The organism is Paenibacillus sp. GCM10012306, from assembly GCF_042649265.1.
Lineage (GTDB): Bacteria > Bacillota > Bacilli > Paenibacillales > Paenibacillaceae > Paenibacillus_AQ.
In genome coordinates, this window is record NZ_JBHRYW010000002.1 from 633,548 (window position 1) to 691,218 (window position 57,671).

At 48.1% G+C, this 57,671-nt stretch carries 50 protein-coding genes (2 of these 50 running past the window's edge); 42 read left to right on the top strand and 8 right to left on the bottom strand.

All coding sequences use genetic code 11. From position 1 onward, the window contains the following. Window positions 1-42, top strand: the 3' end of a protein-coding gene (locus ACFORK_RS06645; protein ID WP_379196871.1) for an extracellular solute-binding protein. Its footprint begins 1,560 nt before the window's first position; only the last 42 of its 1,602 coding nucleotides appear in the window; its start codon lies off the left edge, out of view; the stop codon is at window positions 40-42. Window positions 43-187: 145 nt separating this feature from the next. On the opposite strand, the gene kduD is transcribed toward ACFORK_RS06645, so the two are convergent. From kduD to kduI, 3 genes are read right to left on the bottom strand one after another with little or no spacing between them, the layout of a single operon-like run. Further along, on the bottom strand, window positions 188-943 hold the full coding sequence (gene kduD, locus ACFORK_RS06650; protein WP_379196873.1) for a 2-dehydro-3-deoxy-D-gluconate 5-dehydrogenase KduD: 756 nt from the start codon (window positions 941-943) through the stop codon (window positions 188-190). Between the two features lie 34 nt (window positions 944-977). Continuing rightward, window positions 978-1,742 carry a DeoR/GlpR family DNA-binding transcription regulator gene (locus tag ACFORK_RS06655; protein ID WP_379196875.1) on the bottom strand — a complete coding sequence of 255 codons (765 nt, stop codon included), beginning with the start codon at window positions 1,740-1,742 and terminating at the stop codon, window positions 978-980. Window positions 1,743-1,776: 34 nt separating this feature from the next. Beyond that, on the bottom strand, window positions 1,777-2,610 hold the full coding sequence (gene kduI / locus ACFORK_RS06660) for a 5-dehydro-4-deoxy-D-glucuronate isomerase (RefSeq protein WP_379196877.1): 834 nt from the start codon (window positions 2,608-2,610) through the stop codon (window positions 1,777-1,779). Between the two features lie 261 nt (window positions 2,611-2,871). On the opposite strand from kduI, the gene ACFORK_RS06665 reads away from it, so the two are divergent. From ACFORK_RS06665 to fumC, 3 genes are all read left to right on the top strand, one after another. Next, entirely contained in the window at window positions 2,872-3,525 is a 654-nt protein-coding gene (locus ACFORK_RS06665; protein ID WP_379196879.1) for a hypothetical protein, read from the top strand. 192 nt (window positions 3,526-3,717) lie between these two features. Then, window positions 3,718-5,142, top strand: a complete 1,425-nt coding sequence (gene aspA / locus ACFORK_RS06670) for an aspartate ammonia-lyase (RefSeq protein WP_379196881.1) — start codon at window positions 3,718-3,720, stop codon at window positions 5,140-5,142. 199 nt (window positions 5,143-5,341) lie between these two features. Next, window positions 5,342-6,718 (top strand): class II fumarate hydratase, encoded by a 1,377-nt coding sequence (fumC, locus tag ACFORK_RS06675; protein ID WP_379196884.1) that lies wholly within the window; start codon window positions 5,342-5,344, stop codon window positions 6,716-6,718. 86 nt (window positions 6,719-6,804) lie between these two features. Here the strand turns inward: fumC and ACFORK_RS06680 are convergent, their stop codons facing one another. Further along, window positions 6,805-7,626, bottom strand: a complete 822-nt coding sequence (locus ACFORK_RS06680) for a DUF2785 domain-containing protein (RefSeq protein ID WP_379196886.1) — start codon at window positions 7,624-7,626, stop codon at window positions 6,805-6,807. Between the two features lie 227 nt (window positions 7,627-7,853). On the opposite strand from ACFORK_RS06680, the gene ACFORK_RS06685 reads away from it, so the two are divergent. The 8 genes from ACFORK_RS06685 (at window position 7,854) to ACFORK_RS06720 (ending at window position 15,056) form a co-directional block, all read left to right on the top strand. Then, a complete protein-coding gene (locus ACFORK_RS06685) occupies window positions 7,854-9,119 on the top strand; it encodes a class I SAM-dependent methyltransferase (RefSeq protein WP_379196887.1) in 1,266 nt (421 codons plus the stop codon). Window positions 9,120-9,123: 4 nt separating this feature from the next. Beyond that, window positions 9,124-11,709: a metallophosphoesterase gene (locus ACFORK_RS06690; RefSeq protein ID WP_379196889.1), complete on the top strand. Its 2,586-nt coding sequence runs from the start codon at window positions 9,124-9,126 to the stop codon at window positions 11,707-11,709. A 98-nt stretch (window positions 11,710-11,807) separates the two neighbouring features. After that, window positions 11,808-12,167 (top strand): hypothetical protein, encoded by a 360-nt coding sequence (locus tag ACFORK_RS06695; RefSeq protein WP_379196891.1) that lies wholly within the window; start codon window positions 11,808-11,810, stop codon window positions 12,165-12,167. A gap of 69 nt (window positions 12,168-12,236) precedes the next feature. After that, window positions 12,237-12,701, top strand: coding sequence for a hypothetical protein (locus ACFORK_RS06700; RefSeq protein ID WP_379196893.1), 465 nt, complete (start codon window positions 12,237-12,239; stop codon window positions 12,699-12,701). Between the two features lie 374 nt (window positions 12,702-13,075). Continuing rightward, complete coding sequence (locus ACFORK_RS06705; protein WP_379196895.1) at window positions 13,076-13,366, top strand: DUF2087 domain-containing protein; 291 nt, start codon at window positions 13,076-13,078, stop codon at window positions 13,364-13,366. A gap of 51 nt (window positions 13,367-13,417) precedes the next feature. Next, entirely contained in the window at window positions 13,418-13,582 is a 165-nt protein-coding gene (locus ACFORK_RS06710) for a hypothetical protein (RefSeq protein ID WP_379197168.1), read from the top strand. Between the two features lie 288 nt (window positions 13,583-13,870). Further along, window positions 13,871-14,515, top strand: coding sequence for a bifunctional transcriptional activator/DNA repair enzyme AdaA (locus ACFORK_RS06715; protein WP_379197156.1), 645 nt, complete (start codon window positions 13,871-13,873; stop codon window positions 14,513-14,515). Continuing rightward, on the top strand, window positions 14,508-15,056 hold the full coding sequence (locus ACFORK_RS06720; protein WP_379196897.1) for a methylated-DNA--[protein]-cysteine S-methyltransferase: 549 nt from the start codon (window positions 14,508-14,510) through the stop codon (window positions 15,054-15,056). Before ACFORK_RS06715 ends, ACFORK_RS06720 begins: the two co-directional genes overlap by 8 nt. 129 nt (window positions 15,057-15,185) lie before the next feature. Here the strand turns inward: ACFORK_RS06720 and ACFORK_RS06725 are convergent, their stop codons facing one another. Continuing rightward, entirely contained in the window at window positions 15,186-15,392 is a 207-nt protein-coding gene (locus tag ACFORK_RS06725; RefSeq protein WP_379196899.1) for a hypothetical protein, read from the bottom strand. Between the two features lie 260 nt (window positions 15,393-15,652). On the opposite strand from ACFORK_RS06725, the gene ACFORK_RS06730 reads away from it, so the two are divergent. The 10 genes from ACFORK_RS06730 (at window position 15,653) to ACFORK_RS06775 (ending at window position 26,331) form a co-directional block, all read left to right on the top strand. Further along, window positions 15,653-15,904, top strand: a complete 252-nt coding sequence (locus ACFORK_RS06730; protein ID WP_175371861.1) for a YolD-like family protein — start codon at window positions 15,653-15,655, stop codon at window positions 15,902-15,904. A gap of 107 nt (window positions 15,905-16,011) precedes the next feature. After that, window positions 16,012-16,830, top strand: a complete 819-nt coding sequence (locus ACFORK_RS06735) for an SPL family radical SAM protein (RefSeq protein ID WP_379196902.1) — start codon at window positions 16,012-16,014, stop codon at window positions 16,828-16,830. Between the two features lie 56 nt (window positions 16,831-16,886). Continuing rightward, window positions 16,887-17,360 (top strand): Cys-tRNA(Pro) deacylase, encoded by a 474-nt coding sequence (ybaK, locus tag ACFORK_RS06740; protein ID WP_379197158.1) that lies wholly within the window; start codon window positions 16,887-16,889, stop codon window positions 17,358-17,360. Between the two features lie 196 nt (window positions 17,361-17,556). Continuing rightward, window positions 17,557-18,744: a GntR family transcriptional regulator gene (locus ACFORK_RS06745; RefSeq protein ID WP_379196904.1), complete on the top strand. Its 1,188-nt coding sequence runs from the start codon at window positions 17,557-17,559 to the stop codon at window positions 18,742-18,744. Between the two features lie 224 nt (window positions 18,745-18,968). Continuing rightward, on the top strand, window positions 18,969-20,264 hold the full coding sequence (locus tag ACFORK_RS06750) for a glycoside hydrolase family 125 protein (protein ID WP_379197160.1): 1,296 nt from the start codon (window positions 18,969-18,971) through the stop codon (window positions 20,262-20,264). A 97-nt stretch (window positions 20,265-20,361) separates the two neighbouring features. Further along, window positions 20,362-21,663, top strand: coding sequence for an ABC transporter substrate-binding protein (locus ACFORK_RS06755; protein WP_379196906.1), 1,302 nt, complete (start codon window positions 20,362-20,364; stop codon window positions 21,661-21,663). A gap of 172 nt (window positions 21,664-21,835) precedes the next feature. Next, window positions 21,836-22,723, top strand: coding sequence for a carbohydrate ABC transporter permease (locus ACFORK_RS06760; protein ID WP_379196908.1), 888 nt, complete (start codon window positions 21,836-21,838; stop codon window positions 22,721-22,723). 31 nt (window positions 22,724-22,754) lie between these two features. Next, entirely contained in the window at window positions 22,755-23,642 is an 888-nt protein-coding gene (locus tag ACFORK_RS06765; protein ID WP_379196910.1) for a carbohydrate ABC transporter permease, read from the top strand. A 39-nt stretch (window positions 23,643-23,681) separates the two neighbouring features. Further along, window positions 23,682-25,214, top strand: coding sequence for a glycoside hydrolase family 76 protein (locus ACFORK_RS06770; RefSeq protein ID WP_379196912.1), 1,533 nt, complete (start codon window positions 23,682-23,684; stop codon window positions 25,212-25,214). Between the two features lie 61 nt (window positions 25,215-25,275). After that, window positions 25,276-26,331: a glycoside hydrolase family 76 protein gene (locus ACFORK_RS06775; protein WP_379196914.1), complete on the top strand. Its 1,056-nt coding sequence runs from the start codon at window positions 25,276-25,278 to the stop codon at window positions 26,329-26,331. A 593-nt stretch (window positions 26,332-26,924) separates the two neighbouring features. Here the strand turns inward: ACFORK_RS06775 and ACFORK_RS06780 are convergent. After that, a complete protein-coding gene (locus ACFORK_RS06780) occupies window positions 26,925-27,239 on the bottom strand; it encodes a winged helix-turn-helix transcriptional regulator (RefSeq protein ID WP_379196916.1) in 315 nt (104 codons plus the stop codon). Window positions 27,240-27,431: 192 nt separating this feature from the next. On the opposite strand from ACFORK_RS06780, the gene zwf reads away from it, so the two are divergent. The 9 genes from zwf (at window position 27,432) to ACFORK_RS06825 (ending at window position 39,656) form a co-directional block, all read left to right on the top strand. Continuing rightward, complete coding sequence (gene zwf, locus ACFORK_RS06785; protein ID WP_379196918.1) at window positions 27,432-28,943, top strand: glucose-6-phosphate dehydrogenase; 1,512 nt, start codon at window positions 27,432-27,434, stop codon at window positions 28,941-28,943. Window positions 28,944-29,048: 105 nt separating this feature from the next. Next, the gene (gene gnd / locus ACFORK_RS06790; RefSeq protein WP_379196920.1) at window positions 29,049-29,948 is read left to right on the top strand and encodes a phosphogluconate dehydrogenase (NAD(+)-dependent, decarboxylating); all 900 of its coding nucleotides are present in this window, start codon (window positions 29,049-29,051) and stop codon (window positions 29,946-29,948) included. A 210-nt stretch (window positions 29,949-30,158) separates the two neighbouring features. Then, window positions 30,159-30,842 (top strand): response regulator transcription factor, encoded by a 684-nt coding sequence (locus ACFORK_RS06795; protein WP_379196922.1) that lies wholly within the window; start codon window positions 30,159-30,161, stop codon window positions 30,840-30,842. Next, the gene (locus ACFORK_RS06800) at window positions 30,835-32,211 is read left to right on the top strand and encodes a HAMP domain-containing sensor histidine kinase (RefSeq protein WP_379196924.1); all 1,377 of its coding nucleotides are present in this window, start codon (window positions 30,835-30,837) and stop codon (window positions 32,209-32,211) included. Before ACFORK_RS06795 ends, ACFORK_RS06800 begins: the two co-directional genes overlap by 8 nt. A gap of 65 nt (window positions 32,212-32,276) precedes the next feature. After that, complete coding sequence (locus ACFORK_RS06805) at window positions 32,277-35,408, top strand: efflux RND transporter permease subunit (protein WP_379196926.1); 3,132 nt, start codon at window positions 32,277-32,279, stop codon at window positions 35,406-35,408. A gap of 67 nt (window positions 35,409-35,475) precedes the next feature. Continuing rightward, window positions 35,476-36,117 carry a class I SAM-dependent methyltransferase gene (locus tag ACFORK_RS06810; protein ID WP_379196928.1) on the top strand — a complete coding sequence of 214 codons (642 nt, stop codon included), beginning with the start codon at window positions 35,476-35,478 and terminating at the stop codon, window positions 36,115-36,117. A gap of 901 nt (window positions 36,118-37,018) precedes the next feature. Then, complete coding sequence (locus tag ACFORK_RS06815) at window positions 37,019-38,113, top strand: NADH:flavin oxidoreductase (protein WP_379196930.1); 1,095 nt, start codon at window positions 37,019-37,021, stop codon at window positions 38,111-38,113. Between the two features lie 122 nt (window positions 38,114-38,235). Next, on the top strand, window positions 38,236-39,198 hold the full coding sequence (locus ACFORK_RS06820) for a GNAT family N-acetyltransferase (RefSeq protein WP_379196932.1): 963 nt from the start codon (window positions 38,236-38,238) through the stop codon (window positions 39,196-39,198). 233 nt (window positions 39,199-39,431) lie between these two features. Beyond that, window positions 39,432-39,656 carry a hypothetical protein gene (locus ACFORK_RS06825; protein WP_379196934.1) on the top strand — a complete coding sequence of 75 codons (225 nt, stop codon included), beginning with the start codon at window positions 39,432-39,434 and terminating at the stop codon, window positions 39,654-39,656. Window positions 39,657-39,836: 180 nt separating this feature from the next. Here the strand turns inward: ACFORK_RS06825 and ACFORK_RS06830 are convergent, their stop codons facing one another. Beyond that, a complete protein-coding gene (locus ACFORK_RS06830) occupies window positions 39,837-41,471 on the bottom strand; it encodes an alpha-helical endospore appendage domain-containing protein (protein ID WP_379196936.1) in 1,635 nt (544 codons plus the stop codon). Between the two features lie 248 nt (window positions 41,472-41,719). On the opposite strand from ACFORK_RS06830, the gene miaB reads away from it, so the two are divergent. The 5 genes from miaB to ACFORK_RS06855 all read left to right on the top strand — a co-directional run bounded on the left by miaB (window position 41,720) and on the right by ACFORK_RS06855 (window position 46,839). Continuing rightward, the gene (miaB, locus tag ACFORK_RS06835; protein WP_379196938.1) at window positions 41,720-43,306 is read left to right on the top strand and encodes a tRNA (N6-isopentenyl adenosine(37)-C2)-methylthiotransferase MiaB; all 1,587 of its coding nucleotides are present in this window, start codon (window positions 41,720-41,722) and stop codon (window positions 43,304-43,306) included. Between the two features lie 10 nt (window positions 43,307-43,316). Next, complete coding sequence (locus ACFORK_RS06840; RefSeq protein WP_379196940.1) at window positions 43,317-43,784, top strand: YlbF/YmcA family competence regulator; 468 nt, start codon at window positions 43,317-43,319, stop codon at window positions 43,782-43,784. Window positions 43,785-44,000: 216 nt separating this feature from the next. Continuing rightward, the gene (locus tag ACFORK_RS06845; RefSeq protein ID WP_376767051.1) at window positions 44,001-44,771 is read left to right on the top strand and encodes an NUDIX domain-containing protein; all 771 of its coding nucleotides are present in this window, start codon (window positions 44,001-44,003) and stop codon (window positions 44,769-44,771) included. A gap of 45 nt (window positions 44,772-44,816) precedes the next feature. After that, window positions 44,817-45,359, top strand: coding sequence for a cysteine hydrolase family protein (locus ACFORK_RS06850; RefSeq protein ID WP_379196942.1), 543 nt, complete (start codon window positions 44,817-44,819; stop codon window positions 45,357-45,359). Between the two features lie 28 nt (window positions 45,360-45,387). Next, the gene (locus ACFORK_RS06855) at window positions 45,388-46,839 is read left to right on the top strand and encodes a nicotinate phosphoribosyltransferase (RefSeq protein ID WP_379196944.1); all 1,452 of its coding nucleotides are present in this window, start codon (window positions 45,388-45,390) and stop codon (window positions 46,837-46,839) included. A gap of 246 nt (window positions 46,840-47,085) precedes the next feature. Here ACFORK_RS06855 and ACFORK_RS06860 read toward each other — a convergent pair whose 3' ends face one another. Then, window positions 47,086-48,429: an amino acid permease gene (locus ACFORK_RS06860; RefSeq protein WP_379196946.1), complete on the bottom strand. Its 1,344-nt coding sequence runs from the start codon at window positions 48,427-48,429 to the stop codon at window positions 47,086-47,088. A gap of 361 nt (window positions 48,430-48,790) precedes the next feature. Here ACFORK_RS06860 and ACFORK_RS06865 point away from each other — a divergent pair, with 361 nt between their 5' ends. The 6 genes from ACFORK_RS06865 to ACFORK_RS06890 form a co-directional block, all read left to right on the top strand. Beyond that, window positions 48,791-49,801, top strand: a complete 1,011-nt coding sequence (locus ACFORK_RS06865; RefSeq protein WP_379197162.1) for a 2-oxoacid:acceptor oxidoreductase family protein — start codon at window positions 48,791-48,793, stop codon at window positions 49,799-49,801. Window positions 49,802-49,825: 24 nt separating this feature from the next. Continuing rightward, the gene (locus ACFORK_RS06870) at window positions 49,826-52,132 is read left to right on the top strand and encodes a thiamine pyrophosphate-dependent enzyme (RefSeq protein WP_379196948.1); all 2,307 of its coding nucleotides are present in this window, start codon (window positions 49,826-49,828) and stop codon (window positions 52,130-52,132) included. A 328-nt stretch (window positions 52,133-52,460) separates the two neighbouring features. Further along, entirely contained in the window at window positions 52,461-53,138 is a 678-nt protein-coding gene (locus tag ACFORK_RS06875; RefSeq protein ID WP_379196950.1) for a response regulator transcription factor, read from the top strand. Window positions 53,139-53,250: 112 nt separating this feature from the next. Then, a complete protein-coding gene (locus tag ACFORK_RS06880; RefSeq protein WP_379196952.1) occupies window positions 53,251-53,478 on the top strand; it encodes a hypothetical protein in 228 nt (75 codons plus the stop codon). Between the two features lie 822 nt (window positions 53,479-54,300). Next, window positions 54,301-55,572, top strand: a complete 1,272-nt coding sequence (locus ACFORK_RS06885; protein WP_379196954.1) for a sensor histidine kinase — start codon at window positions 54,301-54,303, stop codon at window positions 55,570-55,572. A gap of 379 nt (window positions 55,573-55,951) precedes the next feature. Next, a protein-coding gene (locus ACFORK_RS06890) for a DUF885 domain-containing protein (RefSeq protein WP_379196956.1) crosses the window boundary here: on the top strand, window positions 55,952-57,671 show its 5' portion. 26 nt of this gene lie beyond the right edge of the window; only the first 1,720 of its 1,746 coding nucleotides appear in the window; its start codon is at window positions 55,952-55,954; the stop codon falls past the right edge of the window.

Here is a 57,671-nt window from a genome sequence, read left to right on the forward strand (position 1 = left end):
ATCCGGACAGATGCTTACGAACGCTATATGAGCGTAAAGTAAGATACCTGTAGGTGATATTGGTAGCGCAAAAATAGGAAGGAAAATACTGAGGGAGATATTAGAGAAGAGAAATAGGAAGCTAATTATCAAAAAAGGGGAGGCCTCTTGCCGCAGATGGCAGAGGGCCTCCCTTTAAGTTGTGCAGCTATCTGGCCAACCAGCCGCCATCTACGGCCAGAACATGGCCGTTCATATAGTCGGAAGCGGCCGAGGCCAGGAAGACAGCCGGACCTTTAATATCGTCCGGTGACCCCCAGCGCCCTGCGGGGATGCGCTCCAGAATGGATTCGGCCCGCTTCTCATCAGCCCGAATTGGCGCGGTATTATCTGTAGCCATGTAGCCGGGGGCGATGGCGTTGATGTTGATGCCATGACCTGCCCATTCATTGGCTAAGGCCTTGGTCAGCCCGGCGACTCCGTGCTTGCTCGCGGTATAGCCGGGAACAGTGATGCCACCCTGGTAGGAGAGCATGGAGCAGATGTTAATGATTTTGCCGGATTTACGTTCCAGGAAGTGACGACCGGCAATTTGCGAGAGCAGAAAGACCGTATGCAAGTTAAGATCGATGACATCGAACCAATCCTGTTCACTGTGCTGCTCCGCGGGTGCCCGGCGGATGATACCGGCATTATTGACGAGGATATCGACATGGCCGGTAAGAGTCAGGGCTTCGTCAAAGACAGCCTGAAGTCCGCTGTGCTGACTGAGATCCGCCTCGATGCCAAGCGTTTTGACACCGTGGGCTGCGGCAGCTTCTAATGTATGGTCGCTGGGATTGAATGAGACCGAGACGATATCTGCGCCTGCTTCGGCTAGGCCAAGCGCGATGCCTTGTCCGAGTCCGCGGGCGCCTCCGGTAACGAGAGCCGTTTTGCCAGACAAGTTGAATAAGGATGACATATGGATTTCACTCCTTTTAAGCCTTTGAAGGTAATTAATGCCTTGCTCCGCACTCCAGGGTTACACCGGCGTTCCAGAACTGTTGCGCGGTCTCCGGCGGGAGGCCACTGTCAGTAAGTATGAGATCTACTTCCTCCAGTGAGGCGAACGTACGGAGTGCAGTGTGGCCGAATTTATGATGGTTAACCACCGCAATTACTTGCCGAGCTGTGGCGACCAGGGCTTGCTTGAATTCGATTAAATCTCCCGTATAGATCGAAAGACCGTGTTCGAGATGAACGGCAGTGGCCGAGAGAAAAGCTTTTTGAATATTAAGCTTCTGCACATAGGCGACGGCTTCGGGACCAGCCAGCATGTTGCGGACACGGTACCCTCCGGGAACGACGAGACGGATGTGCTCCTTGGGAGCCAGTTCGCTGATGATATGTACATCATTGGTGATGACGGTCAGCGGCCGATTGTCCAGTCGCCGGGCGATCTCAAGCGTGGTGCTGCCCCCGTCCAGCGCGATAATATCATCCTCATCGATGTGGGCCAGCGCGATCTGCGCGATCTCGCTTTTCTCTTCGGCGTATTTGTCGAGCGGCTCCCGGGACGGCAGAATGCCGAATTGGTCGCTCTGCGCTAGCACGGCACCGCCGTGCACACGGACAATTAGTCCTTGCTCCTCCAGTCGAGTCAGGTCCTCACGTATCGTTTTACCTGTGACCTGGAGTTTGTCACTCAGTTCATTGACCGTTACATCCTTTTGGTTCAGCAGAACCTCCATAATCATCTCATGCCGTCGTATCGGGTTCATCCTTGTGCCTCAGCTTTCCGTAAATGTAGTGATTCTATTGTAATTCTTTTATGGATACGGGGTCCATATCATCATATCTTTTATTGTCTCCGGCCATGCTCCAGATAAATGTATAATTGCTTGTGCCTACGCCGCTGTGAATCGACCAGCTTGGAGAAATGACTGCTTGCTCGTTGCTCATAACAATATGGCGGGTCTCGTCCGGCTCACCCATGAGATGGAACACTGCTGCATCTTCCGGGAGTCCAAAATAGAAATAGGCTTCCATCCGGCGTGGATGAATATGGGCAGGCATCGTATTCCACATGTTTCCGGGCTTGAGCTCGGTCATGCCCATAACCAGCTGCGCGCTTTGTACGCCATTGGTGTGAATAAAGCGATAAATGGTGCGTTCGTTAGAGTTCTTGATATCCCCGAGCGCGCTGGAATCAGCCTCTGCCAGTGTGGTCTTGGCGGTAGGGTAGGATTGATGCGCTGGAGCTGAGTTCAGATAGAATTTGGCCGGCTGCGTACTATCGTTGCTTTTGAAGCTAACTTCTTTAGAGCCCTGGCCTACGTACAGACATTCTTTCGTACCCAGTTCATAGGAGGTTCCGTCTACGGTCACCGTTCCTGTGCCGCCAACATTAATTACCCCAAGCTCGCGGCGTTCCAGGAAATAGCTAACACCGAGCTCCTTTAGATCTGTTGTCAGTTGTACTTCTTGCGTCACCGGTTGTGCGCCGCCAATGATCATGCGGTCCTCATGGGTCAGCACCAGCTTCAGCTCATCGGGAACGAAGAGGACGGGGATATGGAATTCCTTGCGCAGGCGTTCAGTATCGAACTGTTTGACTTCTTGGGGATGAGATGCGTAACGTCTTTCCATGATGTAATCATTCTCCTTTTTGAATCGAAAATGGTTTATATGTGTTTAAAATACTCCATTTATGTTCATTTATCAAGCGTAAATACTATTTGGGTTCATTTATTCAGCTTTGGAAAATGGGGCAGATGAAGAACTATTGACAATCTTTTGTAGCGTTGTTATTTTTAATGTGTATTATTAAAACAACTTTATAAAGTTACTTTATATATACTTGAGAGATGATTCTAATGAACTCCCATTGTGAAGGAGGTCCAGGAATATATGCTATCAAACAACTGCGACACAAGCGGAGAAGGGCAACCGAGGTGGACGGAAGAGGATTGGCATTGTTGGCGAGAGCAGGGACATTTTCTGTTGCGGAGGGCCGTCCCGAAGTTTTATGTTCTGCGCCTTCTTTCCTTGATGCCCACTGAAGCTGACAGGCAAACGGCCTTGTGGAATAAGGATTTATCAGCAATTCGATCTCATCCATACATGTGGGATATTCTGCTGCGTTACAGGGTGTATGAAGCTTTTGCCGGACTATGGGAGCAGCCTGAATTATGGTTGGATCTCGAAGGGCTGAGAATTCGGGGGAGACAGGCGCAGATATCTTCAGTGCAGAGCCCCGAGGTAGAGGGCTGTATTTCTTTGAAGTCCCAGCAAGTAGAGTTCCATTATGCTGATCACTCTGGAAGAAGGCTTACAGTAGCTTTGGAGATGGGGGATTTGCTGATCTATGCCAGTGATAAGCTGGTTTTAGATAGTCAGACTGCGGATCTGCTGCCAGTGACCATGGTTCCAGTGAACATGATTCCATTGCAAGATCATGATGACGATTGCAGGAGCGGGCGGATTCTGTTCTGCAAAGAGATTGACCAGGCAGGGCAACACGGAAGGGTGGTTCTGAACGAACGGGGTGAACGATTGCTGTGATGGCCCCCTCTTTTTCTCCAATGTGAAATTTTTCATTGCGGTTTTCCAGTTTTCATAATTTTTATTGAATATAGATGGAGACAATTCTTTAAATTAAGGGTATTATCCTAGTAGGCAATAGGGAAATATAGGATGAACTATTGTCTTGGACTATGGCCTATACAATAAAGAAACAATGCGGAGGTATGAACGGTGTCAGAGACTGAATTTCGCGTGGAAAAAGACTTTCTGGGTAGTAAACAGGTAGAAAAGCACGCCTATTACGGTATTCAGACGCTACGTGCGGTCGAGAATTTTCCGATTACCGGCTATCGGGTGCATGGTGAATTAATCAAAGCGATGGGGATCGTGAAGAAAGCCGCTGCACTGGCCAATATGGAAGTGGGCAGACTGTACAAAGGACTCGGAGAAGTGATTGTACAAGCAGCAGGTGAAATCATTGAGGGTAGGTGGCATGACCAATTTATTGTGGACCCTATTCAGGGCGGTGCGGGTACTTCGCTGAACATGAATGCCAACGAAGTAATCGCTAACCGTGCACTGGAGCTACTAGGCAAGGAGAAGGGCGATTATCTGCAGCTCAGCCCGAACTCTCATGTTAACATGGCCCAGTCTACGAATGACGCTTTCCCTACAGCGATACATATTGCCACACTGTCACTGTTGGAGCAACTGCTGTCCACCATGCGGAGTATGCATGAGGTATTTTTGCAGAAAGCCCAAGAGTTCGATCCGGTGATTAAAATGGGCCGGACACATCTCCAGGATGCTGTACCGATTCGGCTTGGCCAGGAATTCGAAGCCTATAGCAGAGTACTGGAACGCGACATCAAGCGCATCGAACATTCTCGGCATCATTTATACGAAGTGAACATGGGTGCAACAGCGGTAGGCACCGGGCTGAATGCCGATCCTGATTATATTGTGCAGGTTGTCCGCCATTTGGCAGAGATCAGCGGCTTCCCGCTGGTGACCGCAGACCATCTAGTGGATGCTACCCAGAATACAGATGCTTACACTGAAGTGTCAGCGACACTGAAGGTTTGTATGATGAACATGTCCAAAATCGCCAATGATCTGCGGCTGATGGCCTCTGGTCCACGTTCCGGATTCAATGAAATCTCGCTTCCGGCCCGTCAGCCAGGTTCTTCGATCATGCCAGGCAAGGTCAATCCGGTTATGGCAGAGGTCATCAATCAGGTGGCTTTCCAGGTTATTGGAAACGATCACACGATCTGTCTGGCATCTCAAGCAGGACAACTGGAGCTGAACGTGATGGAGCCGGTATTGGTCTTCAACCTGATCCAGTCGATCAGCATTATGAACAACTCGTTCCGGGTCTTCACAGATTATTGTCTGGCCGGAATTGAAGCGAACAAAGAAAAGCTGGCACAGGAAGTGGAACGCAGTGTCGGCATAATCACCGCCGTCAATCCACACCTGGGTTATGAGGTTGTCTCCCGAATTGCCCGTGAGGCCATCCTGACCGGAGAATCTGTACGAGAGCTATGCCTGAAATACAATGTACTGACCGAGGAAGAACTGAACATGATCCTCGATCCTTATGAAATGACCCATCCGGGAATTGCGGGAGCATCGCTGCTGCATAGAGAATAGTTTTTGTCGAAAAGCGAAAGTATGAACAGTAGCGCAGCAGAATCTTTAAGCGGCGAATGTTCTCCTTTCGCTTTTCGCGTTGTGGAGGATTAAATACGGAGCAGCATCGCCATGTTCTTGTCTATGACGGACTCGGCTTACACGACGGTGTGGAATGCCGCTTATGGACGGATTTCAAATCTAAAAATGAGGTGATGACATGGATTATCGTACAGAAAGAGATACGCTTGGAGAAGTGCAGGTGCCGGCAGATAAATACTGGGGTGCCCAGACCCAGCGTAGTCTAGAGAATTTCAAAATTGGCAGCGAAAAAATGCCCCGCGCCCTGATCTATGCGCTAGCGCTGATCAAGAAGGCGGCGGCACAGGCCAACGCGGAGCTAGGCGTGTTGGACACCACCAAATCGCAAGCGATTGTACAGGCGGCGGACGAGATTCTGGCCGGTGACTTTGATGAGCATTTTCCACTTGCAGTGTGGCAGACGGGCAGCGGCACCCAGACCAATATGAATGTTAATGAGGTCATCGCTCGCCGGGGAAATGAAATTCTGAAGGCCAGTGGGGCCTCGGCTGTAATTCATCCCAATGATGATGTGAACAAAAGCCAAAGCTCCAACGATACTTTCCCTACCGCAATGCATATTGCCGCATATCTTGCCGTAGAGCGGCAGGTGCTGCCTGCGATCCGGCAGCTTAAGGTTACACTGGCCGGGAAAGCGGAATCGTTCAAAGACCTTATTAAGATTGGGCGCACTCATCTGCAGGATGCGACCCCGATCACCCTCGGTCAGGAAATCAGAGCCTGGACGGCCATGCTTGAGAAGTGCGAGCAGTTCATTGAGGCCAGTTCGAAGTCGCTGCTAGAGCTGGCGATCGGCGGAACGGCTGTGGGCACAGGCATCAACGCCCATCCGCAGTTTGGTGCCAGGACAGCGGCAGTGATTGCCGCAGAGCTGTCCGGCGAATTCACTTCCGCCGCCAACAAGTTCCATGCGCTGACGAGCCATGATCAACTCGTGTATGTGCATGGCGCATTGAAGGCGTTGTCCGGCGATCTGATGAAGATCGCCAACGATGTTCGCTGGCTGGCGAGCGGCCCGCGCAGCGGCATTGGCGAGATCAGCATACCGGAGAATGAGCCGGGCAGCTCCATCATGCCGGGCAAGGTCAACCCGACGCAGAGCGAAGCGATGACGATGGTGGTGTGTCAGGTGTTCGGCAATGATGTGACCATCGGCATGGCTGCCAGCCAGGGTAATTTTCAGCTGAATGTGTTCAAACCGGTCATCATTCACAGCTTTCTGCAATCGTGCCAGCTTCTCGCCGATACGATGATTTCATTTGACGAGCATTGTGCGCAAGGGATTGAACCCAATGTGAACACGATTGAACGGAATCTGCATCATTCTCTGATGCTGGTCACTGCACTGAATCCCCATATCGGCTATGAGAATGCAGCCAAGATCGCCAAGCTGGCCCATAAAGAAGGGCTTACCCTTAAGGAAGCCGCCGTACGCCTAAATCTGCTGACTGCAGAGCAATTTGACAGCATGGTCAAGCCGGAGGATATGATTTAACGTAGCTTACTTAATCAGACCTGTGAATAAGCAAATCAAGATTACTGCGAAAAGTGAGGGTGCTGTTTCCCTCGCTTTTTTCTTAATTAGGAATAGTATACTTGCTCTACATTATATAGTGTACGCTCGATAATTGGACAGAGATCGGCATCTGCTTTGTGAGATTTAACTCGAAAGTATAAACTTTCCAAAAAGTTCTTTATATTATTTTTTTGCTTAGAGGTAGAAAGAAATTCCGAGTTGTTCTTCACATCACCAAAACGTTGAATCCATTGCTCAACATCAGTCTGACTAAGCAATTTTCTATTTAAAATACTAATAATGGAATTTACCATTCTCTTATCTTCCCCATCAGAGTAAATCCGATCGGTTATGGTCATCTTGTCGTAAACCAAATCGAGGATGGTTAGGAGGTCATTTTTATCCAGTTCAGAACACTGAGCCAGATCGTCTAAAGCATCTGCTGCATGGGCCATGGCATGAGCCCAGCCTTTTTCTTGGTCATACCCTCGGTAATCCCGCTCTTCTTGTACATTGTAAAATACTTTCTCTTTTATCTGATGAATTTGCTCTCTTGAGAGAAATGGTGATTCTCTATGCCGTATGAGGAAGAGCGGTATGACAAGCATAGAGAAAGATCGAGTAAAAACAGAGTCTGTATATGTTTCACCAAGCTTAAACAGCAAATGGTTGTTATCCAAAACAATGGGGAGAATTTGTTCTAGTTCGTTTGCAGTTAAAGCATTACTAGGGATCCAATGTGATAGGGTTATATAAATTAGGTCATCACGTAGCTCAGCATCCAAAGCACCGATGTTATGTAACATTTCTTGTACCAACTGGAACGTATCGGGAGGTGCTTGGTAACCATTTTCTTTTATTAGCATCAACTTTTGTTTTAAGTTCATTTTACACACTCCGTATAGAAATTTTCCCAAACGACTTATAAGAGTTTTTACTGATTATGTGGCCTCATTCTTACCCTCTCTTTTCTTAATTATAAGGCACAGATGTTAATAGGTGGAATGCTGTGCTTTTTTTGTGCTCGTAATACTTTTACCATGTTCAGGAACAAGCGATTGCGCGAAAATAAACCACAAGAGAAGCTGAAATTGTAAGTGAGGGGATGATAGAAATGGCGATCCTCCAGGTGAGGTCCACAAATCCGCAGTTTTCATTTTTGATCAAAAAGAATCCCGGTTCCGGTATGATGATTCGCCCTATTCGTAAAGGCATAGCCTATGGATGGTATACCGATGCTCAGACGTATAACGTGTATTTTAAAGATGCGGATAATGAAATTTCCTATAAGCAGCATGAGCAGGAGAACTTCGAGTATTTGAATGTGTCGCGGTACAATACGCCGTTGTTTCCACTGAATGCAATGAACGAATTTTTCTCAGCGCCGCTAAGGGTACAGGATGAGCGAGATGTTGAAGGGTATGAGCAGACCTTGTTCATCAATATGATTCATATTGAATTGGTGCGGTATATTGATTTTTTTGAAAAGCATTTGCCGGACTTCACGTTCGAAATGAGTCATCTGGCGCTCAAAAGTTATTCCTTAACGGTGAAAACGAGCAAAAGCCTCTACCAGCTCCTGCATGTTGCGGGTGTACTGTGTCTGTTCCTCTCGGCCTTCGGCAATGAGTACATCGATATTTCGGACAGTGTTCTTGATAAATATATCAAGAGCGTGAATGTCATGGACGCGCCGTTTTATATCCGCAGCCTGTTCGTGCGCAATTTTCTATCGTCGAAGGTCCGGTTCCACAAGTACAAGGGTGAGTTGGAAAAAACAGATCGTTATGATATCCAATTCGCCTACGGGGGAACGGCACTACAACGAAGAATGCATATTGGAAGTGTCTTGGCCTTCGATAAGTCGATTGTAGATATTGGCTGCGGGGAAGGGTTCTATGCCATTCCTTTTGCAGGAAAGCTGGAGGCAAGCTACTATGCGATTGATATTGACGAAGAGCGTCTGGAGACGGTGAAGCGTAAAGCAATGGCCAAGAATATCGACAATATTGTCCTCACAAGCTCCATTGATCAGTTCCTGGAAAGCTATAACGGGGAGCTGGTAGATGTGATTTTAACGGAAGTGATTGAACATATGAGTCTGGATGAGGCTGCTGAGTTAATCCGGCAAATCTGCACGTCTATTGATTTTGACCAACTCATTATTACGACGCCTAATGCGGACTTTAACCGCTATTATGAACTAAGCCATTTCCGTCATGACGATCATAAGTGGGAACTTGGGGAACAAGCTTTTCAGCAATGGATGATTCATGTGATAAAAGATACCGGTGTGTATGCCGAGTTTGCAGCTATAGGCGATCGTGTGAATGAAATCCAAACTACACAAGGCGTTATTCTCAAGAGAAAGGGGGCCTAATGCAATGCTTATTCAGACAAAACTTCATACGATCTTTATGTTAATCGGTTCTACGGAATGCGGTAAAACGACTTTTGCCAAGGAAGTGCTGATTCCCGCGCTGCAGTTTGAAGATCACAGTCGTGCCGTGCGGTCCAATGTCCAGTATCTATCTTCAGACCAGATCCGCCAGGAGATCCTCGGCTATGATTATGATAAATACGATCAGGTCATGCTGGAATCCAGTGAGCAAGCTTTTCGGCTGTTATTTGAAAGACTGAAGCTGGTCACGTCCTTTCCGATCAATGCGGAGTTTGTGGTGGTCGATACCACGGGCTTGTCAGAGAATTTTCGAGCGAAGGTCAAGGAGATTGCCCGAGAGAACAACTACAATCTGGAAGCCATTGTCTTCGATTATCGGAAACGCGATGACTATTATGCATCAGAACGTTCCAAGAAGCTGATTACGAGCCATATTAACCGGCTGAAGACGGAAGTGCTGGGGTCATTGGCGCGAGAAGACTATACGAAGGTTCATCGAGTGCGGGCTAAGGATTTTTATGTCCCGGAAGAAGGGAAAGCCAATTCAGAATACAGTATCGCCATAGAAGATTTGGAAACGTATCTATCCAGTGTATTGCCGCAAGACCAGCAGTATATCGTCGTTGGTGATGTTCACGAATGCGTGGAAGACTTGCAGGGGCTGCTGCTTGATTACGGATATAAGATTGAAGCTGGTAAGTTGATTGCCGGAGAGAGGCTGAAGCGAACCAAGGTGATTCTGGCCGGGGATTGGATTGATAAAGGGAAGCGGACGAGGGAGATCATTCAATTTCTGTATGATAATCGGGAGCACTTGGTTCTTGTGCTGGGGAACCATGAGAACTTCGTAGATAAGTATTTGCGTGGTGAAGTGAAAGGTGTGGATCAGGAGCTGCTTCATTACTATTTTGACTCTACCCAGACGCTGCTGCAAGATCCGGAATTGCTGGAGAAATTTGAGTGTCTGGTAGGTATGTCGAAACCGTTTTACCGGTATGTAGGCGTTAATGGACCCTCTTATTATGTCACCCACGCGCCGTGCCGGAACAAATACATTGGCAAGTTGGATACAATTTCGGCTCGTCACCAGCGGAATTTCCGGTTGGACCGGGAAGGGTCGGTGGAAGAGCAGCTTTCTTTTTTACGGGAGGAAGCGGTTAAAAATCATCCGTTTCATATCTTCGGGCATATTGCGGCGAAGCAAGCTTTTCGAATCTATAATAAAATTCATATCGATACCGGCAGCGTCCATGGCAACCAGCTTACGGCTGTTACTATTGGGTACAAACCATTTATGCGATCTCACCGATCGAGCAGAGCGGTCATTCCGGAAGAACTGCCAATGCTGTTCCAGGAACCTAGGAAGGTTTCACTTCAAGATCTAGGGGAGGAAGAGGGGCGCCGTCTTCGTTACGCTACTCGCCATAAAGTGAACTTTATCTCGGGCACGATGTCCCCGTCAGATAAGGATGAGGAGACGCAAGAACTGGAATCGTTAAAACAGGGCTTGGCGCATTTTCAGAAGCGTGGTGTTCAACAGGTGGTACTGCAGCCGAAATACATGGGCTCAAGATGCAATATTTATCTGCACAAGGATAGGGAACAGTGCTTTGCTATTAGCCGTAACGGCTACAGAATCAAGGGAGTAGATTTGTCGGAGATTTATGCCGGGTTGTACGACAAGTTCCGTAGTTACATGGAGGAACATAAGATTGCAATGCTGATTTTGGACGGGGAGCTTCTGCCATGGAAAGCACTCGGGGAAGGGCTGATCGAACGTCAGTTTAAGCCGATTGAGACGGCGCTTGGAACAGAACTGGCCTTTTTGCAGGAAAATAGTTTTGAAGCGGCGTATCACGGGCTTGTCGCTGCTTATGAAGCAAGTGGCTTTGAGCAGGATCAGCATCGTACCGCCAAATCTGCTTTGAGTGAGAAATATGGGGCAAGTATGTATCAGACCTACAAGTATATTCACGATATAAAGGCGAGCTATGTGCCGTTAACCGATCATCAGAATGCATATGATGTCTACAAGCGGCAGCTGGAGTTATACGCTGGGGACGAAGTCATGGAGTATAAGCCTTTTGCTATCTTGAAAATCGTCTACGAAGATGGACGTGAGCAGCAGCCGGATTGGAAGACATCTGAGATGTACAGCTTTCTGTCGGATGACGAAGCGATTGTATTAGATCTTGCAGAACAAGATAGTTTGGAAAAGGCAGAGCAATATTTCTCCAAGCTTACGTTTGAGCTAGGTATGGAGGGCATTGTGATCAAGCCGGAGACATGGGATGGAAGCACGGTGCCTTATATGAAGGTACGTAACCCGGAGTACTTGTCCATCATCTACGGCTATGACTATAAGTTCCCGCATAAGTACCGGAAGCTCTTGAAGCAGAAGAATATTGCCCGTAAGCTGCGTACTTCCTATAATGAGTATAAACTGGGAAGAGATCTGCTGGCGATCCCGTTTGATGAGATCAGCCCTGAGCATGAAGGATACAAAGAGATTGCTGCGAATTTGCTGTTTGAAGTGGCTAAGGAGCGGGAGATTGACCCGCGATTGTAATCATAACTAATAATGACGAAATTACCCTGTTTAGGGATGAGAACAAGAATGATTTTTTAGGCTATTTTGATCTCTCAACCGAGGCTGGTCTTCTGGGAGTGCAAAATGAGCTTGATCTGTCGGATGAAGGTAATAAAGAGTTTTACGATGAAATTAATCAGTTCATTCAAGGTGATCATACCATAGCTTATAGTTATATTTATCCAAGGGACGAGGAGGATCTGACAGATCAAGTGGATCACTTCGCTCCAACTAATCACAAGGGGCATAAGCCGGTTTATATCTATATGTGGTCAAAATTATCAAAGCACTGGGATGTTTCCGAGATCGAGAAAAGCGTCAAAATCCTCGCTAAATATTTTTTGCGTATGGAAATACAGGAGATAGTGTGGCTCGAAGTTCCGACTTACGAAGAAGCTCAGATCTCATATGAGCAGGATTACGCCCTTTATATCTAAAGTAAGTAAAAGATTACGCAAAAGTAAACCTCAAACATGTAAGGCTTACTTCCGAAATGAGGAATTGACTTGCTAAACAGTATCGAAGTTAGAAAAATGAAAAGTCTATACTGCGAAGACGAACACTTTTGTATCGTAATTGATAATATTCCACTAGATATTTTACTGCACACAATCTACCCAGAAGATGAGTTTCAAGGGTTGATTCCCACTATATTAGATTGGGTAGATGAACCTAGAGAGCGGTCATTTTTATTGAGTCGTTATCATTCAGTGCAACAGGTTGAGATGCTCCCTATATTGATGTGTCCGGATGATTGTGACTTATGGTGTACATTAATCATTGCCGAAGTAGTGAGAATGGATGATTCGACAGTAAAATGGAATAGGATTGGTCGTGACCGAAGTACAAGAAAAGACATGATCGATAGTTATGAATGCATAGGAACAAGTGTTGAATGGCTTGGAAAAATACCGAGTATGAGGTTCAACCAATCAGAGTATTATGCTCAATTAAATAAGCTATTAGGATGATATCGAATGGCGTGCCAAAAGGCACGTCATTTTAATTGTTATTCATAATTTTGCACCAAAATTGAACCCTCTCATTTATATGATCAAGTCAGACACAATGTAAATGAATTTCTACTGCATCTTCATCATCAGGCGATCATCACTGAACGGTGGAGAGAATGTACCATATAAGCGTTAAACGGCGATAGACTGAGGCGGTTGATCCTTATATTCGGATTTTGAAATAAGGTCATGTACGGCCTTGAGATGTGCCACTCGAAAAAAGGGGGGTTACTCCAAATGGGGATTGTTGACAAGAGAATGATATTTAATTAATATCTAATTAGATTATTATCTAATTTTTAGTATACAATCTCAATAAAGGAGCATTCCACATGAGCGTTCAAGATCAAGCATTTAAAGCGTCCATTATCCGCAACTTCTCCACAGCCGATGGACGGTTACAGAGCATTCCTGTACAGCGCAAGAAGAAGCTTATTATCCTGGAGTACCTGATTTCCAAGCTGGAGCCGGGACGTCCATATCCCGAGAAGGAAATAAATATGTTTATCAAAGGCTTTCATGATGATTTTGCCACGATCCGCAGAGAATTTATTGTGCACGGATTCATGACCCGGGAGAATGAAGTCTATATGTTAGCCCCGCAGGAAGACTGGGCGACATAGGGAGAATTAGGCGCGGGCTGTTATAGTAACGCAAGGTTAATAGGGGACTTCATGAGTGTAGAGAAGAGGGGCGGCTGGAACATGCCGTTCTTCGGCTTCATTATGGTTGTTGCACTCGATGTCGATTACAGCATCTTCCCGATGCCCCGTTACCGTGAGAACCCATCAAACAGGGCGCAAGCGATTGTGGAAGCCTCCAGGCACATCGGCAGTTAGGCGGTAAGCAAGCGGAGGAATAAGAGCTAGGTTATATGTGAGGTGTCCGAGTAGTCATTTTCATGACTATGGGGGCACCTCTTTTTTGGTCCGGGAGGAGTTTCACTATCTTGCTATTGTATTCCAAAATGCGTACAGACAGGTCTGGATAGGGGTATACTGTCAATAGAGGTGAGTGGAATGAAGAGCGGCATCAATAGCAGAACTGAGGGTAAAGTGAAGAGCAAGACTGAGAGAAGGACCGAGAATGAGAGGTTGAGCAAAGCTGTGAGCGGAACCATGCGTAAAATGGAGAGCCCAGCCGATAGCGGGACCGAGCACAAAATAGATGAGACATTGACGGATGAGAAATGGCAAGCTATTTTGGACAATAACTCCGCATGCGATGGCACTTTTTTCTATGCTGTGCGGACTACAGGTATCTTTTGTCGTCCATCCTGCAAATCCAAGGCCCCGAAGCGTGAAAATGTTGCTGTCTTCTCAGTAGCAGGGCAGGCACTGGCTGCCGGGTTCCGCCCCTGCAAACGCTGTAAGCCCACCGGGGAACGACTGCCGGATGCTGAATGGGTTGAACTTATGATCCGATACATGGATAATCACCTTGCTGAACCTGTAACGCTTGGGCATCTGGCCGAGGTCTGCCATGGCAGTCCCTATCATCTGCACCGGACTTTCAAAAAGGTCACCGGTATCACCCCGGTGGATTATCTCCACCAGCAGAGGGTAGCTAAGGCCAAGCAATATCTGCTTCATACAGAGCAAGGGGTGGCCGAGATTGGCCAGAGCGTAGGTCTTCCCAACACCTCTTATTTTATAACCCTGTTTAAGAGAAAAACGGGCTACACGCCCTCTCAATTCCGCCAGCTTTACCGGGCACAAACGCAAGCTACGGAAGAGTATACATCTACTAAGGAGGCACTTAAATATGAATAAAGAGACTGGTCCAGTTATCTACTGGACGTTGCTGGATTATAAAGAATGGCATTTTTATATCGCTGCCACAGAGAAGGGACTTTGTTATATCGGGTCGCAGGGGAAGTCATTCAGTGAGACGAGCATCTGGGCTGCACGCCGGTTTCCGGGCAGTCCGCTCATAGAAGATGAGGCTCGGCTACTGCCATATCTAGCTGAACTGAAAGAATACCTGGATGGGGAACGTCAAGACCTTATCTCTCCAGCGGATCTGATAGGCACCCCCTTTCAGCTTGAAGTATGGCGCGCGCTTCGTGAAATTCCATATGGCAGCACATGGTCCTATTCGGATATTGCAGAGCGTATCGGCCGTCCGTCCGCAGTGCGCGCAGTGGGGACAGCGATTGGAGCCAACCCGGTCCTGATCACAGTTCCGTGCCACCGGGTGATCGGCAAGAATGGAAGTTTGACTGGGTTCCGGGGCGGTTTGGAGATGAAGAAACGGCTATTAGAGTTGGAACAGGGAAAGGTTATTGCGAGGGAAGGGCTTTTGCAATTTTGAGCAGCAGAAGCAAGGAGTGCTGGAAGTCTCAAAGAGCATGTGAGGAGACAGATAGCTTGATCATTTGGGTTTGACATGAGCTTTTAATATTCAGGGAGACTTGATTATGAAGTTGAGTCCAATTAATTATTATTTCTTTTTAAAGTATTTAAATATTAAGTTTATTGCGTAAAGAACTATTAGTATTATAAGTAAAGTGTTTGTAGTGTTTAACGATTCTCTTAAAAGATATATTTGATCTTGAACTTCTTTCAAACCTCTATATGACTTATCGCCCACTTCTCCTAAGTTGCTAATTAATTGGTTAATATACTGTGTAAGTTCAGTCAAGTCCATATAAATTACCTCCAAGTATGTATCTATTGCATAGTTATTTATAAGTTATAACAATAATTGGATTATTACTAAACAAATGTAGCTATATATGTAATAATATAATTGAAAGTTGTTAATTACTTTTAAATTCCATTTTATGTGATGGCTTTGAGCCGCAGGCACCAAGGTTGACGGGAGCGTGCCAAGGCTTTAACCTATATAATAGTAGTTTTTATACGGGATAACATATGGAAATAAACTTAACTTATTGGAGGAACAGTGTGGCAAAAGCAAAGGTAGCAAAACGGCCAACGAGGGACGAGTTCGTGCTGGAGGAGCTTGGTAATCAGTTGGCTGAAGCCAAGATGGAAGAGTCTGAAATTCTTTTGACCGTATGGGGGCAGGAAGAACAGGTTCGTGGTGTTATTGTAGACATGGACCCTCGAACGGGTAAGGTGCATCTCAGTTATCATGAGACGCTTATAAAAGTGCCTTTTATGGATATCATGCAAGTCAATTATCCCAGGGACTAATACTCATGACAAGAACCCCAATTTAGCGATTGGGGTTCTTTACTGCTAAGGGAGATCTTTCTCGTGTGGAATCATCATATATAACTTTAAACGGAGAGGTGATTAGAATGGCTACGGAGTATTTATACAAACAGCCGAAAACGCTGCTGAATAAAGGAACAGGTTTTCTGTCGGGTTATAGCCATTCCCTGAATCCATACACGGGTTGCTCTTTCGCTTGCTCGTACTGTTATGTGCGCCAAATGCCAGTCTCGATCTTCCGCAAGGAAGAGTGGGGCACCTGGGTGGATATCAAGCAGGGAGCGGCGGAGCTTTTACGCAAGGAACTGGTTAGAGCAAAGGTGAAGGGACCGGTGACCATATTCATGTCCTCAAGTACAGATCCTTATCAGCCGGTTGAATACAAAGAAGAAGTCACTCGGTCGTTACTGGAGGTCATGGTGCAGGAACAACCGGACTTTCTGCTACTGCAGACGCGGAGTCCCTTGGTGCGGCGAGATATAGATTTGCTAAAAAAACTGGGTGATCGAGTTAGAGTAAGCATGACGGTAGAGACTGATCTGGACGAGATCCGCAAGCATTTTTCCCCTGCTGCTCCGCCAATTACCGCCCGACTCAAGACATTGGAACTGCTTAAGGAGGCAGGAATTCCCGCGCAAGCCGCAATTGCTCCGGTACTGCCGAGCAGCCCAGCGTTTCCAGAGATTTTGAAGAAACTGGTGGGCCGAGTCTGTGTGGACGATTATTTCATGGGGGACGGCAGTGGAGGGAAACGTACGCGGAAGCTGGGAATATCTTCGTTATACAAAGAGCATGAGATAGAAGAATGGTATACCCCCTCTGCGTGGCGTATCGTATATGACCGGATGAAGGCAGTCTTTGCCGAAGAGCAGGTGTTGTTGAGCCAGCAAGGTTTTGCGCCTTGATGACTAACCACTGCTGGAGGTATGATGGAAGGTAATTGAATGAAAGGTTGATGATGATGCAAGCGGGCAAAACCAATGCAATGCGCATTCTGGATGCGAAGAAGATTCCATACAATATATTTTCTTACGACCATGAGGATGGGCAAATCCATGGGACTGCGGTCGCCGATAAAATAGGCCAGCCTGCGGAGCAGGTCTTTAAGACGCTCGTATCGCATAGTGGTGCTAATATTTATGTGTTCGTAATCCCTGTGGGCGAAGAGCTGGATTTGAAGAAGGCGGCCAAAGCTGCTGGGGAGAAAAAGATCGAAATGCTGCCAATGAAGGATTTGCTGAAGTGGACTGGCTATATCCGCGGTGGCTGCTCCCCGGTAGGCATGAAGAAGCTATACCCGACGTATATTGATCAGAGTGCAGCGCACCTTGAGATGATGGCTGTCAGTGCGGGAAGAGTTGGCACACAGATGGGGCTTGCTCCGCAACAGCTTGCGGATACTGTGTCTGCCATTTTTACGGAGCTGATTAAATAGTACTAGCTGTACATGAAGTGGACATCTGCAAGATGTCAGGAGTGATTCCTCTTTATCGTTGTTCAGCACAGAATGAATCTGCGAGTGTTCTCCTCCATCTGTCAAGTGTTCGTGAAGAGTGATCGACAAACATAATATATCATGATATATTATTATGTATTAGATGAAATAATGAAAGTCAGGAGAACCGATGGCCATGAGTGAGACAACTTCTTCCAAGCCGATGTATGAGAAAATCTTTGACGAAGTGAAGCAGGACATCGTTACCCAAGTTTACAAGCTTGGTGAGCGCGTTCCCTCCGAGAAAGAGCTGGCTGAAGCCTATAACGTAAGCCGTATTACAAGTAAAAAAGCCCTGGAGCTGTTGGCAGCTGAGCGGTTGATTGTACGCAAGCCGGGCAGGGGCTCTTTTGTAGCAGATCCTGTACATGACTACATAGAAGAGGAAGCGCCTTCAGTAGAGCATCCTGACGAGTCCTCTGCCAAATTTGCGGATCAAGAACAGAAGACGATTGGCCTGATTATTACCGATTTTGGCAACAGTTATGGTACAGGGCTGATCTATGGCATGGAACAGGCTTCACGCGACAAGGACTGTTTTCTGGTGCTGAGAAGAACCTTTGGCATCCCTGAGAATGAGGAACAGTCGATTCAGAAGCTGCTGGGTCTCGGGGTAGACGGACTGATTGTGTTCCCGGCCCAAGGTGAATACTTCAATGCGGAGATTCTGAAGCTGGTGATCGATCGTTTTCCACTGGTTCTTATCGACCGTCATTTGAAGGGTGTGGCTGCGGCATCCATAAGCTCTGACAACCTGAAGGCTGCGCTTCAAGGCACAGAGTATCTATTTGATCTTGGGCATACGCATATTTCCTTTCTATCTCCACCGCCAGTGGATACGACCGCAGTGGAGGACCGGATTGAAGGGTTTATCCAGGCGCATGCGCAGCGCGGAATCATGGTTGACAAAGAGCTATGGGTCAGTGATCTGACCTCAACGCTGCCAAACTCCTTTAATGATGAGAATATTGAACGCGATATTTCACGCCTGGTCTCTCATTTGCAAAGCCACCCTACTATTACAGCGTTGTTCGCCATCGAATACAACATTGCTCTACTAGCCAAAACAGCGGTGGAACGGCTTGGGCTACGCATCCCTGAGGATATTTCTATTATTTGCTTCGACAGTCCGCCGACCCATTTGGGTGGGGGGTATTCCTTTACCCACATGCGGCAGAATGAAGAAGAGATGGGGCGGATTGCTGTTGAAAATGTGCTCAGTATCATGAATGGACGCAGTGTCCCGAACAAAATCATGCTGGACGCCCAGTTAATTACCGGTGAATCCACCGGTCCTGCCCGAGAAGATACAGGTACGGTCTAGCACCACAGTAGTCAATTCAATACGCCCGTTCGGGCTGTGATAACCAAAGAACTCTATCAGTTTATGATAGGGTTCTTTGGTTTTTTTGTACCTCTTTTTGTTCTGAACACCACCAATATAATATATCATTATCACAATAAAACATATTGACATATAATTAGTATACTAATATACTAATTTATGAAATCGCTTTATATTAAAGTATCGATAGGGAGGTTATTAAGCTGAGCTCAAACAAACAAATTCCACAGGCCATAGAAGAACTTATAGCCACCGTACATGAGAAGCTGGGGAATCGCCCCAGACTGGCAGGGATGTTTGAGAAGTGTCTACTTAACACATGGAATACGACGATCAAGCGTAAGCCCGATGGCACCACTTTTGTCATTACTGGGGATATCCCAGCCATGTGGCTGCGCGATTCGGCGGCTCAAGTCAGACCTTATCTGATCCTTGCTTCCAAGGATAAAGACATCGCAGATATGATCGAAGGGTTGGTCGAACGGCAATTCTCCTATATCCAGCTTGATCCGTATGCCAATGCTTTTAATGAAACTGCTGCTGGACACGGCCATCAAGACGATCTAACAGAGATGAACCCCTGGATATGGGAGCGGAAATACGAGATTGACTCCTTATGTTATCCGATTCAATTAAGTTATCTGTTATGGAAGAATACAGGACGAACTTCGCAGTTCAACCCGAATTTTGTAGCAGGGGTGTGGCGGATACTGGAACTGTGGAGCAGGGAACAGAATCATGAAAGCGATTCCGCTTATCGGTTCCAGCGGTTGAATTGCCCACCGACGGACACACTGGTACGTGATGGCCGAGGAAGTAACACTGCTTATACAGGGATGACCTGGTCAGGTTTTCGCCCCAGTGATGATGCCTGTGAATACGGTTATTTGGTACCGGCCAATATGTTCGCAGTAGTAGCTCTACGGTATGTGGAGGAGATTGCCCATGAGGTGCTGGGTGATGCTGATCTGGAGACAGCTGCATCCAAGCTTAAGAAGCAGATCGATGAGGGGATTCAACAACATGGGATTGTTCAGCATCCGGAATTCGGCAACGTGTATGTCTATGAAGCAGATGGCTTGGGAAATGTGAATCTCATGGATGATGCCAACGTGCCTAGCTTGTTGTCTATTCCTTATCTGGGCTATGCGGAAGCAAATGATCCCGTCTACCTCAACACCCGCAAGCTGATCTTAAGTAAGGCGAATCCTTATTATTATGAAGGCAGTGCCGCAGCTGGAATTGGTAGTCCGCATACCCCAGAGCGATATATTTGGCATATTGCATTAGCGATTCAGGGGATGACAGCGACAAGCCTTGAAGAACAGCAGGGGCTGCTGGATTTGTTGGAGCGAACCGATGCTGGAACCGGCTTTATGCATGAAGGGTTTCATGTGGATGATCCCGGCCAATTTACGAGACCGTGGTTCTCTTGGGCTAACATGATGTTCTGCGAGTTTTTGTTAATGACCTACGACATATCTGTTAACAGAAGCTGAGGAGACAGGGGAATCCTGTAACCTTGCCGTTACACAAGTCTATTGAACGCAATCCTATTTATTTCAGCTATATTACACAACAAAAGGGGATGAGAACATGAAGAAATGGTTGGTTACGGCGCTTACACTCAGTATGGTTACTGTTCTTTCGGCAGGCTGTGGAGGGAGTACCGGAACTTCTGAGAAAGGGGATGTCGGCAAAGGGGAAGGTGGAGCCAATGGTAAGAAGACAGAGCTTACCTTCTGGGGAGACTGGGGCGGCGAAGGCCAGAAGCAGTTCGAGACGATGGTCGATGCTTTTAATAAGTCACAGGATAAAATTCATGTTAAATATGTATTGCAGCAGGACATGATTACGAAGTTCCTGACCGCTGCCACCAATGGCGGATCGCCGGATATACTGTTCTGGGATCGCTGGCGGACTTCCCTCTATGCCCCCAAGAATGTTCTTCATCCCGTGGATGAATATCTGGCGCGTGACGGGATATCAAAAGATGATTTTTACAGTGAATCCTTAAAAGAACTTACCAACGACGGAAAATTGTACGGCCTGCCGCTCACAGTAGACGCGCGAGCTCTTTTCTACAATAAGAAGCTGTTGGCGGAAGCCGGACTTCAGCCTCCAACGACATGGGATGAGCTGGAGGCTGCCGCAACGAAGCTGACTAAATGGAAAGGCGACAAGCTTGAAGTAGCCGGTTTCTCCATGGGTGATCTTGGATTGTTCAATATGTATCTCCAGCAGGCGGGCGGCCAGATGCTGACCGAAGAGGGGAAGACCAACTTTAATAATGATAAAGGTAAGAAGGTACTGGAGTTCTGGGACCGCCTGATGAACAAAGATAAAGTGTACAAGGTCGGCTTCGAGCTGGGACTTGGCGAAGGCCAGGATGCTTTTGTCACAGGGAAGGTTGCCATGCTCTATTCCGGTCCTTGGATGCTGAGTACCTACAATAAATATGGTAAAGACCTGGAGTACGGCATCGTACCTCCACCAGCAGGACCGAATGGTGATAAGGGTAGTGTAATGGGTGGTTTTGGCCTTGTCATCCCTGAAGGCTCCAAGCACCATGATGAGGCATGGGAGTTCATCAAATGGTGGACAGCGAATAAGGACAACGCACTGCTGTGGGCGAAGACCAGTCTGAATTTGCCGGGCTACAAACCATCGCTGGAAGATCCATTCTTCAAGGATGATCCGCAATGGAAGCCATTCATGGAAACGCTGGAATTCGCGAAGATCCGTCCGCAACACCCTGGTTACTCGGTCATGGAGACGGATGCACTCTTGCCAAACCTCCAGCTCAATCAGCAAAACAAGCAGAGCATTGAAGAGACGCTGAAGAAAATACAGGAACAGGGCGATAAAATGCTCAAGGATAACGAGGTTGTGAAGTAAAACGAAGGAAATAAAGTCTCACAAGAAAAAGTAAAATGGCCGATGCCAAAGACTGCAGGGGGAGGCCTTGTCCTCCCTTCTGCAAATACTTGAAGCTGTTCTGCTCCGCTGGGAGACACGGACTTTATGAACATGGGCAAATTACTGAATGGAATATAGAGGGGGAACCCAAGTGACATCCGTCAGAAGGATTGAAAGGCATCAGGCTAGAACAGCATATTTCTTTATTACGCCGACACTGCTGCTGTTTTTAGTATTTACGGTCATCCCCGTTGTAATGGCCTTGTATTTAAGCTTTACGAATTACGATGTGCTCAGCCGAAATGATTGGATCGGACTCGATAACTATCGGCGTCTAATTGATGATGATCTGCTATGGAAAACCTTTCGGAACGTGTTTTTTTATGCGGTGATATTCGTTCCGCTGAATATCCTGATATCGGTGCTGCTGGCAGTGCTGCTCAGCCGGGCATGGCGCGGGGTTAAGTTATTCCGTACGTTGTATTATCTGCCAACCCTGACCTCTGCTGTAGCTGCGGCTACCGTATGGATCTGGTTGTTGCATCCTGAATTCGGAGCCATTAATGGTCTACTGTCCTATGTGGGGATCACGGGTCCGGCCTGGCTGTCTGAGACAAGTACTGCGATGCTGTCGATTATTATGCTGACGCTGTGGCAATCGGTCGGCTCTAATATGATCATTTACCTGGCTGGTTTGCAGGGTGTTCCAGATTATCTATATGAATCAGCGCGGCTGGATGGCGCGAACAAATTTGATTGCTTCCGGTACATTACGTGGCCGCAGCTTCGGCCGACAACCTTCTTGGTCAGCACAATGGCTATCATCAGCGCGCTCCAATTGTTCGACCAGGCTTTCGTACTTACTCAGGGCGGTCCAGCCAACATGACCAAAACGCCTGTCTATTTAATCTATCAGCAGGGCTTCAATCAGCTTCAAATGGGCTATGCGTCCGCGCAGGCATTTGTACTCGCGATGGCAATTCTCATCTTTTCGCTGATCAATATGCGAATATCGAAGTCGGAAGACCCAATCGTGTAGACGCATGCTAAGCAGAAGGGGGCTCAAAGGAATGGATACCAGTAGCAATTCCTCGTTGAAGCGGGGATTAAGCAAAACATTTTATTACATTTTGTGCATCGTGATAGCATTTATCATGTTCCTGCCATTTTACTGGAGCGTGCTAACATCGGTGAAGCCTGATGATGAAATCTTCTCAATGCCAATCAAGTGGTTCCCGTCACATCTGTCTTTAGAGCATTACCGGAAGGCGTTTACGACCGTACCGTTTGGTCTTTACTTCTGGAACTCACTGGTGCTGGCGATAGCGGGTGTGCTGGCCAACCTGTTTTTCGGATCGCTTAGCGGTTATGCTTTTGCGAAACTGAAGTTCAAACTGAACAAGCCGATTTTCCGTGTCCTGCTGGCAGCCATGATGATTCCGGGCATCGTCACCATGATTCCGACGGTCTATGTTATGCGCCATATCCCACTTATGGGCGGGAATGATATTTTTGGCAGCGGGGGCATAGGGATTATGAATTCCTTCTGGGGCATTATTTTGCCGGGCGCTTCAGGGACCTTCGCAGTATTCTTCATGCGGCAGTTCTTCCTGACACTTCCGAATGACATGATGGAGATGGCCCGGATTGAGGGTTGTAGCGAATTCAAGATTTTCTGGCGCATTTATTTGCCACTGACAAAGCCGGCGCTGGCTACCCTGAGTATTTTTACTTTTCAGGCGGGCTGGAATAGCTTCCTGTGGCCGATGATTGTGCTAAATGATCCTGATAAAGCGACTATTCAGATGGGGCTACAAGCTTTCTCATATAATTTCCAGACCGATTATGGGCCAATGATGGCGGGGGCGCTCGTGGCAATTCTTCCGATTCTGGTTCTATTCCTTGCATTGCAGCGTTACTTTGTGCAGGGAATTGCCTTCAGTGGTATTAAGGGTTAAGTGCCTTCTTATCTAACTTCATATAGGAGATGATGGAAATTGGCAAAGTTCGGCAAGAAGGCATCGGCTATCGCTAGAGGGATTTTGGCGGCTGTGCTTCTGATTGCACCCTTTGGGGGAGAACAACGTGCGGCTGCGTTTACAACAGCAAATGCTGATGCAGCGATGAATAGTTTTATCAATACCTTTTATGATCCTGTAGCGAAATATTTCTATACCAACAGCGACCATCAGATTCATCCTGAGCATGCGCACGGACCAGACGGTGGACTGTATACCGATTTCTGGTGGGAGGCCCAGCTGTGGGAAACGGTGATGGATGCGTATGAGCGGACTGGCAGCAGCACCTACCGTGCCATGATTGATGATATTTATGCCGGATTTAATGCGAAATACCCGGGTATGATGACCAATAAATTTAATGATGATCTCGGTTGGTGGGCGCTCGCCTCTATGAGGGCTTATGAACTGACTGGCACCGCAGAGTATCGAAACCGTGCGTCGTTCCTGTTCGACCAGATCTGGGGCGATTGGGACAGTACGTATGGCGGTGGAATTTGGTGGAAGCGGGACGGCACTTCACCGCAGAAGAACATGGCGACCAATGCGCCAATGGTGATGACGGCTATCAAGCTGAAGAATGCGACCGGCAACAACGATTATTTGACAAAAGCGCAGAGTATCTACAGCTGGATTCAGAGCAGATTGGTTTCCGGCAGCAAAATTAATGACCACGTCGAAGGTTCTGGTTCCGGGACGGTGGTAGACTGGGACTTTACTTATAATTACGGCACGTATCTCGGCGCGGCGCTGGCTTTGAATCAGGCTACGGGCAATGCGTCCTACCTCACGGATGCGAATACCGCTGCAGCCTATGTTATTGATAAAATGACGCTCTCCAATACGCTTATGTACGAAGGAGAAAATGATTCACCGGGCTTTCGCATGGTATTCGCCCGCAATTTGAACCAGTTGCGGAAGGCAACAGGGAATGCCGCTTACTTAAATTTCTTGCAACAGAACGCTACGCAGGCTTTTAACCACCGCCGGGCATCTGATGGAATCATTGACAGCGACTGGACTGCGCCTGCCAGAAGCGGATATATCCAGTCGATCGCTGCCGCTGCAGGCGCTTCGATTCTGCAACTGGTTCCTCCAGATAATTACACCGGACCGATTGCCGGCAACGGAACGTATGAGGCTGAGAACGCCCGTCGCTACGGCATTAACAATGAATCCTCGCAGCCAGGCTTCTCAGGACGGGGTTATACAGCGGGTTGGAACACGGATAATACGAAAATTGTGTTCCACGTCAATCAGAACAGTGCCGGTACACAGACAATTAGCTTCCGTTACGCTGCAGGTGCGGGGGATGCCGGACGGTATGTCAAAGTGAATGGTACGGTGGTCCGTAGTAATTTGATTTTTAACGGTACAAGCAGTTGGTCCGCCTGGAACACGGTGACGCTAAACGTTCCGCTGAATGCAGGCTACAACTCTATTGAGCTTGGAATTGATAGTACCAAGGGCAATAGCAATTATCTCAATTTAGATAAAATGACGGGGCTTTAAGCAGCGCTGTCAGATGTGCAGGGCTGCTTGAGAAGAACCGGGTGATCAGGGAGAGAAGCATATGAATCAATTAAAGCTTAAATTGTGGGAGGAACGAGCGGATCAGGCGCAGGAAGCACTGGATACGCTATTCTGGAATGATGACATCGGGATGTACAACATCGAGACACCTTGTCCGAATGGGGAATGCAATACGATTTTTCACTACTGGTGGATGGCCCATGCTGTAGACGTCCTTGTGGATGGACTGCTGCGAACAGGTGACAACCGTTATGCTGCTCATCTGGCCTCCATGCATCAAGGGCTGTTGAAGCGTAATGGCGGAGTGTGGCCCAATGAATTGTATGATGACATGGAATGGATGGCCTTGGCTTGGTTACGGGCTTATCAGGCTACAGGCCAGGAGACTTACAAAGAAACGGTGCTTATCCTCTGGAAGGATATTCTGACTGGTTGGAATGAGCATATGGACGGTGGTATTGCCTGGCAAAAATCACAGCTGGATTATAAGAACACGCCCGCCAATGCGCCGGCAGTGATTCTAGCGACTCGTCTGTATCAGGCCTTCGGCGATGCCGAAGCCTTGAACTGGGCCCAGCGGATCTACACGTGGCTAAAAGGGCACCTGGTTGACGCAGAGACAGGTTTCGTCTGGGATGGAATGAACCGAGCCGGGGACGGTGGCATCGACAAGGACTGGAAGTTCACCTACAACCAAGGGGTGTACATCGGCGCAGCCATAGAGCTGTACCGGATTACCGGTGATGACGGTTATCTGGATGATGCCCGCCGCACCTTCCAGGCGGCGGTGGCGGAGCTTGCGGAAGCCGGGCATGGCGGCTTGCCGGATGAAGGCGGCGGGGATGCCGGGCTGTTCAAAGGCATCCTGGTCCGCTACATGGCCGAGCTATGCAAGGTCGATCGCGGGTTTGGCGCGCCTGCGGATTTCCTCCGCGCCAATGGGGATCTACTCTGGGCGCACGGGAAATCCGGCGGCTGGGCGCTGTTCGGCACGGATTGGAATCGTGCCAATGGTGAGGTCATCCAGTTAAGTTCACAGCTCAGCGGAATAATGCTGCTGGAGATGCTGGCCGAACTGGAGAAAGTACAGAACTAGTTAAAGCGAACTTATGACACGAACGCTATGAATTTATAAATCCCTGTTAGGACAGAGGAAGGTTCATAATGCTAATTCATAAATTCCGCATAGATCTTTGGGAAATGACGCTGAGTTATTAGCAGCATGACTCAATAGATCATGAGCTATCATTGAGTTTTGGATGATATATCAACATATTTGGTATAAGATAACATTTAATTAGTAGTAAGCTAATATTATTCTAACTATGAATACGCTCTAACGAAGAGGCAGAGGTTTGGTGGTGGGTTGGCCTGGAAGAGGATCAGAGGGGCTATACAGGAGAACTATGAGCGACAAGAATAGAAGAAGAATTGCAGGCACAGAGTTTCATTTAACCATTTGAGAGCGCTGCTAGAGATCGTTCAACGTGTCGAATGATAAATCGCCAGGTGTCCCAAGCCATAATGGCTGTGGGGCGCCTTTTTTGAATTGTGGCTCTGAGCTCGCTCCGAGATTCTTCATAAGATATGCACAGAGATTCCATTAAGTTTTGCTCTAAGGCGCTTTTGAGTTATAATTAGTAGATATGCAAAAACAACCATATAAAAGGAAGTGCATGGAGTCTGCGCTCAGAGCCATTTTATTCCCCACGCCTCAACATGGCCTAAGGCATCGCCGAGTTCTTTGCCCTTCTCGGTCAAAGTGTATTCTGTGCGGACAGGCCGATCCGGAATGACATGACGCTTCAGAATGCCGGATTCCTCCAGCTCTTTGAGACGCTCATTCAGCATCCGTTTGCTGAGGCCAGGAACCATGGCATTTAGTTCATTGAACCGTTTGGACCCTTCCATCAGCACGTGTACAATGAGATTGACCCACTTCTTACCTATGATATGGTAGGCGAGTTCGGCGCTTTCCTGGAGTGGCTTTGACTCTTCATTCATAAGGGTTCATCCTTCAGTGGTTATTATAAATAGCTTTCTTACTATAACATAGTATAGTGAAAACAATAACTCCTGTAAATGTCGAAATGATGTTGACGAATGGACATTATCGTCGTATGATGTGTGATATAAAAGTTAAGAAGTAATTAATAGTAACCTCATAAATATTTATTAACAACAGGAGGAATTAAAGTGGAATCATCAACTTTTGTGCTATTTGGCGCTACCGGAGATTTGGCAAAACGGAAAATATATCCCGCTTTATATAACCTGTTTTTAGATGGTAAGATCTCTCCACCTTTATCTGTAATCGGCCTCGGCAGACGGGAACTGTCGAACGAAGCGTTTCAAGCACAGGTATTGAATTCCCTTCAAACCTTCTCAAGGAAACCAGCAGAGGATTCCGAAGCGCTACAAACGTTCATTCAGGCTTTTGAATATACAGTGCTCGACGTAGGCCGCCCAGAAGACTATGTGAAGCTGCTGGGACATGTCAAGGCTCGGGAAGAAGCCCTCGGCATTCCTGAGAATCGAATGTTTTATCTGTCGGTCGGTCCTGAATTTTTCGGGGAAATTGCGGCGAACATCAATACCAGTGGACTTGGCTCGACGAAGGGCTGGAAGCGCCTGGTGATCGAGAAGCCGTTCGGTACGGATCTGGCGTCAGCGAGAGTGCTGAATGAGAGCCTGTCGGCAGCATTTAAAGAAGAAGAGATTTTCCGGATTGACCACTTCCTAGGTAAGCCAATGGTGCAGAATCTGGAAGTGCTCAAATATTCTAACCCAGTGCTGAGAGCACTTTGGAAAAACCGTTATATTGCCAATGTGCAGATTACAGCGAGCGAAACGGTTGGGGTAGAAGAACGGGCCGGTTATTACGATAAATCCGGCGCGCTGCGGGATATGTTCCAGAATCACATGCTCCAGCTATTGATGATGACAGCCATGCAGCTTCCTAAAGGAAGCACGCCGGAAGATGTCAGCAACAAGAAACGGTATGTAATGGAATCTCTTCGTCCGTTGATAAAAGAGGACCTTGCGCATAACGTCGTTCTGGGACAATATGCAGCCGGGGAAATCAAGGGCAATCCAGTACCAGGCTATCTGGAGGAACCGGGAATTGACTCCAGCTCGCGGAATGAGACTTACATTGCTGCCCGCCTTTGGATTGAAGATGCGATGTGGAACGAGGTACCGATCTATATTCGGACCGGGAAACGAATGAAAGAAAAGTCCACGCGAATTGTCATTGAATTCAAAGAACCACTTAATGATTATAACAATCTGAATAAAGGGAACACTGACCCTAACCTGCTGATTATTGATATCAGTCCGAATGAAGCTATTACGTTGCAGCTCAACACCAAAGATCCGCTTCGTACCGGCAAGCTGGAACCTGTCCGCATCAATTATCAGCTCGGTAACCCGGAAATTCCGGAATCTTACGAGAACCTCATTTATGACGCCCTCCGCGGTGACTCCACCTTCTTTGCCCATTGGGATGAAGTGGAGCTGTCCTGGCAGTGGGTGCAGCCGATCCAAGAAGCGATGGAAGAAGGGCTTCTGGAGTTGCACAGCTATGCTGCTGGCTCCCACGGTCCTGCTGCAGCTGCTGAGCTGCTTGGTGACGACCACTGGTGGCTGGACGAGACAGAGGAGCTTGAGGTTCAAGGGATTCAATCCGTACCGGCCGGTGTTCTGTAATTTCTAACCGCGTCCAGGGGCTTGAAGCCCCTGGATGTTCTTTTTCTATGCACCAATTTGGGTAAGCTTTAGACCATACATGATCATACACAGGAGGGAATTTTGATGAAGGTAGGATTAATCGGACTTGGAAAAATGGGCTTCAACCTGGGGTTGAATTTGTTGGAACACGGTCATGAGGTAGCGGCGTTCGACCTGAATACACCAGCTGTGGAAGAAATGATCAAGAGTGGAGCGGAAGGTGCAGCAAGCCTGGCAGAGCTTGTGAGCAAATTAGAGAAGCCTCGCATTCTCTGGATCATGGTCCCCCATCAGGTCGTTGACAATGTGATCGCTGAGCTGACTCCGCTGTTATCACAAGGTGATATCGTCATTGAAGCGGGGAACTCCCATTACAAGCAGTCCATTAGCCGTTATGAGGCCCTGCACCAGCATGGAATCAGCTTCATGGATGCTGGAACATCGGGTGGAATGGAAGGTGCTCGGAACGGCGCCTGTTACATGATTGGCGGCGATCCGGAGGCATGGGCGATTGTCGAGCCGCTGTTCCGGGATACTTCGGTAGAGAATGGATATCTCTATGCAGGCAAATCTGGCAGCGGGCATTTCCTGAAGATGGTGCATAACGGGATTGAATATGGGATGATGGCTGCGATCGGAGAAGGCTTCGAGGTTCTGGAGAAAAGCGGATTTGATTTCAACTTCGAACAGGTGGCTCGGGTATGGAATAATGGCTCTGTCATCCGTTCCTGGCTGATGGAGCTGGTGGAACGCGCTTTCTCCAAAGATGCCAAGCTGGAGGAGATTAAAGGCGTGATGCATTCCTCTGGTGAAGGTCGGTGGACGCTGGAAACTGCCTTTGATCTTCAGGCGGCTACACCGGTTATCGCCATGTCGCTGCTGATGCGTTACCGTTCGCTGGAGACGGATACTTTTACCGGCAAGGTGGTTGCAGCGCTGCGTAACGAGTTCGGTGGTCATGCCGTGGAATCCCAGGATAAATAATTCGGCGATTTCTGCATCAGGAATTTTTTCCATAATCGCGGTACTATAAGTTACTCCAGTAGCGCTGGCAGAAGCAATGACAACCTTACTCCATGTAAAATCCTAATGTATCGTTAGGTTGTAATGTTCCGTTCACTTTCAGTACAAATTAGGCCGATATACTAAAGTGATGATTTTCAGGGAAAACAACTGGATGAGGTGTGGTACAGCGTGACAACAATTATGGTGGCCGATGATGAGGCGCATATTCGAGAACTGGTTAGCCTTTTTCTGAAGGATGAAGGCATGGAAATTGTAGAGGCAAGCAATGGCGCGGATGCCTGGAGTTATTACGAGAAACATAATGTCGATCTCGTAATTATAGATATTATGATGCCCGGTATGGACGGATGGGAACTGTGCAGACGGGTTCGGGAAGCTGGTGACAGACCGGTCCTGATGATTACAGCCAAAGGTGAACCCGCCGACAAAATCAAGGGTTTTCGACTGGGCACCGATGACTACCTCGTTAAGCCGTTTGATCCGATGGAGATGGTCATGAGAGTCAAGGCGCTGCTGAAACGATACGGTATTTCCATATCCCATACCATCAAGCTGGGCAGAATTACGTTAGACAAGAGGGGATATCATGTCCTGCATGAGGATACCGGTCAATTGACTACTTTGCCGCTTAAGGAATTCGAGCTGTTATGGAAGTTGGCAAGTTACCCGGGTCAAATCTTCACACGTGATATGCTGATCCGCCAGATTTGGGGCTATGAGTATTTTGGCGATGAGCGAACCGTCGATACACATATCAAACGGCTGCGGGACCGGTTTCAGCCACATAGCGGTGACTTCCGGATTGTTACGCTGCGAGGTGTAGGTTACCGGCTGGAGGTTATGCATGATTAAGTCACTGTATGTCCGGGTCGTACTAACCTTTTTAGGTGCCGTTATCCTGAGTATTTTCGTAGCATCTCTGTTGATAAATCGCATCTATGTGGAACAAATCAAGAATGCGATGCAGGATCATATGATATCCAGTGGAAAAATGATGATCAAGGCCTATGAGCAGGCAGAGGGAGGAGACCTGGATTACCTAATGACAGGCATCTCCTCTCTTCCGCGCTATGATGTACATATGTACGATAGCAAGGGGAAACTGCTTTATGTGAGCAGTGACGTTAAACAAAGGCAGTTAGAGCTGGAAGCCGCCCATGTTTCGGAGGTCTTGCATGGGGGTGTTTTTCGCAGTGAATTTAATAAAGGTGAGGGTGGCATGACGGTTGGCCTTCCACTGACTGTGAATGGATCTCCTGGCGCATTATTTATCACACCTGAGGCCAACGAGCTAGTGGGCATGATCGCCGGCTTCCTGAAATCCCAATTGCTGTTCATTCTAGGCTTCGGTAGTCTGTTCATTCTGATTGCCGCCAGGTATATTGTTCAGCCACTCCGGCGCTTGACCCGGGCGACCCGGAGAATGGCCAAAGGAGATTTCAGTGTCAGTCTCAGCAGCAAGCGCAGTGACGAGATCGGCCAACTGACCCAAAGCTTTAACGTTATGGCCCGGGAACTGGGCATGCTCGAAGAAAGCCGCAAGCAATTCGTGTCGGATGTATCCCATGAAATTCAGTCACCATTGACATCCATTAAGGGGTTCACGCAGGCGCTTAAATACAAGCAGCTTGATGAACAGACCCGCATGCGACTGCTGGATATCATCGAAGCCGAGAGCGACCGCTTGTCCAGACTGAGTGGTGATTTGCTGCAACTCTCCACACTGGAATATGAGCATATGCAGCTGTCCCCGGGAAAATTCTCTCTGGATGAGCAGCTTCGTCAAGTGGTCATTTCGCTGGAGCCGCAGTGGTCCAGCAAAGAGATGACAGTTAATCTTGATGTGCTGCCGGTAACTATAGAAGCGGATGAAGACCGCTTGAGTCAAATATGGAGCAATTTGTTAAGTAACAGTATTAAACATACCAACAACGGCGGAACCATTGACATTAAAGTCTCTTTAACTGGAGAGCAGGTGCAGGTGGAGATATCTGATACCGGATCAGGGATTCCTGAGGATGAACTCCATCATATTTTCAAACCCTTCTATAAAGTGGATAAATCCAGAGAGCGGAAAGTTGGCGGCAGCGGCCTCGGATTATCTATCGTCAAACGAATTGTCGACCTGCATAAGGGTCAGATTGAAATCGCCAGCACTCAGGGAAAAGGAACTACGGTCTCTGTTCAGCTCCCCCAATTCTACTACAAGCCCGAATTGTAATCCTCAGTTCACATTGAGGACAAATTCGGGCTTTATACTGTGGTCAGATAGAGGAGGAGAGAAGAATGAACTTTTTAAGTAAAATCAGTTTGAAAAATTCAGTGGCTGTGCTGATCCTGTTTGCCCTTATTATGGGCTATGGCGCATATTCAGCGACACAGATCAAGCAACAGACTTTCCCGGATATTGAATTTCCTGCGGTGTTTATCCAGGCGATTAATCCTGGGGCATCGACAGAAGAGATGGAGACAGGGGTTACAAAACCGATTGAGGATAGCCTGAAGAATTTTGCCGGGTATGATTCCTTAACGAGTACTTCGACAGAGAATGCGTCCAGCATCTCGATCCAGTTTCCATTCGGTTCCGACATGGACAAATTATCTACGGATATTGAGGCTTCGCTGGCAAAATTGAAGCTACCAGAGAATGCCAAGGTGAGCGTGCAGCGTCTTTCGGCGGGTGCGATGCCGATCTACCAGGCGGCAATCTTCTCTACAGGCAATGACTCTGAGAAATTGACCCGGAAGCTTGAGGACGATGTAGTTCCGGCTTTGCAGAAGCTTGAAGGCGTCAGCTCTGTGACACTGAAAGGAGCAGCTTCGGACCAATTGCAAATTGTCGTTGACAAAGAGAAGGCTTCCAGACTGGGGATCTCATTGAGCTCCATCCAGACAGCTTTGCAGGGCTTAAATTATGCGTTGCCGCTTGGTAATGTATCCGAGGGTGAGACCACGATTCCTATTCGACTCTCAGGCTCAGCTACTACTCTGCAGCAAATCAAGGATTTACCGCTCGGTCCAGCCGGTGGACAAGGTGGGGGCATGGCAGCTGGACCTGGTTCTTCTGGCGGAGCTGGGCCGCAACAAGGGAGAGGCGCAGTCCCAGGCGGTCAGGTGGTTACGACACCAGCTGTGATCAAGCTTTCCGATATTGCAACGGTAACCAGCTCTGCACAAGTCGATGAAATTACACGTTACAATGGGCAACCGAGTCTGGTGCTGGAAGTGGTCAAGAACCAGGATGCCAACACAGCTGATGTAGGCGATGCAGTTCAAAATTTGCTGGATTCCTACAAGAGTGATCATATAGAAGCTCATGTGATTTCGAACCAGGGAGAGGAAATCAAGGAATCGGTCAATTCTTTGATTCGGGAAGGATTGTACGGGGCATTATTCTGCATCATTATTATCTTCCTGTTCCTGCGCAATGTACGGGCAACGCTTATCTCTATTCTGTCACTGCCAATCTCCATTTTTGCCACAATCGCAGTGATGAATCAAATGGGATACACCCTGAATATTATGACACTGGGTGGGATTGCCGTATCCATAGGACGTATAGTCGATGATAGTATCGTGGTCATTGAGAATATTTACAGATGGCGTCAAGAGAAAGGCACTTCGCTGAAGAGCAAGGAATTAACTTACCGGGCGACCAAGGAAGTGATCAGCCCAGTCCTTTCCTCGACGCTTGCCACAGTGGTGGTATTTGCTCCACTTGGCTTCGTGAGCGGCGTGATTGGCGAGTTCTTCCGTCCGTTTTCTCTCGCCGTCGTGATTTCTATTGTGGCGAGTCTGCTGGTCGCTGTAATGCTTATTCCAGTGCTCGGTGCCTCTTTCTTCAAAAAGGTAAAGCCGCATAAGAGCGAAAGCAGACTTACAGGCCTATACGAGCGCCTGATTAACGCTGCGCTGAAACGCAAGTGGCTGGTTATGATTCTGTCACTGGTACTTCTTGCTGGCTCGCTTAGCTCCATTCCTTTGCTCGGCGTAGCATTTCTACCGGCAGATTCTGTGCCAACGGCTTCAATACAGCTGGCGCTTCCAGCGGGAAGTGGCACAGAACAGGGTGATAGGGTTAGTAAAGAAGTAGAGGGTTATGTCAAAAATCTTGCCGGGGTGACGAATTACCAGGTCGCTATTGGCGGCTCCTCTGGTAATCCGATGCGATCCTCAGGCAGTGCGGCCAATCAGGCTACAGTGACGGCGCAATTTGCGAAGAGTGCCGACATGGAGGCTATTATTGACAAGGCTCAGGCTGACCTGCCGGCGCTGGTGGAGAAAGTCATTCCCGGCACGACAGTGTCAGTCAAGGCGGGCGAGCAGCAGGGTCTGCCTACCGGTATCAATATTGATGTCAGTCTCTATTCAGATAATATGGACGATTTGTCCAAGGCCTCCAAGCAAGTCGAGGATCTGATGGGGCAAAATAGCAATCTCAAGGATGTTACGAACAATATGAACGAGGTAACTCCGAAATGGGAGCTTACCCTCAATCAAAAAGGGATAGATGAGAATGTTAGCCCTTATGTGCTCATGCAGGCAGTAACAGAACAGCTCAAGCCTGTACATGCAGGGACCTATACACTGGACAGCAAGGAACAAACGGTCACACTGTCCTACCGTCAGCAAATTACCTCGCTGGAGGCGCTCAAGAGCATTCCGGTGCCTACGTCCGGCGGAATGCAGACCTTGGGCGATGTAGCCGATATCTCAGTTCGTGAGGCTCTGGTTACAGTTAACCATAATGATGGCAAAACCTATGCGAAAGTTACGGGGACTGTAAAAGGAGACAACACATCCGTTGTCACCCGTGAGGTGCAAAAGGATATTGCCGCCCTATCCCTGCCTGATAGCGTTGAAGTCAGCTATGGCGGCGGCATGGCGATGATGAAGGAGGGCTTTACGAACCTTGGTATTGCAATGGCAGCAGCGGTTGGACTTGTGTTTCTGGTAATGAGCATCACCTTTGGCGGTGTGGTTACCCCGCTGATTATCCTGTCTTCTCTGATCTTCATTCCGGTCGGTTCTCTGGGAGCATTGTTGATTACAGGGCAAGCCTTGTCCATGAGCGGAATGATAGGCATGCTGATGTTGGTCGGAATTGTTGTCACGAACGCTGTCGTTCTGCTTGACCGTGTAGAAAAGAATCGTAAGAGCGGCCAACCGATCACCGAGGCCATTGTCGAGGCTTGCAAAACACGGCTTAGACCGATTCTGATGACCGCACTGGCGACAATGCTGGCCCTGATGCCACTGGCATTATCAGGTTCCTCTACAAGTCTGATCTCTGGCGGCTTGGCAGTGACGGTGATCGGCGGTCTATTCACTTCCACCTTGCTTACGCTGATTGTTGTTCCGGTTCTCTACGAGATCGTGTGGAAGAAGCGTAAGGTCAGAGAAGTTGAAAACTTTTAACAAAACGACATGTTATTTACGCAAAGGGTAATACTTAATAAAAAGACGCATAGAGAGGAGGCGGCATATGTTCAGAGGACTCAAAGAGCGATTGTTGTTTCTGTATAAATTCCTCCAGTCCCCTTTATCGACAGGGAATGTTTTTCCTAGTTCGCGCAGGTTGGCACAAGCGTTGCTCGAGCCCATTCCCTGGGAACGGGTGAACTCTCTGGCAGAGCTTGGAGCAGGCACAGGCGCGGTCACCCAACATCTGCCGCCTTTACAACAGCAGCCTATGCAAGTTCTTTTATTTGAGAAAGATCCGGAGCTCCGCCGGCGTCTGAAACTCCGGTTTCCTGGCTATCGGTATTATCCGGACAGCTCCCGGCTGCGCTTGGCGCTTCATAACGGCAGGTTGGAGAAGCTGGATTGCATTGTGAGCGGTCTTCCGTTATGGAGTATGGGAAGCAAACAGAGGAAGCAGATGCTGTCACAAGCTTTCGCTTCCCTGAAGGATGATGGGCTGTTCGTGTTCTTCAATTATTTTAATTCGATTCAAAAGGACTTGAAGCCATTTTTCGAGATCCAGAGTACTACGTTCGTTCCGTTGAATTTCCCGCCTGCGGTAGTTTACGTCTGCCGTAAAAAGGCGAATGTGGACAGCGAAAAGAAGGCTCAGTGGCTATCAGTGGTCGCTGGCAAGGACTCTCGAGTGTTGCTTGAAAGATAACTGTTTGTTCTTATAGAAGAACAACTCAAAACCATAGAGCCAACAGAACCGCGATTCTCCTGTTATTGGGAAATCGCGGTTCTGCTTTTTTGGTCATCCGCGGCTTGCTTCAGTAGATTGTGGGCAAGCTAAAGCCAGCGCAATCATTTCATTGCGGTCGTTTCATCGCTTTTGCGACAACCTTTTTGCTCTAGTGAACAGTTACCCGGGCTAGAAGGTCGATGAATTAAGAAATAGAGGCAAATATGTACCTTAATTCGTATGAAAACATAAGAAAAAAGGAATTAAGGTCAAAAATGTATGTTAATTTTCCAGCGTAGCCTGAAAAGAGGCTATATCTGCGAAATTAGAGTGCATTTTTGCATCTATTTTCCTATTATTCTAATTATATCTTTAATTAAGGTGCAAAAAGGTCGTTATTTCGAATCGCCAGATCCGACGAGCCCCGAGCCACCAGCGACAATTATGAGAGACCAGCCGCAACTGTGAGTCACCAGCGACGATCATGAGAGATCAGTTGCAACTGTGAGCCGCCAGAGACGACCATGAGAGATCAGCCGCAACTGCGAGCCACCAGCGACGATCATAAGAGAGCAGCTGCAACTGAAAGCCACCAGAGACGATCATGAGTGAGCAGTCGCGAGCTACGAGTGAGGACCAGTGAGCAAGCAGCCGTTAGCTAATAATCACCAAGAGACCAGCCACAAGTGACCGGCCCCGAGGCGCGATCTGCCAGCGACCCCACAAGCGCCAGCCGAAAGACTCGAGCCAAGTCAAGCATTTTCTTTATTTGTCATAGTAATTCGGTGGGTATTAACGGATAATTTGCAATTTGTCCTAAATAGCGAGATAATATGCTTACAAAAAGTAATTACATTAAATTAAATTATGGAGGTTACTTATGACTACTAAATTATTGTTTGAACCTGTTACAGCTGGCAACCTGAAGCTGGCTAACCGAATTGTAATGGCACCGATGACTAGAGCATTCTCGCCGGACGGAGTTCCAGGTGATGATGTAGCGGCTTACTATCGCCGGCGGGCAGAAGGTGGAGTCGGTCTGATTGTCACCGAAGGAACAGCGATTAATCATCCGTCTGCGGTCAGCAGTCCGCGTATCCCTAATTTCCATGGGGAAGCGGCGCTCAAGGGTTGGGCAAAGGTTGCTGCTGAAGTCCATGAGGCAGGCGGCAAAATCATCCCGCAGCTCTGGCATGTCGGCCTGGAACGCCCGATTGGCGCGCTGCCGAACCCTGAAGCTCTGCCGGTTGGCCCATCAGGCCTGAACCTGGCCGGAGAGCAGGTTACAGAACCGCTAACTACAGCCGAGATCGAAGGCTTGGTAGCTGCCTTTGCTCAAGCTGCTGCCGACGCTAAAGCAGCTGGTTTTGACGGGATCGAGCTGCACGGGGCACACGGCTATCTGATTGACCAGTTCTTCTGGGAGCGAACCAACAAGCGTACTGACCGCTACGGTGGCGACCTAGTAGGCCGCACAACGTTTGCGGTAGAGGTTATTGAGGCTTGCCGCCGCGCGGTTGGTCCGGATTTCCCGATTGTGTTGCGTTTCTCACAATGGAAAGCGGGCAATTATTCCGCCAAGCTGGTGGATACGCCGGAGGAGCTTGAGCGCTTCCTGGCCCCGTTGGTACAGGCTGGTGTTGATATTTTCCACTGCTCGACACGTCGATTCTGGCTGCCAGAGTTCGAAGGCTCCGAGCTGAACCTGGCGGGCTGGACCAAAAAGATCACAGGCAAGCCGACCATCACTGTAGGCTCCGTAGGTCTCGATAGTGACTTCCTGATCCCGGATAAGGAGAAGAGTGATGAGGACAATCTAGAGCGTCTACTGGAACGCCTGGATCGAGAGGAATTTGATCTTGTTGCCGTGGGTAGAGCGCTAATTAGTGATCCGGCTTGGCCAAATAAGGTACAAGAAGGCAGAACAGATGAGATTCTCCCATACACTCAGCAATCAACTAGCACCTTGTATTAATTAACGTCGAACACTGTCTGAACGGAGTTTTTTCTAGCAGCGTTTAGGTATAATTTAGTTTTAAATAAAGAGTATGCTTCTGCGCAGGCCAGAGTGGTTTATGATGAATTCAAGTATTTATCATGACTGGCAAAGGAGCTACTTATTTGAGTCATTTATCTACCGATACTTTGCATGACGTTGAGATCCGTAATTTCCAGGAAGCTGATATGCCGCTGCTGGAAGGATTGTTCCGCTCTATAACGGCAAGGGAACATGCTGTCTTTTGGTGGGTGGGGGATCAGGCGAACTGGGGCAATGTATTCTGTGCGTTCAGACAAGGTGTGATGATCGCCAAGGGACAGGTGAGCATCATTAACATCGTGCCGCCGGGACGTCCTTCGGAAGCCTACCATTCGATCTATATGAACCTTAAGGCTGTGCCGGAATGGGAACATGATTTTGAATTGCTGGATCATCTCTACGAGCTGCTGTATGCCAGAGCTTTGGGGCTTAAGGCAACGCTTCCTACCGAATATTCAACGCTCTTGTGCGTAGGTAATGATTCGGAAGAACAAGCTAATAATCAATTTTTCAAAGAACGGCATAGCTTTCGCCATCTGAACAGCCTGTTCAGTATGAACCGTGATTTGGGATTGCCTCTTTCGGAACTGACGCTGCCGGCAGGTCTGGAAATGAAGCATTGGCAGATGGCAACAGCTCAGGAGGAAGAGGATTATTTGACGCTGGAGGCTGAGATATGGCCCGATACGCCACTAGGCAGCGACAGGCTGGCTGAGTACAAGCGTAACGACCTGTGGACGGCGCTGGTGGTTCGTGAAGGTGAGACCATCGTAGGCAGTCTGATGGTATGGCGTGAGGATGATTACGCGTACATTGAAGATGTGTTTGTGCGTGAGCCATGGCGAAAGCGGGGCGTGGCAAAATATTTGCTGACACAAGCACTGCTGTATTCTGGGTCCCATGGATTGTCCTCGGCCCGATTAATGGTTCTGACAACTAACCCATCCGCATTGAAATTGTATGAGTCGCTGGGCTTCACTGCAAGACAAGAGGAGATTCGATTTTGCCTGGAGCTGGAGTAGGCGGGAACGAAATTTAGATGAAAAGAAGGTGTTCGGCAGTGTTTTCACTGCTGGACACCTTTTTTATAGAGTGAAGTAATCATGGACGGTAAAGTGACTTTCTGGGTTTTTGTGCATACCTTAAGGTATAAGCCGAAATGGCCGGATTCGCTTGCCGGATCCAGCGTTCTTCGTCCGAAAGGGCCATGTGTGACGATGCACAGACAGAGGTCTTTCCGTCATGGATTGCTACGTTGAACAAAAGCATCCTTGAGTTTCCATTTAGCAATACCTTTCACCGTCTAGCTGCACAGGAGGCGCTTCGTCAGATGGGATATTATTACAGCGGCTCCTATGCTCAAGAGATGGCACAGAGGAATAGATGCAGAGATCGTAAGCTACCGATGCCGTTCCTGAATCACGAACTGTTCCCCAATTGGTTGGAAGAACTGGGAATGGCCGCAAGAAATGAGCAGTGATTATAATGAATAAAAGTTGAAGCTGTTTACAGGGTGAATCTTCAACTGTGGAGCAGCTTTTCTTTAATACCAGCGAATTTAGATCCATGGTTCTGGTGAGAGGCTGTGAACTTTTGTTTACAGACAAAAAGAATACCCCCAGAGATATAGCTACCCTGGAGGTATTCTTGCCGTAATCTTTTAGACGAGGCGAATGATGGTCAGCGTAGCACCTGGCGCCTGAAGACCGACTGTGAGTGTAGAGGTTACATTGAGCTGGATAGTGGCCCCGGCAGGAACGTTTGTGATTGTTTCCGCTGCGAGGACCGTAGTGGCAACGGAAGCCGTAGCTGTGGCTGCGACAGCAACACCGTTCAACAGGATGCGCGAAGATGTAAGCAGAGAACCTGTCAAATTGATTCGGTAGCTAATGAAATAGCTACCAGCATTAGCGATTGTCAAGGTGTCATTTGCACCGTTGATGGTGATGCCCGCAGGAATATTCTGGTTATCCGGGAATGTGGCATTGCCTGAGCCCAGAAGTACAGCGATCGATCCTGAAGCATTTTGTACAAATGCGAAGTTGGACGTTACGCTAGTGCCCGTAACACCGGTAGCTCCTGTAGCACCCGTGGGTCCTGTTGGCCCAAGGTTACCTGTGGCCCCAATGGGTCCAGCAACACCGGTTGAACCTGTGGGTCCAACGGGTCCAGCAACACCGGTAGCTCCACGTGCTGCTAACTGGGTGTAGTCAGGGGAGACGTCCGGTGTACCCACTGGTGGAGCACTTGTGACGATATAAGTGCCACCGTTGTAAGTGACGACCTGGCCCACAGGATATCCTGGAGCAAGTGCGGCGTTGTATGTGACGATCCCGGTCAAACCTACACCTGTCGGACCCGTAGGTCCAGTGAGACCTGTAGGTCCGGTAGCTCCGGTAGCTCCTACAGGGCCTGCGCTGCCGGTAGCTCCACGTGCGGCAAGCAGTGTATAGTCTGCTGATGCACCGGGAAGACCTACTGGCGGAGCATTGTTAACAATAAAGGTGCTGCCGTTGTAGCTAACTACCTGGCCCACAGGATACCCTGGAGCGAGCGCGGCATTATAGGTTACTACGCCCGTGAGTCCCACACCTGTAGCCCCTACAGGTCCAGTTGGGCCAGTAGCGCCTGTCGGTCCAGTTGCACCCGTAGGTCCCTGTAGTCCAGTTGCGCCCGTTGCGCCGGCGGCAGCGATCAGAGTATAGTCTGGGGAAGTACCCGGTGTGCCTACAGGCGGTACCGTGTTGACGATGTATGTGCTGCCGTTGTAGGAAACAACCTGATTAAGAATATAGCCAGGTGCAAGGAATGGGTCAAAAGGAACAATGCCGCTTAAGCCAGCTCCGATCGGGCCCGTAGCACCCGTAGGCCCTACAAGTCCAGTTGCCCCCGTAGGCCCCGCAGGTCCGGTAGCGCCAGTAGGCCCGGCAGAACCGGTGGGTCCAACTGGACCTCCAGCAGGCCCTGTGGGTCCAGCCGGTCCGGTTGGTCCTACAAGAGTAGGAGCCTGCAATATTCCTTCCATCTTGGACTGGAGGAACATCTGGTTGCGCGCTGTACTGTCCAGTGTGGATCGAACGCTTTGGTTAACAGATAGCAAATCGGCAATGGTTGCTGGCGGCCCTGTCAGGCCAGGCAGGGTTCCGAGCACATACTGAAGCTTTTCACCTTCAGCATTCAGAATGTGGCTCATCCCCAGTTCTTCCATAGCTATAGAAGATAAAATCAGGTTCACGGCATCGTCTCTAGTGAGAGTCACGTTAGGAGTTATATTTGGAATATTAGGCTGAGACATGTATTCAGATCACCTCTGAGTTTTTTAATTTGTACACCATACATACTATGTTGCTTACTAAATAGTGGAAATGGGCAAAATAACCAAAATTAGTATATTAATTCTATTAAATGGTTTTTATAGAAAGGGAATAGGGGCATGGATGGAATGAACTACTTCCTTGTGATATAATTTTTTATTAGCAAAGAATTATGGCAATCTACCCATTCTTTATGAAGAAGCTTCATTTAAATAAAGGACGTGACAAGATGACTAAGGGGAGTCAACCCTCACCGGACTTAAAATCCGGCAAGAGTGTCAAGGATTATTCCAAATACTTTGATTTTAGCGATGCGAAACTCATCAGTGAGGAAGAGGGTAAAACCACTTACCGCATCAAGGGCAGAAATGTACAGATTAACAGCCAGCCTGATTACAAGGAAGGAAAGCGCCGTGGCAAGGAAGAGATCGAGGTTCATTATGAATTTGCGATTCCGGAAGAAATGTCCGGCTTTGGTGTGGGCAAGTTCTATCATATAACGACCTACGGCTGCCAAATGAACGAGCATGATACCGAGACGATGAAGGGTATGCTGGAGCAGATGGGCTACCGCAGTATTGAGGACCGCACGAAAGCGGATCTGATTCTGCTCAATACTTGTGCCATTCGTGAGAACGCCGAAGACAAGGTCTTTGGGGAACTCGGACATCTCAAGCATCTGAAGACCGAGAATCCGGATCTACTGCTGGGTGTCTGCGGTTGTATGTCGCAGGAGGAGGGCGTAGTCAACCGGATTATGTCCAAGCACGGCTTTGTAGATATGATTTTTGGAACGCATAATATCCATCGCCTGCCGCATCTGATTAAGGAAGCGGTATTCAGCAAAGAACTGGTGATCGAGGTATGGTCCAAAGAAGGCGATATTATCGAGAATCTGCCCAAGAAGCGGGAAGGCATGCGTGCCTGGGTGAACATCATGTATGGCTGCGACAAGTTCTGCACCTACTGCATTGTGCCTTATACCCGGGGCAAGGAACGTAGCCGCCGTCCGGAGGATGTAATTGCCGAGGTGCGGGATCTGGCTCGTCAAGGCTTCAAAGAAGTGACCCTACTGGGACAAAATGTGAACGCATACGGGAAGGATTTTACCGATATCGACTATACCTTCGGAGATCTTATGGACGACATGCGTCTGATCGATATTCCACGTATTCGCTTCATGACCTCCCATCCGCGGGATTTTGACGATAAACTGGTTGAAGTGCTCGGCAAGGGCGGCAACCTGGTGGAGCATATCCACCTTCCGGTCCAATCAGGAAGTACGGCGGTGCTGAAGAAAATGAGCCGAAAATATTCCCGTGAAGTCTACTTGGAGCTGGTCAGAAAGATCAAGGCTGCTGTACCGGGCGCCGTGCTGACTACTGATATTATTGTTGGTTTCCCAGGGGAGACTGATGAACAATTCGAAGAAACCCTGTCCCTCGTGCGCGAGGTAGGTTATGATATGGCGTATACCTTCATTTATTCTCCGCGTGAAGGCACGCCGGCCGCTGCCATGGAAGACAATGTGCCAATGGAGGTTAAGAGCGATCGCTTGCAGCGACTAAACGCTCTCATTAAGGAGAACAGTCGCATCAGCAATGACCGCATGCTGGGTGAAGTGGTCGAGGTGCTGGTTGAAGGCGAAAGCAAGAACAATGCCAACGTGCTATCTGGTCGTACCCGCAGCAACAAACTGGTGCATTTTGAAGGATCACAGGAGCTGATTGGCACCTTTGTGCAAGTGCGTATTACCGACACCAAAACTTGGTATATCAAAGGGGATTGTGTGGCGGAGGCTATGGCTGTCAATTAATTATACAGAAATGGAGCGATTGCCAGTGAGTCAGGAGCAAGGACGTTTGAACAACTACGGGATGCCGACTTATGATACCCGTGATTTAATCGTACGCGAAGATATTATGGGCAAAGCCAAGGAGCTCGCTTCATTGATTTCGACCAGTGAGGAAGTGCAGCATTTCCAGCAGGCCGAGAAGAAGATTCAGAATCATGAACGTGTACAGGGATTGATTGCACAGATCAAGAAGAAGCAGAAGGAAATTGTCGCCTTCGAGAGCTTTCGGAATAAAGAGATGGTAGCGAAGATTGAAGCGGAAATTGCAGTTCTGCAGGATGAGATTGATGGTATCCCGGTGGTGAATGAGTTTCAGCAAAGCCAAAGCGATATCAACTACCTGCTACAGCTAGTTATTTCGGTCATTCGGGACACTGTCTCGGAGAAAATCAATGTGGAAGCAGGCACTGAAGCGCCTCCGTCCACCTGCGGAGATTAAAGGGTAGCAGACACGGGGCGGATGAGAATCCGTCCCGTTTTTGATAGAAGTATAAGGATTAGGCTATGCCTATCCTTATACTTCTCGCAGAAACAGATACCGTCCCTCAGTGGATGGTAAATACGTTTCTACTTAGAAGCATTGCTTTTCGAAGTCAAGTTTTGGTACATTAAAAGATACGAACAGCAAAAAGCTGCGACAAAGGATGGATATATCGTGAGCGAGAACGGGGAACAAACCTATAACGCCAAAAAATACCGCACTCCGGACGGTGTTCCGGCCGATATTGTGATGTTTACATTAACGAAGCGCGAGCGGAAGACCGTAACGAAGACCCTTCCCCTGCGTGAATTAAAAGTAATGCTGATTAGGCGGAAAAAGTGGCCGTGCGCCGGAATGTGGGCACTACCGGGCGGCTTCTGCCAAGAGGATGAATCCATATACGCGGCTGCTACACGCGAGTTGAAGGAAGAAACGGGCGTGGATGGCGGACATTTGGAATACTTAGGCGTGTACAGCACACCAGGTCGTGATCCGCGCGGCTGGATCATCAGCCATGCCTTCTTCGCTTTGGTGGAGGAGTGGATGCTGGAGCAGAGACAAGCTTCCGACGATGCCGGCGAAGTAGGACTTTTCACACTGCAAGAAGCACTGGAAGAGCTGGAGCTGGCTTTTGACCACCATGACATTATTACGGATGCTTACTTGCGGATTCAGCAGCAAATGCTGCAGACCACGATTGCACGGCAGTTTCTGCCGAGGCATTTCACACTGAGTGAGCTGTATCAGGTCATTCAGACCGTGGTGCCTGAGTTCAAGGAACCTAACTTTATCCGCAAAATAACATCAACCCGCAGCCGCCAGGGAATTCTCCAGGAGGTAAGGGATGAAGAGGGCAACCCGCTGAGTTCCAATCAGTATTCACAGCGTCCAGCCCAATTGTATATGTTCACTGACCATGAGCCGTTGTTGTCGATCTATACCTGATTCTGATGTAAGTGGTGTTTTACAACAAACAAGGGGGTAGTACTCATGAGGGGATTAATCGTGATTGATTTCACGAATGATTTTGTGGATGGCAGTTTACCAGTAGGTCAGCCAGCGATCGATATTGCGCCTAGAATTAGTCAATTAACAGAAGACTTCGTAAAGAACGGCGACTATGTCGTCATGGCCGTGGATCTTCACGACGAGAATGATGAGTATCATCCCGAGACTAGGCTGTTTCCGCCACATAATCTGCGTGGTAGCAGCGGACGTGAGTTGTATGGCACGCTAAAACAGGTGTATGAGGACCATAAGGAGTCTATCTATTGGATGGACAAAACACGCTATAGTTCATTCAGTGGCACAGACCTGGAGCAAAGACTTCGGGAACGTGGAATTACAGAGCTGCATTTGATTGGGGTATGTACGGATATTTGTGTATTGCATACTGCGGTAGATGCGTATAATAAAGGCTTTAAGATCGTTGTACACGAGGACGGTGTCGCCAGCTTCAATGCAGCAGGTCATGCTTGGGCGCTGGGCCATTTTACAGGAAGTCTCGGGGCAAAGGTTGTCAACGGAGAATAGAACAGCAGCGAGACTAGGAGATGAGGATTTGAGAAGAGAACTTGCCCTTCATACAGATAAGTACCAGATCAATATGATGTATGCCCACTGGGTCAACGGAAGTCATAAGCGCAAAGCGGTATTCGAAGCCTATTTCCGCAAACTGCCGTTTGGAAACGGCTTTGCTGTATTTGCAGGGCTGGAGCGCATTGTCGGCTATATCGCCGGACTACGCTTCACGGAGGAAGATATTCGTTATTTGTCAGAGCAGGAGGAGAACTACGCGCCCGCCTTTTTGGAGGAGTTGCTGCAATTCCACTTTCAGGGCACGATCCATTCGATGAAAGAAGGCGCACTTGTCTTTCCTGACGAGCCGCTGCTTCGGGTCGAAGGAACAATTATGGAGACTCAACTGGTAGAAACGGCTATTTTGAACTTCATGAACTACCAGACGCTGATCGCTACCAAGGCATCGCGTATCAAGCAGGTTGCACCTAACGATATCTTACTTGAGTTCGGCACACGGCGGGCTCAGGAAGCAGATGCCGCAGTGTGGGGTGCACGAGCCGCCTATGTCGCAGGCTTCGATGCCACCTCTAATATGCTGGCTGGGAAGCTGTTCGGCATTCCCACTAAGGGTACGCATGCGCATTCCTGGGTACAGAGCTTTGGCAGTGAGCAGGAGGCATTTGATGCTTACGCAAAGGTTATGCCTGACGGAGTTACACTGCTGGTGGACACGTTCGATACCTTACGGAGTGGCGTACCAAATGCCATTAATACGGCCAAGATGCTGGAGTCTCAGGGCAAACGGATGAACGCTATACGTCTGGACAGCGGTGACTTGGCCTATCTATCCCGGCAAGCTCGCCAGATGCTTGATGATGCCGGCTTGCAATATGTGAAGATTGTCGCCTCCAATGATCTCGATGAGAATACGATCATGAACTTGAAGTCTCAAGGTGCGGCGATCGATACTTGGGGTGTCGGTACTCAACTGATTACTGCCTCTGATCAGCCTTCACTCGGCGGAGTCTACAAGCTGGTGGAGATCGAATCGGCGAACGGGGAGATGATCCCGACGATCAAAATCTCCTCGAACCCTGAGAAGGTCTCCACGCCGGGCAAGAAGGATGTGTTCCGTATTATCGGAACGAACGGTAAAGCATTGGCCGATTACATCAGCTTCCCTGAAGAGGAGATTCCGCGGAACGGAGCGCGTCTTAAGCTGTTCAATCCGCTGCATCCTTATATGAAAAAGCATGTGGATCGCTATGAGGCGCTGCCGATGCTGGAGCCGATCTTCGTGAACGGATTCCAGGTCTATAAGCTTCCTGATCTGGAAGAAATTCGCCGGTATCACCGGGAACAGCTGGATCTGTTCTGGCCGGAATACCTGCGCAAGCTGAACCCTGAGGTCTATCGGGTGAATCTCAGCCAGCAGGTATGGAGCCGCAAGCAGCAGCTCATTGCTGAGCATATGCAGGCGGATCAGGAATAGCAGGCTTATGATTGAATAGCAGCTTTTTTAATGCTGCAATAAGCAAGGGGTTGTCCCGATGGCCGTTTTAAGGCTTTGGGACAGCCCCTTGTTTAGTTTTTAATACAAGTGTGATTGTCGGGGCGTTATAGTGGACATGTATTAATATTAAGGGTTTACGATAATGTCCGTTGAAAAAAATCAAACATAAAGAGCAGCGCTTCTCCCAACAAGGGATAGTCGCTGCTCTGTTGTTGTGCCCGCATTCTATTTTCTTTTTTTAAATTTCACAAAAGACCAGACGATTAAGAACAGCAGGAACGCCAGGCAAGCGTCAATGCTGATACGATTCTTCGTATCAAACAGAAACAGGCTGGCAATCACTATTAGACAGGTAACCGTCAGGGTAGTGATGTACGGGAAGCCCCAGACTTTAAAGCTAGGCTCCTGGGGATATCTTCTGCGCAGCTTGAGCTGGGCCAGCGTGATTGAGATCCACACTAACAGCACCACAAAGCCTGGAACAGCCATTAGCAAGGCGAATAACCTGTCCTGTGCAAAATATGCCAGCATCGAACCGATTCCAAGTACAGCGGCACAGAGCTTCAGGCTGTTCAGCGGTACACCTCGTGTGGTGGTACGCGCCAGAGCTTTAGGAGCTTCGCCTTGGGAAGCCATGGAATGGAGCATCCGGGTTGCTCCGTAAATTCCTGAATTGGCTGCCGACAGTACGGCAGTGATCAGGATAAAGTTCATCACATGTGCGGAGCCTTTCAGACCCGTGGAGGCCAGCACCTGCACAAAGGGACTTGTCTGATCGTTCAGCTGATTCCATGGCATAAGACCGCAGATCACCAGGATCGGCAGGGTATAGAACAGGACCACGCGTAGAATGAGATTTTTGACCACCTTGGGCAGTACTTTTTCTGCATCCTTCGTCTCGGTCAATGTCAGACCGATCAGCTCAGAACCGCCGTAGGCGAACATCACGACCAGTAGCGCGGAGAAAATGGAGGTCCAGCCATTCGGTAGAAATCCGCCATAATCCGTAAAGTTACGCAGATAAGGAGCACCTTCCGCCAAAGGGAGAAGTCCGAAAATCAACGCGGCTCCGAGAATGATGAAGATAAAGATCATTGCGATTTTGATGCCGGCCAGCCAGAACTCCGCTTCTCCATAACCACCGACACTCATCGTGTTAATACCAATAATCAAAGCCCCGCTTGCCAGACTGAGCAGCCACAGCGGTACATCGGGCAGCCAATATTGCAAGAAGCTTCCTGCAGCCAGTATTTCAATGACGCAGACCGTCAGCCACATGAAGCAGTACATCCAGCCCACGATAAAAGAAAGTCGTTCTCCAAACGCCTCGCGGATAAAATCCTTCATATTTCTGTTCGGGTAGACTGAAGCCATCTCGGCAATCGCACCCATGACCACTAGCAGGAGCAGCCCTCCTAAGGCGTAGGACAGAACAATCCCCGGCCCGGCAATTCCGATGGTCTCGGAACTCCCCTTGAAAATTCCTGTGCCGATTACACCGCCCATGGCCATAAAGCTGATATGCCTTGGCAGCAATTTTTTCTGTAGTTCGGCTTCATTTGACTTCACTATCGATGCACCCAACCCTCTATACAATTTATACAACAAGAATATAGTGTATCCTGAATCGTTTACCTTGAAAAGTACAAATCACACGTTAGGGCAAGTTCGCTAATAGAACATTGTCACAACCGGGTAAGCCTTTTAGGCGCCTAACTGTGATTTTTATCATCCATTCTGTGATGAATTTAACATCTTAATTTTTAATATTGTTGCTAAAGTAAGGATGACAGATACGATCCACACTGAAATTTCCAAACCATGGAAAAATGCAAGATTTGTCACTTCGCGGCAAATGGAATCAAGTTATAATCTTTGAAACAGTCAAAAGGATACTATTCTTATGAAAACCTTGAAAGGGGTTATGTCGGTGGTACAGTTACCAAAAGTAAACGACCTCGGTTTTTTTGAGATTCGTCTGGAGTCTATTGGGGGCCTGGGAGCGAATCTGGCCGGTAAAATGCTTGCTGAAGCGGGGGTTGTCGGGGCTGGAATGAACGGGGTGAGCTTCTCATCCTATGGTTCGGAGAAAAAGGGCTCTCCCGTAAAAGCACATATTCGTTTTTGTGATCTGAATACGCCTATCCGTGATACTTCCCCGGTGGAGCGTCCCCATGTCGTCGGTGTTTTTCATGAAGCGCTGGCGAAGACCATCAACGTTACTAGCGGAATTTATGAACATAGCACGGTGCTGGTCAACTCGGCCAAGTCGCCTGAGGAACTAAAGTCATCTATGAACATGATGGCAGGCACCATAGCTGTAGTGGACGCGACCAGCATCGCGCTGGACGAGAAGAATCGTGTGAATATGGCCATGCTGGGGGCGCTGTTCCGGATGTGCGATTTTCTGGACCCGGAGATTATGAAAGACGTCATCGAGAAATCACTCGGCAAAAAATACCCGCAAGCCGTGCACTCGGCAATCGTAACGTTTGAGCGTGGCTTTAATGAAGTGAAGTTTATGCATTTCCCACTGCCGGAAGGCGCAGAGATGCCTCAGTTCGTCCGTTCCGACATTTCGGCGCTGGGATATGATACCCAAACCATCGGGGGCACAATCATCAGCGCGGGCAGTACAATGTTGAAAAATCTCAGCATTTCCCGTTCCGGACATTTGCCTCATTTTAAAGCGGAAGACTGCATTCACTGTGCTCAGTGCGATACTGTCTGTCCCGATTTGTGCTTCGTATGGGATGAATTGCCGGACAAGAAGGGACGTCCGCAGATGTTCCTGCAGGGGATCGATTATCAATACTGTAAGGGCTGCCTGAAATGCGTCGAAGCCTGTCCAACCACCGCCTTGTCGGGTGAACGGGAGGAAGAGGGCTACGCAGAGAGTCACACGGTCCGTCAGCATTTCGATCTCGTTACCCAAGCTTAAATTGGAAGGAAAGGTGGAACACACATGGCAATCGACTATGAAAAAGAACTAGGCTCTGCCAAGGTGGAGCAGAAATTCCTATATGAATCCGGCAATGAAATGGCTGCCTACGCCGCCCATCAGATAAACTATCATGTCATGGGCTATTTTCCAATTTCGCCATCTACGGAGGTTGCTCAGTTTCTCGATACGATGAAAGCTAGTGGACAGCATGATATTTTGCTGATTCCTTCAGATGGTGAACATAGCTCAGCCGGTATCTGCTACGGGGCTTCAACAGCAGGTGGACGGGTGTTTAACGCAACGAGCGCGCAGGGCTACATGTTTATGCTGGAGCAAATGCCAGTACAAGCCGGTACTCGGATGCCAATGGTCATGAACTTGATCTGCCGCTCCATTTCCGGACCTCTGAACATTCACGGTGACCACTCAGACTTGTACTTTGCCCTGAATACAGGCTGGCCGATTCTGATGTGCCGTGATCCGCAGTCCGTATATGATATGAACCTGATGGCACTGAAGCTGGCGGAGCATGCCAAGGTTCGTCTTCCGGTAATGGTAGCTTCGGACGGTTATTTTACTTCTCATCAGAAACGCCGTGTACAGGCTTTTGCCCACCGTAGTGATGTGCATAAATTCGTAGGCGAGCAGCCGCCAGCGGGCTTCACCGATACACTTGACCGCAACAACCCAGTTACCGTCGGACCTTACATGAACGAACCTGACTACATCAACAACCGTTACCAGCAGTCGGTAGCTATGTACAATGCCGGGGAAGTTTTCGAAGAAATCGCCAAGGAATTCGGCGAGCTGACCGGACGTCATTACCCGATGATTGAAGAATACCGGATGGAAGACGCAGAGGTAGCGGTGTTCCTGATGAATTCCGCTTCAGAGATCATCAAGGATGTTGTGGATCAGCTTCGCTTGCAAGGAATTAAGGCCGGAGCAATCTCGCCGAATATGATCCGCCCATTCCCGCAAAAGCAGATCGCGGAAGCGCTTAAGCATGTAAAGGCCATCACCGTTGGTGACCGTGCGGACTCTGTCGGTGGACACGGCGGTAACATGGTGAACGAGATCAAGGCTGCGCTATTCACATATGGCAATACAACGACCAAAGTCATTAGCCGTATTTATGGCTTGGGCGGTAAGGATTTTTATGCAGAGGATGGACATAGCTTCTTCAAGCTGGCGCTGGATGCCGTAGCAGCAGATCGGATAGAAGTGCCGTTCGACTATTATGGCCACAATCCAGGTGCACCTGAGAAGGCGCCTCAGCGACTGCTGAAGCCAATGGATTTCGATGCCCTGAAGACCGGACTTATTACGGTAAAACAGGATGAAGCCACAGGCAAGCTGAGTGTGCGGATTCCGCCGCTTCGCAACTTGACGAGGAAGCCAAAACGTCTGGCACCAGGCCATGGAGCGTGTCCAGGCTGCGGGATTTTCTCGGGACTGGAGACCTTTTTCAAAGGCATCGAAGGGGACATAGTGGCGTTGTATCACACGGGCTGTGCCATGGTAACAACGACAGGATATCCATATTCGGCTCATAAATCTACATTTATTCACAATCTGTTTCAGAACGGTGCAGCGACGCTGTCCGGCGTAGTAGAAATGTTCTGGGAGCGCAAACGCCGCGGGGAACTGGATGGTCTTGGCCTGAAGGATGACTTTACCTTTGTGATGGTTACCGGGGACGGTGGCATGGATATCGGGATGGGACCTGCTATCGGTGCAGCACTGCGCGGACACAAGATGATTATTGTGGAGTACGACAATGAAGGTTACATGAACACTGGCGCACAGCAGTCCTATTCTACGCCGCTGGGCCATCGTACTTCGACTTCCAGCATTGGCAAGAACCAGCAGGGTAAAGTCACACAGCATAAGGATACTGCGCAGATTATGGCGGCAACCAATATCCCGTATGTGTTTACAGGAGCTGAAGCCTATCCGCAGGATCTGGTGAAAAAAGCAGCCAAAGCCCAATGGTACGCCCAGAACGAAGGTCTGGTCTACGGCAAAATCCTGATCGCCTGCCCGCTCAACTGGATGTCTGAGGACAAGGAAGGCACGAACATCGTGTCCCTGGCCGTGGAATCCTGTTTCTTCCCACTCTACGAAGTGGAGCACGGAATTACGAACATTACGTACAACCCGGAGGACAAGAACAAACGCCTGCCGCTTACCGACTGGCTCAAGACCATGGGCAAAACCCGTCATCTCCTGAAGCCGGAGAACGAGCCCGCCCTGCACAGCTTCGAGGACGAGGTCCAGCGCCGTTGGAGTCGGCTCATAGCGAAGCATGAGCATCCGGATTTGTAGAATTATTTTATGAAAATTTAAGAAGTGAATTGGGGCTGCCCCTGTAGTTGGCAAGATGACTATGGGGGTGGCTTTGTTTTGCTAGGATGCTAGTAGTGATTGACAAAAAGTAAATATTATCTAAAAATCAACTTGAGGATTTTGTGCTTATTTAATGTCTGATTTTAGATTTGTGTAGGATTTTTTAATTAATCCTATACACCTGAATTTTCCCCAGTAAAAGTATTCATAACTAGATTTTTTGATATTGAAGCGGATCCGCAGTGGACTCACAAACCCATTAAGATATGTTACACTACCCCATATATGTTCATAGATGGAGGAATTTATGAAGCTATTGATCGTAGAGGACGATATTGGGATATCGTATACAATTGCAAGAGTTATGCAGGATGAAGGGCATAAGGTTACGGAGTGTCATAACGGTGAAGAGGGCTTGCATCACGCATTGTACGGCGAGTTCGATTTAATTATTTTGGATATTATGCTGCCTAAGGTTGATGGATTTAAGTTCATCCAAGAGCTGAGGAAGCAAAGAGTGGATACCCCGATTCTTTGTCTGACGGCAAAAGACGGATTGAGCGACCGGGTAAGGGGGTTAACGCTCGGAGCGGACGATTATGTGGCAAAGCCATTCGAGATTCCAGAGCTAATCGTTAGAGCTAAAGTGCTGCTGCGCCGTTATGGTAAGGTTAATCAAGAAGAGCAGATTAGCTACGGCCCGATTGCTATTCAAGTTAGAAATCGAGCAATAACGGTCACAGGAGAAGAGCTGACTTTAACAGAGAAGGAATATGAGCTGTTTGAGTACCTGCTCATGAATAAAGAGCAGATCGTGACGAAGGAGCAAATCTATAACCGAATTTGGGGACTCGATTCGGAAGCGGGAATTGGCATCGTTGAGCTCTATGTCCATTATCTTCGGAAGAAGCTGTCACCATGGCATGCCGATCAATATATCCAAACCGTAAGAGGTTTGGGCTACATACTCAGAATAAACGAATAGTATTTCAAAGGGAAATCAAAGGTTCATCTTTATATATACTCCTTATACTCTATAAGATTAATGCATGAACCTTATAAGACAGATGTTTAAGAACACCAGATTGACTATTTTATTGGCAACAGGATTATTTGTCTTGCTGACTGTAGGTGGTTTGTTATGGCGGGTTCAACAGAATTCAGAGGACTTCGGCACCATGATTCAAAATATGGCGCTTGCCACCCTGAATGAGGACCCCGAGTTTCAGCTTTATTATAGTGCGGAAGAAGTGAATGGTCTTCGATGGGATTCCATTAAGCTTTCCGACTATTCGGATGCCTATTACCAACAAAATAAACGATGATACCGAAGAATTTTTGAAAAAGTAGAATGCATTCGACGCTGCCAAACTTTCCTCGGAAAACAAGCTTACCTACGATATCCTCAAATGGAACCTAAGCGCGGAGCAGCAATTGAACAAATATTCGGATTTGAACACAGGCGGATATCTTTCTCTAATCAATTTCTCGCCGTGTTTTGCGAATAACTACCCGATTCGTAGCCAAGCAGATGCAAAAAATTATATTGTTGCGCTGAATGGGTTTTCGGACAAGGTCGCACATTTCATAGACAGAATTCAGGACAAACAAGAGAAAGGGTTCATCCCCACTTCTGAATCTTGAAGGAAATACTCACGGGTTATGAAAATTTACGGAACATGAAACCGGAAAAAACGGTATTGCACACTTCATATGTAGAGCAATTATCGGAGATAAAGGGGGTTGGAGTCAGCCGGGTGAGGGAGAGTATTATTCTGCTCTGCTTAGAGTTTACACGGGCACGGACTTCAGTCCTCTGGAAATTAACGAGATCGCCAAACGCAAAGCGGAAGATATTGTAAAGGAGCTAAGAAGGCCTGGTCCCGGGGAAAACACAAGAGACTACAGCTGTAAACAAACGCGTAGTACGAGATAAATTACTGCAAACGGTTAACCGCAGTATGTCGGAAATAAAGCCCAAGTTGTTCGTTTGGTTTGAAGAAGCGCTTATTCCCAGCAATTCAGTGGATGGGTGTTTATATCCGGCTCCGTTCTTCTTCGTAACGGTAATATGCCATTTCCGATACTGGAGCAGCAAGTGAATCAATATATCAAGTCCGTCAAATAAAAGGAGAGCAGACCCCGACATGATTAAACGCACGCTAGTACGAATGACGATATGGAACAGCACGGTCGTATTTTGCTTGCTCATCATGCTGGGGGGAGCGTTATACGAGCTGGTGCGTTATCGGATCTATTCCGACATTGACCGTCAGCTGGTATTTAATATTGACAATATGTATCAAATTTCTCTAAATAACGGGGATCAAGTCATTAACATTGATTCGAAAGAACCGGAACGTTTTAAGATGTTATTTTATTGGGATTCCAACGATACATTGATTCAAAGCGTATATTATAAATCGCCATATATCGTATTGGGTTCAATGCTTCGGGAAAAACAAAACTACCTGGGACCCGAGTCGATACGCGTGGGCAAGAAAACCTATCGATTCGTGAGCAGACCCTATCAAGGCAATTTGCCAGTAGTCGAGAAGCTGTCTAACACGCCTTTGAAAACAGTTCAGATATTTACGGAAATTTCTGCCGAGGCGTATTATTTGAATCGGTTATTATGGAGTATTAGTATCGGAATCGGTATCGGCGCGTTATTATCTATCATCGCAGGTTACGCATTGGCTAGACGGGCGCTCATTCCGATTCAGAAGGCTTGGGACAAGCAGCAGCAATTCGTTGCAGATGCCTCTCACGAGTTGAGGAGCCCGCTTTCGGTCGTCCGAGGGCAAGCACAAATATTGTTACGCCATCCCGATCATACGATCGAGGAAGAAAGCGCTCCAATTTCAGCCATTCTGAAAGAAACAAAAAGAATGAGCAACATGGTAGACGGGCTACTTCTTCTGGCAAGAGGCGATTCACATGAGGAAGTTATCTCATGCAAACCTGTGCGAATTGACGCGATCATTAAAGAGATTGCAAAAAATATGGAGCCCATAATGGATTATAAGCATTTGCGTTTACAGCTTCATGTCGAAGGCTCGGAATTGCTCATGAATGGAGATGAGGATCGTCTCATACAGTTGTTCATGATTTTGTTGGATAATGCTATTAAATTTACGCAGGCGGATGGGCAAATCGATCTTGAGTGTCTTAGGCAGGGGAAGTCAGTTCTCATAACCGTCAAGGATAACGGAGTGGGTATTTCGGAACACGAATTACCACTCGTATTTAATCGATTTTACAAGGGAGATTCCTCTAGAAATAGAGGGGATCATGGTGCGGGTCTAGGGCTATCGATCGCGCGTTGGATCGTCGATCAACATCAAGGCTCTGTCCACATTAGCAGCGGGGTAGGGTGTGGTACGACTGTTATGATTCGTATTCCGGTGATTACTTAAATAATAGAGTTGATAGGATACCGCGGCAGCCGACCAGACAATCGGCTGCCGTTTTCATTAAGCTAAAGGACAAATAAGTTGAATTGCGGTGAACCTTACCTCTAGTCAGTGGTTATAAAGCGGTAAATAGAATTGAAGGTTGATGAAGGAGTAAATCTATAACCGAATTTGGGGACTCGATTCGGAAGCGGGAATTGGCATCGTTGACTCTATGTCCATTATCTTCAGAAGGAGCTGTCTTCTTGGCATGCCGATCAATATATCCAAACCGTAAGAGGTTTGGGCTACATACTCAGAATAAATGAGTAGTTTTTCAAAGGGAAATCAAAGGTTCATTAGCTATAATCTCCTAAAACACATATAAAGGGGGATATAAGATATGAACCTTGTACCACAGGTATTTAAGAAAAATCGTCTGGCCTTGCTATTGGCTGTGGGATTTCTCGTATTGCTGATTGCAGGCGGTTTGTTATGGCAGACCCAACATCAGTCAGAGAGTTTTGACGCATTGATTCAGAAGATGGCGTTTGATACGCTTAAGGATAACCCTGAGACACAGCTTTTTTTTGACGTGAAAAATGTGGAGGGAATCCGATGGGATCCCACTAAGCTTACGGACCTGTCGGATGCCGATTACGAACAATTAAACGAAGAGAGAAATGGTTTTCTTAAAAAATTGAATAACTATGATGCTGCCAAGCTTTCCCCGGAAGACAAACTCACCTACGATATCCTCAAATGGAACCTAGGCGCGGCGCAGCAAGTATATAAATATGGGGATCTGAACACGAATCACTACATTTCCCTATCCATTTTTCCGCCGTATTTCGCGAACAACTATCCGATTCGCAACCAAGCAGATGCAAAGAATTATATCGTTGCGCTGAACGGGTTTTCGGATAAAGTCGCGCATGTCATAGATAGAATTCAAGACAGACGGGAGAAAGGTATTGTCCCTGCTTCTGAATTTCTGAAGGAAATGCTTACGAGTTACAGCAATTTGCGGAATACGAAACCGGAAGAAACGATTCTGTACGGTTTATATGCAGAAAAATTAACCGAGTTAAAACTCAATCCCTCCGAAGAGGAGAAGCTAAAAAAAGCGTTAGCGCAAACCCTAACCGATCATGTACTGGCTTCTTACGGCAAACTTGCCGATGTGATCAAGAACGATCTTATGAAGCAAGCATCCGTGAGCCAAGGAATCTGGAGTCAGCCGGGCGGCAGCGAGTATTATTCTGCAAGCCTCAAACTTACTACGGGTACGGACCTCAGTCTTCAGGAAATTCACGAGATTGCTAAACGCAAGGTAGAAGAGACCGTGAAGGAGCTAAGAAGGGGAGCTTCGGGTCAAGCACAGACTACATCTGCAGCCAGATTACTAACCGGAGACGAATTGCTGCAAGCGTTAAATAGCAGTCTGTCGGATGCCACGCCCTACTTGTCCGATTGGTTTGAAGAGGAGCTTATCCCGGACCATCCCGTGGACGTGCGGGCGTATTCGGCTCTTTTCGCATCGGCAGGTGGAATGTATATCCCCTTATCTATAGATGGTGATAGGATCGGGAGATTTGTCATTCCGCTCGAAAACCCGACCTCCGAAGAAATGGTTAAAATGCTTGCGTTGCATGAGGGTATTCCAGGACATCACTTTCAAATTTCGATTCAATATGATCAACCAACCATTCCATTAATTCGCAAAATAATGATGACGTCTGGATACGTAGAGGGATGGGCGGTCTATATGGAAAGCTTATGCGCGGAGAAGGGCTTACTTGATCGGAACACGGTACTAAACCGTTTGCTGGGCAATTCTATAGGTACCGTGATAGATACGGGTATCCATGGGCTGAAGTGGACAAGAGAACAAGCTAATGAGTATATGGTGAGTGCCATCGGAACCGGGAACGATGCTTGGATTGACAGTGTCATTGCCTATCCAGGACTAAACGAAAGCTATGCGATCGGATCGGAGCAATTCCAATCCCTTCGAGAGAAGGCGGAAAGCGAACTCGGGGATCGCTTCGATATCAAGGCATTTCATTCCGTTCTTCTTCGAAGTGGTAATATGCCATTTCCGATATTGGAGCAGCAAGTGA

What these genes read in the sequence shown, in the direction of transcription:
- ACFORK_RS06690 (WP_379196889.1), top strand. Translation starts at nt 9,124, where the DNA reads ATGCTTATTCAGACAAAACTTCATACGATCTTTATGTTAATCGGTTCT.
- ACFORK_RS06810 (WP_379196928.1), top strand. Translation starts at nt 35,476, where the DNA reads ATGTTCAGAGGACTCAAAGAGCGATTGTTGTTTCTGTATAAATTCCTC.
- ACFORK_RS06885 (WP_379196954.1), top strand. Translation starts at nt 54,301, where the DNA reads ATGATTAAACGCACGCTAGTACGAATGACGATATGGAACAGCACGGTC.
- ACFORK_RS06720 (WP_379196897.1), top strand. Translation starts at nt 14,508, where the DNA reads ATGAATAAAGAGACTGGTCCAGTTATCTACTGGACGTTGCTGGATTAT.
- miaB (WP_379196938.1), top strand. Translation starts at nt 41,720, where the DNA reads ATGACTAAGGGGAGTCAACCCTCACCGGACTTAAAATCCGGCAAGAGT.
- ACFORK_RS06820 (WP_379196932.1), top strand. Translation starts at nt 38,236, where the DNA reads ATGACTGGCAAAGGAGCTACTTATTTGAGTCATTTATCTACCGATACT.
- ACFORK_RS06850 (WP_379196942.1), top strand. Translation starts at nt 44,817, where the DNA reads ATGAGGGGATTAATCGTGATTGATTTCACGAATGATTTTGTGGATGGC.
- ACFORK_RS06840 (WP_379196940.1), top strand. Translation starts at nt 43,317, where the DNA reads ATGGAGCGATTGCCAGTGAGTCAGGAGCAAGGACGTTTGAACAACTAC.
- ACFORK_RS06830 (WP_379196936.1), bottom strand. Translation starts at nt 41,471, where the DNA reads ATGTCTCAGCCTAATATTCCAAATATAACTCCTAACGTGACTCTCACT.
- ACFORK_RS06725 (WP_379196899.1), bottom strand. Translation starts at nt 15,392, where the DNA reads ATGGACTTGACTGAACTTACACAGTATATTAACCAATTAATTAGCAAC.
- ACFORK_RS06815 (WP_379196930.1), top strand. Translation starts at nt 37,019, where the DNA reads ATGACTACTAAATTATTGTTTGAACCTGTTACAGCTGGCAACCTGAAG.
- ACFORK_RS06870 (WP_379196948.1), top strand. Translation starts at nt 49,826, where the DNA reads ATGGCAATCGACTATGAAAAAGAACTAGGCTCTGCCAAGGTGGAGCAG.
- ACFORK_RS06805 (WP_379196926.1), top strand. Translation starts at nt 32,277, where the DNA reads ATGAACTTTTTAAGTAAAATCAGTTTGAAAAATTCAGTGGCTGTGCTG.
- ACFORK_RS06665 (WP_379196879.1), top strand. Translation starts at nt 2,872, where the DNA reads ATGCTATCAAACAACTGCGACACAAGCGGAGAAGGGCAACCGAGGTGG.
- kduD (WP_379196873.1), bottom strand. Translation starts at nt 943, where the DNA reads ATGTCATCCTTATTCAACTTGTCTGGCAAAACGGCTCTCGTTACCGGA.
- ACFORK_RS06715 (WP_379197156.1), top strand. Translation starts at nt 13,871, where the DNA reads ATGGAGAGCCCAGCCGATAGCGGGACCGAGCACAAAATAGATGAGACA.
- kduI (WP_379196877.1), bottom strand. Translation starts at nt 2,610, where the DNA reads ATGGAAAGACGTTACGCATCTCATCCCCAAGAAGTCAAACAGTTCGAT.
- ACFORK_RS06780 (WP_379196916.1), bottom strand. Translation starts at nt 27,239, where the DNA reads ATGAATGAAGAGTCAAAGCCACTCCAGGAAAGCGCCGAACTCGCCTAC.
- ACFORK_RS06655 (WP_379196875.1), bottom strand. Translation starts at nt 1,742, where the DNA reads ATGAACCCGATACGACGGCATGAGATGATTATGGAGGTTCTGCTGAAC.
- ACFORK_RS06710 (WP_379197168.1), top strand. Translation starts at nt 13,418, where the DNA reads ATGAGTGTAGAGAAGAGGGGCGGCTGGAACATGCCGTTCTTCGGCTTC.
- ACFORK_RS06775 (WP_379196914.1), top strand. Translation starts at nt 25,276, where the DNA reads ATGAATCAATTAAAGCTTAAATTGTGGGAGGAACGAGCGGATCAGGCG.
- gnd (WP_379196920.1), top strand. Translation starts at nt 29,049, where the DNA reads ATGAAGGTAGGATTAATCGGACTTGGAAAAATGGGCTTCAACCTGGGG.
- ACFORK_RS06685 (WP_379196887.1), top strand. Translation starts at nt 7,854, where the DNA reads ATGGCGATCCTCCAGGTGAGGTCCACAAATCCGCAGTTTTCATTTTTG.
- ACFORK_RS06800 (WP_379196924.1), top strand. Translation starts at nt 30,835, where the DNA reads ATGATTAAGTCACTGTATGTCCGGGTCGTACTAACCTTTTTAGGTGCC.
- ACFORK_RS06735 (WP_379196902.1), top strand. Translation starts at nt 16,012, where the DNA reads ATGGCTACGGAGTATTTATACAAACAGCCGAAAACGCTGCTGAATAAA.
- ACFORK_RS06745 (WP_379196904.1), top strand. Translation starts at nt 17,557, where the DNA reads ATGAGTGAGACAACTTCTTCCAAGCCGATGTATGAGAAAATCTTTGAC.
- ACFORK_RS06755 (WP_379196906.1), top strand. Translation starts at nt 20,362, where the DNA reads ATGAAGAAATGGTTGGTTACGGCGCTTACACTCAGTATGGTTACTGTT.
- ACFORK_RS06705 (WP_379196895.1), top strand. Translation starts at nt 13,076, where the DNA reads ATGAGCGTTCAAGATCAAGCATTTAAAGCGTCCATTATCCGCAACTTC.
- ACFORK_RS06680 (WP_379196886.1), bottom strand. Translation starts at nt 7,626, where the DNA reads ATGAACTTAAAACAAAAGTTGATGCTAATAAAAGAAAATGGTTACCAA.
- ACFORK_RS06765 (WP_379196910.1), top strand. Translation starts at nt 22,755, where the DNA reads ATGGATACCAGTAGCAATTCCTCGTTGAAGCGGGGATTAAGCAAAACA.
- fumC (WP_379196884.1), top strand. Translation starts at nt 5,342, where the DNA reads ATGGATTATCGTACAGAAAGAGATACGCTTGGAGAAGTGCAGGTGCCG.
- ACFORK_RS06875 (WP_379196950.1), top strand. Translation starts at nt 52,461, where the DNA reads ATGAAGCTATTGATCGTAGAGGACGATATTGGGATATCGTATACAATT.
- ybaK (WP_379197158.1), top strand. Translation starts at nt 16,887, where the DNA reads ATGCAAGCGGGCAAAACCAATGCAATGCGCATTCTGGATGCGAAGAAG.